53 protein-coding genes (1 of these 53 cut by a window edge) are annotated in these 54900 nt (G+C 72.8%); 33 read left to right on the top strand and 20 right to left on the bottom strand.

Going from position 1 to position 54900, the window contains the following annotated elements; translation table 11 throughout:
* A protein-coding gene (locus LHA35_RS09530) for a shikimate dehydrogenase (protein WP_456316078.1) crosses the window boundary here: on the bottom strand, positions 1-181 show its 5' end (the start). 734 nt of this gene lie to the left of the window's left edge; the window shows 181 of its 915 coding nt (coding positions 1-181); the start codon lies at positions 179-181; the stop codon falls past the left edge of the window.
* A 628-nt stretch (positions 182-809) separates the two neighbouring features.
* Between LHA35_RS09530 and LHA35_RS09525 the strand changes: the two genes are divergently transcribed.
* Positions 810-1790 (top strand): Bug family tripartite tricarboxylate transporter substrate binding protein, encoded by a 981-nt coding sequence (locus tag LHA35_RS09525; protein WP_226607510.1) that lies wholly within the window; start codon positions 810-812, stop codon positions 1788-1790.
* A gap of 285 nt (positions 1791-2075) precedes the next feature.
* Here the strand turns inward: LHA35_RS09525 and LHA35_RS09520 are convergent, their stop codons facing one another.
* Positions 2076-3305 carry an MFS transporter gene (locus LHA35_RS09520; protein WP_226607507.1) on the bottom strand — a complete coding sequence of 410 codons (1230 nt, stop codon included), beginning with the start codon at positions 3303-3305 and terminating at the stop codon, positions 2076-2078.
* A 151-nt stretch (positions 3306-3456) separates the two neighbouring features.
* On the opposite strand from LHA35_RS09520, the gene LHA35_RS09515 reads away from it, so the two are divergent.
* Both LHA35_RS09515 and LHA35_RS09510 read left to right on the top strand, forming a co-directional pair.
* Entirely contained in the window at positions 3457-4257 is an 801-nt protein-coding gene (locus LHA35_RS09515) for a helix-turn-helix domain-containing protein (RefSeq protein WP_226607504.1), read from the top strand.
* A 95-nt stretch (positions 4258-4352) separates the two neighbouring features.
* Positions 4353-4571, top strand: a complete 219-nt coding sequence (locus LHA35_RS09510; RefSeq protein ID WP_226607500.1) for a hypothetical protein — start codon at positions 4353-4355, stop codon at positions 4569-4571.
* A 15-nt stretch (positions 4572-4586) separates the two neighbouring features.
* Here the strand turns inward: LHA35_RS09510 and LHA35_RS09505 are convergent, their stop codons facing one another.
* From LHA35_RS09505 to lpdA, 5 genes are all read right to left on the bottom strand, one after another.
* Complete coding sequence (locus tag LHA35_RS09505; RefSeq protein ID WP_264185445.1) at positions 4587-5777, bottom strand: MFS transporter; 1191 nt, start codon at positions 5775-5777, stop codon at positions 4587-4589.
* A gap of 97 nt (positions 5778-5874) precedes the next feature.
* The gene (locus LHA35_RS09500; RefSeq protein ID WP_226607497.1) at positions 5875-6519 is read right to left on the bottom strand and encodes a DUF4142 domain-containing protein; all 645 of its coding nucleotides are present in this window, start codon (positions 6517-6519) and stop codon (positions 5875-5877) included.
* Positions 6520-6748: 229 nt separating this feature from the next.
* Entirely contained in the window at positions 6749-7021 is a 273-nt protein-coding gene (locus LHA35_RS09495) for a hypothetical protein (RefSeq protein WP_226607495.1), read from the bottom strand.
* Complete coding sequence (locus tag LHA35_RS09490) at positions 7021-8067, bottom strand: DNA adenine methylase (RefSeq protein WP_226607494.1); 1047 nt, start codon at positions 8065-8067, stop codon at positions 7021-7023. Before LHA35_RS09490 ends, LHA35_RS09495 begins: the two co-directional genes overlap by 1 nt.
* Before the next feature lie 139 nt (positions 8068-8206).
* A complete protein-coding gene (lpdA, locus tag LHA35_RS09485) occupies positions 8207-9598 on the bottom strand; it encodes a dihydrolipoyl dehydrogenase (protein ID WP_226607492.1) in 1392 nt (463 codons plus the stop codon).
* Positions 9599-10037: 439 nt separating this feature from the next.
* Here lpdA and LHA35_RS09480 point away from each other — a divergent pair, with 439 nt between their 5' ends.
* Both LHA35_RS09480 and LHA35_RS09475 read left to right on the top strand, forming a co-directional pair.
* Positions 10038-11012, top strand: a complete 975-nt coding sequence (locus tag LHA35_RS09480) for a tripartite tricarboxylate transporter substrate binding protein (RefSeq protein WP_226607490.1) — start codon at positions 10038-10040, stop codon at positions 11010-11012.
* Between the two features lie 29 nt (positions 11013-11041).
* Complete coding sequence (locus LHA35_RS09475; RefSeq protein WP_226607488.1) at positions 11042-12022, top strand: tripartite tricarboxylate transporter substrate binding protein; 981 nt, start codon at positions 11042-11044, stop codon at positions 12020-12022.
* 285 nt (positions 12023-12307) lie between these two features.
* Here the strand turns inward: LHA35_RS09475 and LHA35_RS09470 are convergent, their stop codons facing one another.
* The 5 genes from LHA35_RS09470 to modB all read right to left on the bottom strand — a co-directional run bounded on the left by LHA35_RS09470 (position 12308) and on the right by modB (position 17269).
* A complete protein-coding gene (locus tag LHA35_RS09470) occupies positions 12308-13435 on the bottom strand; it encodes an NAD(P)/FAD-dependent oxidoreductase (RefSeq protein WP_226607485.1) in 1128 nt (375 codons plus the stop codon).
* Positions 13432-14118 carry a methyltransferase domain-containing protein gene (locus tag LHA35_RS09465; protein ID WP_226607484.1) on the bottom strand — a complete coding sequence of 229 codons (687 nt, stop codon included), beginning with the start codon at positions 14116-14118 and terminating at the stop codon, positions 13432-13434. The genes LHA35_RS09470 and LHA35_RS09465 overlap by 4 nt, the downstream gene beginning before the upstream one ends.
* A 1-nt stretch (position 14119) precedes the next feature.
* Positions 14120-15178, bottom strand: a complete 1059-nt coding sequence (locus LHA35_RS09460; protein ID WP_226607480.1) for a type III polyketide synthase — start codon at positions 15176-15178, stop codon at positions 14120-14122.
* Between the two features lie 226 nt (positions 15179-15404).
* Positions 15405-16571: a molybdenum ABC transporter ATP-binding protein gene (modC, locus tag LHA35_RS09455; protein WP_226607478.1), complete on the bottom strand. Its 1167-nt coding sequence runs from the start codon at positions 16569-16571 to the stop codon at positions 15405-15407.
* Positions 16571-17269 carry a molybdate ABC transporter permease subunit gene (gene modB / locus LHA35_RS09450; protein WP_226607476.1) on the bottom strand — a complete coding sequence of 233 codons (699 nt, stop codon included), beginning with the start codon at positions 17267-17269 and terminating at the stop codon, positions 16571-16573. Before modB ends, modC begins: the two co-directional genes overlap by 1 nt.
* 336 nt (positions 17270-17605) lie before the next feature.
* Between modB and LHA35_RS09445 the strand changes: the two genes are divergently transcribed.
* From LHA35_RS09445 to LHA35_RS09435, 3 genes are all read left to right on the top strand, one after another.
* Positions 17606-18754 carry a molybdopterin-binding protein gene (locus LHA35_RS09445; protein WP_226607473.1) on the top strand — a complete coding sequence of 383 codons (1149 nt, stop codon included), beginning with the start codon at positions 17606-17608 and terminating at the stop codon, positions 18752-18754.
* Between the two features lie 5 nt (positions 18755-18759).
* On the top strand, positions 18760-20724 hold the full coding sequence (locus LHA35_RS09440; protein WP_226607471.1) for a molybdopterin biosynthesis protein: 1965 nt from the start codon (positions 18760-18762) through the stop codon (positions 20722-20724).
* 537 nt (positions 20725-21261) lie between these two features.
* Positions 21262-23466 carry an amylo-alpha-1,6-glucosidase gene (locus LHA35_RS09435; protein WP_226607468.1) on the top strand — a complete coding sequence of 735 codons (2205 nt, stop codon included), beginning with the start codon at positions 21262-21264 and terminating at the stop codon, positions 23464-23466.
* A 184-nt stretch (positions 23467-23650) separates the two neighbouring features.
* Here the strand turns inward: LHA35_RS09435 and LHA35_RS09430 are convergent, their stop codons facing one another.
* The 3 genes from LHA35_RS09430 to LHA35_RS09420 all read right to left on the bottom strand — a co-directional run bounded on the left by LHA35_RS09430 (position 23651) and on the right by LHA35_RS09420 (position 28457).
* Positions 23651-24712 (bottom strand): glycosyltransferase family 4 protein, encoded by a 1062-nt coding sequence (locus LHA35_RS09430; protein WP_226607464.1) that lies wholly within the window; start codon positions 24710-24712, stop codon positions 23651-23653.
* A 271-nt stretch (positions 24713-24983) separates the two neighbouring features.
* A complete protein-coding gene (locus tag LHA35_RS09425) occupies positions 24984-26912 on the bottom strand; it encodes a family 16 glycosylhydrolase (RefSeq protein ID WP_226607462.1) in 1929 nt (642 codons plus the stop codon).
* 570 nt (positions 26913-27482) lie between these two features.
* Positions 27483-28457: a Bug family tripartite tricarboxylate transporter substrate binding protein gene (locus tag LHA35_RS09420; RefSeq protein WP_226607460.1), complete on the bottom strand. Its 975-nt coding sequence runs from the start codon at positions 28455-28457 to the stop codon at positions 27483-27485.
* A gap of 596 nt (positions 28458-29053) precedes the next feature.
* On the opposite strand from LHA35_RS09420, the gene LHA35_RS09415 reads away from it, so the two are divergent.
* From LHA35_RS09415 to LHA35_RS09390, 6 genes are all read left to right on the top strand, one after another.
* A complete protein-coding gene (locus LHA35_RS09415; protein WP_226607458.1) occupies positions 29054-29569 on the top strand; it encodes a prolyl-tRNA synthetase associated domain-containing protein in 516 nt (171 codons plus the stop codon).
* Between the two features lie 188 nt (positions 29570-29757).
* Entirely contained in the window at positions 29758-30708 is a 951-nt protein-coding gene (locus LHA35_RS09410) for a thioredoxin family protein (protein WP_226607456.1), read from the top strand.
* Positions 30709-30720: 12 nt separating this feature from the next.
* On the top strand, positions 30721-31398 hold the full coding sequence (locus tag LHA35_RS09405) for an LON peptidase substrate-binding domain-containing protein (RefSeq protein ID WP_226607454.1): 678 nt from the start codon (positions 30721-30723) through the stop codon (positions 31396-31398).
* Between the two features lie 119 nt (positions 31399-31517).
* Positions 31518-31742, top strand: a complete 225-nt coding sequence (locus LHA35_RS09400) for a Trm112 family protein (RefSeq protein WP_226607452.1) — start codon at positions 31518-31520, stop codon at positions 31740-31742.
* 187 nt (positions 31743-31929) lie between these two features.
* The gene (locus LHA35_RS09395; protein WP_226607448.1) at positions 31930-32298 is read left to right on the top strand and encodes a gamma-butyrobetaine hydroxylase-like domain-containing protein; all 369 of its coding nucleotides are present in this window, start codon (positions 31930-31932) and stop codon (positions 32296-32298) included.
* Positions 32299-32309: 11 nt separating this feature from the next.
* Positions 32310-32780: a DUF2214 domain-containing protein gene (locus tag LHA35_RS09390; protein ID WP_226607446.1), complete on the top strand. Its 471-nt coding sequence runs from the start codon at positions 32310-32312 to the stop codon at positions 32778-32780.
* A 208-nt stretch (positions 32781-32988) separates the two neighbouring features.
* Here LHA35_RS09390 and LHA35_RS09385 read toward each other — a convergent pair whose 3' ends face one another.
* The 3 genes from LHA35_RS09385 to LHA35_RS09375 all read right to left on the bottom strand — a co-directional run bounded on the left by LHA35_RS09385 (position 32989) and on the right by LHA35_RS09375 (position 35343).
* On the bottom strand, positions 32989-33381 hold the full coding sequence (locus LHA35_RS09385) for a PRC-barrel domain-containing protein (protein WP_226607444.1): 393 nt from the start codon (positions 33379-33381) through the stop codon (positions 32989-32991).
* Between the two features lie 94 nt (positions 33382-33475).
* Positions 33476-33826: a DUF6152 family protein gene (locus LHA35_RS09380; protein ID WP_226607441.1), complete on the bottom strand. Its 351-nt coding sequence runs from the start codon at positions 33824-33826 to the stop codon at positions 33476-33478.
* Between the two features lie 245 nt (positions 33827-34071).
* Positions 34072-35343: an FAD-dependent monooxygenase gene (locus LHA35_RS09375; RefSeq protein WP_226607439.1), complete on the bottom strand. Its 1272-nt coding sequence runs from the start codon at positions 35341-35343 to the stop codon at positions 34072-34074.
* Positions 35344-35654: 311 nt separating this feature from the next.
* On the opposite strand from LHA35_RS09375, the gene LHA35_RS09370 reads away from it, so the two are divergent.
* From LHA35_RS09370 to LHA35_RS09350, 5 genes are all read left to right on the top strand, one after another.
* Positions 35655-35993 carry a P-II family nitrogen regulator gene (locus LHA35_RS09370; protein WP_226607614.1) on the top strand — a complete coding sequence of 113 codons (339 nt, stop codon included), beginning with the start codon at positions 35655-35657 and terminating at the stop codon, positions 35991-35993.
* Between the two features lie 40 nt (positions 35994-36033).
* Positions 36034-37368, top strand: a complete 1335-nt coding sequence (locus LHA35_RS09365) for an ammonium transporter (protein WP_274707769.1) — start codon at positions 36034-36036, stop codon at positions 37366-37368.
* A gap of 110 nt (positions 37369-37478) precedes the next feature.
* On the top strand, positions 37479-38288 hold the full coding sequence (locus LHA35_RS09360) for a TorF family putative porin (RefSeq protein WP_226607437.1): 810 nt from the start codon (positions 37479-37481) through the stop codon (positions 38286-38288).
* A gap of 230 nt (positions 38289-38518) precedes the next feature.
* Positions 38519-40996 carry an FtsK/SpoIIIE family DNA translocase gene (locus LHA35_RS09355; RefSeq protein ID WP_226607435.1) on the top strand — a complete coding sequence of 826 codons (2478 nt, stop codon included), beginning with the start codon at positions 38519-38521 and terminating at the stop codon, positions 40994-40996.
* Positions 40993-41394 (top strand): hypothetical protein, encoded by a 402-nt coding sequence (locus LHA35_RS09350; protein WP_226607433.1) that lies wholly within the window; start codon positions 40993-40995, stop codon positions 41392-41394. The genes LHA35_RS09355 and LHA35_RS09350 overlap by 4 nt, the downstream gene beginning before the upstream one ends.
* 76 nt (positions 41395-41470) lie before the next feature.
* On the opposite strand, the gene LHA35_RS09345 is transcribed toward LHA35_RS09350, so the two are convergent.
* On the bottom strand, positions 41471-42661 hold the full coding sequence (locus LHA35_RS09345; RefSeq protein ID WP_226607431.1) for a hypothetical protein: 1191 nt from the start codon (positions 42659-42661) through the stop codon (positions 41471-41473).
* Positions 42662-42831: 170 nt separating this feature from the next.
* Here LHA35_RS09345 and LHA35_RS09340 point away from each other — a divergent pair, with 170 nt between their 5' ends.
* The 6 genes from LHA35_RS09340 (at position 42832) to LHA35_RS09315 (ending at position 47724) form a co-directional block, all read left to right on the top strand.
* Complete coding sequence (locus tag LHA35_RS09340; RefSeq protein ID WP_226607429.1) at positions 42832-43458, top strand: LolA family protein; 627 nt, start codon at positions 42832-42834, stop codon at positions 43456-43458.
* Between the two features lie 196 nt (positions 43459-43654).
* Positions 43655-44428, top strand: coding sequence for a gamma-glutamyl-gamma-aminobutyrate hydrolase family protein (locus LHA35_RS09335; RefSeq protein ID WP_226607609.1), 774 nt, complete (start codon positions 43655-43657; stop codon positions 44426-44428).
* Between the two features lie 401 nt (positions 44429-44829).
* Positions 44830-45516: a fumarylacetoacetate hydrolase family protein gene (locus tag LHA35_RS09330; RefSeq protein WP_226607426.1), complete on the top strand. Its 687-nt coding sequence runs from the start codon at positions 44830-44832 to the stop codon at positions 45514-45516.
* A 175-nt stretch (positions 45517-45691) separates the two neighbouring features.
* Positions 45692-46501, top strand: a complete 810-nt coding sequence (locus LHA35_RS09325; protein ID WP_226607423.1) for an exodeoxyribonuclease III — start codon at positions 45692-45694, stop codon at positions 46499-46501.
* A 96-nt stretch (positions 46502-46597) separates the two neighbouring features.
* Positions 46598-47275: a tRNA (adenosine(37)-N6)-threonylcarbamoyltransferase complex dimerization subunit type 1 TsaB gene (tsaB, locus tag LHA35_RS09320; RefSeq protein WP_226607418.1), complete on the top strand. Its 678-nt coding sequence runs from the start codon at positions 46598-46600 to the stop codon at positions 47273-47275.
* Entirely contained in the window at positions 47272-47724 is a 453-nt protein-coding gene (locus LHA35_RS09315) for a GNAT family N-acetyltransferase (RefSeq protein ID WP_226607416.1), read from the top strand. Before tsaB ends, LHA35_RS09315 begins: the two co-directional genes overlap by 4 nt.
* Before the next feature lie 433 nt (positions 47725-48157).
* On the opposite strand, the gene LHA35_RS09310 is transcribed toward LHA35_RS09315, so the two are convergent.
* Positions 48158-48412, bottom strand: a complete 255-nt coding sequence (locus tag LHA35_RS09310; protein WP_226607606.1) for a sulfurtransferase TusA family protein — start codon at positions 48410-48412, stop codon at positions 48158-48160.
* Positions 48413-48503: 91 nt separating this feature from the next.
* On the opposite strand from LHA35_RS09310, the gene LHA35_RS09305 reads away from it, so the two are divergent.
* The 8 genes from LHA35_RS09305 (at position 48504) to LHA35_RS09275 (ending at position 54034) form a co-directional block, all read left to right on the top strand.
* A complete protein-coding gene (locus LHA35_RS09305; RefSeq protein WP_226607414.1) occupies positions 48504-48977 on the top strand; it encodes a MucR family transcriptional regulator in 474 nt (157 codons plus the stop codon).
* A gap of 181 nt (positions 48978-49158) precedes the next feature.
* On the top strand, positions 49159-49662 hold the full coding sequence (locus tag LHA35_RS09300; RefSeq protein ID WP_226607412.1) for a Fur family transcriptional regulator: 504 nt from the start codon (positions 49159-49161) through the stop codon (positions 49660-49662).
* A complete protein-coding gene (locus LHA35_RS09295) occupies positions 49659-50492 on the top strand; it encodes a GNAT family N-acetyltransferase (protein WP_226607410.1) in 834 nt (277 codons plus the stop codon). Before LHA35_RS09300 ends, LHA35_RS09295 begins: the two co-directional genes overlap by 4 nt.
* Before the next feature lie 41 nt (positions 50493-50533).
* Positions 50534-51025, top strand: coding sequence for a hypothetical protein (locus LHA35_RS09290; RefSeq protein ID WP_226607408.1), 492 nt, complete (start codon positions 50534-50536; stop codon positions 51023-51025).
* 10 nt (positions 51026-51035) lie between these two features.
* A complete protein-coding gene (locus LHA35_RS28615; protein ID WP_264185444.1) occupies positions 51036-51329 on the top strand; it encodes a nitrile hydratase subunit beta in 294 nt (97 codons plus the stop codon).
* Positions 51326-51691, top strand: a complete 366-nt coding sequence (locus LHA35_RS28610) for a nitrile hydratase subunit beta (protein ID WP_264185443.1) — start codon at positions 51326-51328, stop codon at positions 51689-51691. The genes LHA35_RS28615 and LHA35_RS28610 overlap by 4 nt, the downstream gene beginning before the upstream one ends.
* Positions 51692-51749: 58 nt before the next feature.
* Positions 51750-52352: a nitrile hydratase subunit alpha gene (locus LHA35_RS09280; RefSeq protein WP_226607405.1), complete on the top strand. Its 603-nt coding sequence runs from the start codon at positions 51750-51752 to the stop codon at positions 52350-52352.
* 299 nt (positions 52353-52651) lie between these two features.
* Positions 52652-54034: an MFS transporter gene (locus LHA35_RS09275; protein ID WP_226607403.1), complete on the top strand. Its 1383-nt coding sequence runs from the start codon at positions 52652-52654 to the stop codon at positions 54032-54034.
* The last annotated feature ends 866 nt before the right edge of the window (positions 54035-54900 follow it).

Raw genomic sequence — 54900 nt, 5'->3', positions numbered from 1 at the left:
CCGCCTGGGCGAATCGCTCCGGCCGCACCGGCAGGGGGATATAGGCGCCGTCCACGCCATGCCGGCGCAGCCACAGCCCGTGCAGGCGGGGGGAGCGGGAATGGCTGGCGGGCCAGCCGAGGATGCCGGCGATGCGGGCATGGCCGGAGAGCAGGGTCCCATCGGGCGCGGGCGGGGTCATGGGCCATGCAAACCGCCCCCGGGCGCCGGGGTCAATGGCCGGTGAGCGATCGGGGCTGGCATGGGGCGCGGAGGACCCATGGCGGCGCCGATCCCGGCGCAGGGCGCGCAGGTGGCAGGGCCAAGGCACGGCTCTGCGGCTCGGACAAACGGCCCGGGGCCGCATGGCGGCGCGGTCGGCGTGATAGCGCCCCAGCCCCGCAGGGGACCGGGACCATGCCCGCCACGCCCCCGGCCGGAGCCCTCAAACCTGCCCGGGAATGCCGGGCGGGACCGGATCGGGGCGGCCTGTGGCAGGCCTCGCAGCCGCCTCATGCAGGACTCGCAGGGGCCTCGTGCGACACGGCACCGTGGCGGGTACCAAGGTCCGGGCCGTCCGGCGCCGCCGCTGACCGATCGGGGACCGGCTGCGGAGCCTGCGGGGGGCGGAGCGCCCTCCACACAAAGGAATCCGGGGTGATGGCGATCTGCTGTTCACCGCCCGCAAGGATATTCGATGGTACCGCCCGGGGGATGATCCGTGCCGGCGTATGGCCTCCCTGCCCGATCCCGGTATGGTTCGACCAAACCTATGGCCTGCGCCGCCCCTCCGGGGGCGCCGCGCAGTCGAAACCAGGGAGACGTCCTCGATGCCAACCCGCCGCCAGGCCCTCGGCCTTGCCCTTGCCGCCGGCCTCGCGCCCTCGGTCGTCCGTGCGCAGGCCACCCAGACCTGGCGGCCCGATCGGCCCATCCGGTTGATCGTCCCCTTCGCCCCCGGCGGCTCGAACGACATCGTCGGGCGGATCGTCGCGGAAGCGGCCGGCCAGGTGCTCGGCCAGCCGATCGTCGTCGAGAACCGCGCCGGCGCCGGCAGCGTGATCGGCGCCGAGCATGTCGCGCGCGCGGCGCCGGATGGCACCACGGTGCTGATCAACAGCTCCCATTCGACGGTGCCGGCGATCGTCGCGCGCGTGCCCTACCGCACCGTCGAGGACTTCGTCGGCGTGGCGGTGGCCGGCTTCTCGCCGCATGTGCTCGTCGCCAGTGCGCGGCTGCCGGCGCAGACGGCGCAGGAGCTGGTGGCGCTGCTGAAGGCCAATCCGGGCCGCTACAACCTGGCCACGGCCGGCATCGGCAGCGGCGTGCATGTGGCCGCGGAGCTGTTCCGCTCCACCACGCGGGTGGAGATCGAGCCGGTGCATTACCGTGGTGGCGGCCCGAGCGTCGCCGCGCTGGTCGCGGGCGAGGCGCAGGTCGGCACGCCGACCATGGCCTCCTCCATCGGGCAGGTTCGCGGCGGGGGACTGCGGGCGCTGGCGGTGCTCGCGGAGCAGCGCAGCCCGGCGCTGCCGGATGTGCCAAGCGCGCCCGAGGCCGGCCTGCCCGCGCTGATCCATGAGGAGTTCTTCCCCATCCTCGCCCCCGCGGGCACGCCGGCGCCCGTGCTGGCCGCGCTGGGCGCCGCCTTCCGGGAAGCGATCGGGCAGAGTGCCCCGAAGCTCGTCGAGATGGCCGGGGTGTCGCCGCGAGCGGGCTTCGAGACCCCCGAACAGGTGATGGCCCTGGTGCGGGAGGGTGTCGATCGCTACACGGCGATCCTGCGTGCGGCGGGCGTGCAGCCGGAATAGCGGCCCCCGCGCCGCGTTGCGCCGCCGAGCCGGTGAGTTGCGGGGTCTACAGCGAATTGGCGTTCAGAATTGAACGCCAATCCGCTGCAGGCCATTGTCCGTAGAGCAGATTCACGCTGCGGGGCGTTCACGCCCCTCCGCGATCTGCTCTAGCCCTTGGAACGGGCGCCTTCTTCGGCCGCCATGCCACCAACCTCGTGCCCCTGGAGCAAAGGACGGCCGAGTGGACCCACTCAGGCGGCGTAATTGGATCGCCCAGACGGGTCCGCGCCGCAGCCGGCGGTGCTACTCCGCCGGCGCCGCCGCCACCTGCCGCGCCCAGAGCTCGGGCCTCAGCTCCTCCGGCCGGTTGGGGAAGAACAGCGCGCAGGCGAAGGTGACGGCGGCGAAGCCGGCCAGCACCAGCATGGGCGCGGCGAGGCTGCCCGTCGCCTCGTGCAGGAAGCCGACCAGCGGGGAGGCGATGGCGGCGCCGAGGAAGCCGATGGTGAAGCGCACCGAGTAGAGCTTGGTCCGCAGCGCCGGCGCCACGTAGCGCGCGGTCATCGTCTCGTTCACCGTCACCTGGCCGAAGACCGAGGCGGCGATCAGCGCGGCGAGCGGCAGCACCACCCAGCCTTCGGCCACCGAGAGCAGCAGCATGCAGGGCGCCAGCACCAGGGCGAGGGGCAGGAAGATGCTCTTCAGCGTGTGCCGGTCGATCAGGTGCCCCACCGTGAACTGGGTCAGCCCGCCGCAGAGCGTGGCGAGGAAGGCGAGCAGGCCGACGACCGGCAGCAGGTCCGGGGAGGAGGCGAGCCTTTCCTCCATCAGCTTCGGCAGCAGCAGGGTGAAGGCGTTGAAGACCAGTCCGGAGACGGCAGCGATGGTCAGCAGCACGGCGACGGCGCGGCGGACGATGGCCCGCGGGATGACCGGGAAGGGCTTCTGCGGCCCGGCGGCCTTCGCCGTGTCGAAGGCGGGCTCCCGCAGGTAGAGCAGGCCGAGCCCGATCGAGATCGCGCCCGGCACCAGGAAGGCGAAGTGCCAGCCCAGCCGCGCCGCCAGCAGCGCGGTGACGACCGGCGCGAGGGCGACGCCGAGATTGCCGAAGACGCCGTTGATGCCGACCGCGCGGCCGACGCGCTGGCCCGCCGCCTCCACCAGCATCGCCGTCCCGATCGGGTGGTAGATGGCCGAGAAGGCGCCGAGCAGGGCGAGGGCGAGGCCGAGCAGCAGCGGCGTGGTGGCGAACCCGGCCAGCACCATGGCGCCGCCGCCGCCGAGGAAGAAGGCGGCCATCAGCCCCTTCCGCCCGAAGCGCTCCGCCAGCCAGCCCATCGGCAGGGCACCCAGGCCATAGAGCACGAACATGCCGGTGCCGAGTGCGAGGATCGGCCCGAATTCGCGCCCGAAGGCCTCCGGCGCCTGCTGGACCATGCCGAGCACGGCGGTGGCCAGGATCAGCAGCCCGTAATGGGTCAGGGTATGGGCGGCGTTGATGAAGACGATCTGCCGGGTCGCTGGGTCCTGCATCCTGGCCTGTTCCTGGCTTTCCCTGGTCGTTCGGGGAATTCGTCCCCCGCGCCGCCCCGGCGGAGACCGGGCCGGCGGGCGGGCAGCCGGCCTGTTCCCAGGCCAAGCCTGGTCAGGCTAGCCTGGCCGGCAAACGACGTCCGGACAAGCCATGTCGCCATCCGGCCATTTCCCGCCCGCGCCCACCCGCCCCTTGCCGCAGGATGCGGTGGACCGGCCGCTGGCCGGCTTCACCCGCGACTATGCGGATGGCGAGGCCGTGCCGCGCCATGCCCATGCCCGGGCGCAACTTCTCTATGCCACGCGCGGGATCATGCGGATCGAGACGGACGCCGCGGCCTATGTGGTGCCGCCCGGCCGGGCGCTCTGGGTGCCGGCCGCGGTCCCGCATGTGACGGCGATGCAGGGGGCGGTCGCCATGCGCGCGCTCTTCCTGCGTGCCGATGCAGCGCGGGCCGGGCCGGGCGGCGTCACCGTCCTCCCGGTCTCGCCGCTGTTGCGGGAGCTGATCCTCGCCGCCTGTTCGGAGCCGCTGGAATGGGACGAGGCCGGGCGCGGCGGGCACCTGGCGGCGCTGATCCTGGATGAGATCGCCCGGGCGCCTGCCCTGCCGCTCGGCGTGCCGGCGCTGCGCGACCCGCGGCTCCGGCGGCTGGCCGCCGCGCTGCGGGCGGATCCGGCGCGGGATGCCGATATGGAGTCCCTGGCGGCGGAATGCGGCGCGAGCGCCCGGACCCTGACGCGGCTGTTCCGGCGCGAGACGGGGATGAGCTTCGGCCGCTGGCGGCAGATGCTGCGGCTGTCCGAGGCCGCGGCGCTGCTGGCGCAGGGCGTGCCGCCGGCCCGGGCGGCGGCGGCCGTCGGCTATGCCAGCGCCCCGGCCTTCGGCGCCGCCTTCCGCGCCGCCTTCGGCATCACGCCCGGCGCCGGGCAGGACTCGCAGCCCCGCTGACGCCGGGGCTTGCATCACGGGGATGTGTGGTATACGATTTGTATCAGGATGTTGCGCCGGAACGGCTTTCACGCCGGACGGGAGGGACGGGAATCATGCGATCGCAGGCCGTTCAGCACTGGGTCCTGGGCTTCGTCCTGCTCTCGACAATTCTCTGGCTCGACCTGCTGCCCGCCGAGTTCTTGCGGCGTGCCGCCCTGTTCACCCTGGCCTGGGCCGGTGCCTCCATCCTGCTGGTCGGCAGCGCCGGGGCGTGGGTGGCGCTGGCGCGGCAGCGCCGGGGCATCGACCGCGCCGGTGCCAGGGGGCGCTGATTCAGGGGGGCGCTGTCAGGGCGCGCGCCGCAGCGGCAGCAGGCAGGCCAGCGCCAGCAGGGCCAGCAGGCCCGCCAGGCCGAGCACCGCGATCGCCGGCAGCCCGGCCACCAGCGGCGCCGTCACCGTCGGCGCCGCCGCCTGGGCCAGCAGGATCGGCAGGGCGAGCCTGCCCATCAGCACGGGATAGCCGCGCGGCCCGAACAGCGCGAGCGGCAGGGCGCCGCGGCTGATGGTGAGGATCCCGTTGCTCGCGCCGTAGAGGATGACGAAGGGCACGGCCGCCACCGGCCCGGCCAGCACCAGCAGCAGCGCGCCGGCCGGCAGCAGCGCCCCGCCCAGCCGCGCCGCGGTCAGCGGATGCGCCGCCCGCCCGAGCGTGAATTCCAGCAGCCGCCCGCCGACCTGGGAGGGCCCCAGCAGCGAGGCCGCCGCGACCGCGGCCGCGACCGAGAGCCCGAGCCCACCCAGCACCGCGATCAGATGCACCGCGAGCGTGCCGCTGATGACGGCGCGCAGGGTGAAGAAGACGGCGACCAGCAGGAAGCTGCGCCGCACCCAGGCGCCGGGCAGGGGCGGATCGGCCGCCGCCGTGGCGCCGCCCGGCCCGGCCTCCGCCGCCGCCGCCGCCCGCGGCAGCAGCAGGTAGAGCGGCAGGACGACCAGCAGCAGCAGCGCCGCATAGGCGAGGCAGGTGCCGCGCCAGCCGAGCAGCGGCACCAGCGCCGCGCTCATCGGCCAGCCGACCGTGCTGGCGAAGCCCGCGACCAGCGTGACCAGGGTGATCGGCCGCCGCGCGGCGCGGCCATAGAGCATGCCGAGCGTGGCGAAGGCCGCCTCGTACAGCCCCATCGCCATGCCGAGGCCGAGCACCATCCAGCCCAGCGCCCAGCCCCAGAGGCCGGGCAGCAGGCCGAGCATCGCAAGCCCGGCGGCGAGAACCAGCGCGGAGAGCACCAGCACCGGCCGGCCGCCCCGCTGCTCGATCGCCCGCCCGACCCTCGGGGCGGCCAGGCCGGCGATCAGCAGCGCGACCGAGAAGGCGCCATAGACCAGCGCCGGATCGGCGCCGAGATCGGCGAGGACGACCGGCGCCACCACGGCCGGGAGGTAGTAGCTGACCGCCCAGGCCAGCGTCTGCGCCACGCCGAGGATGAGGGCGTTGCGACGGGCATCGGGCGGGACCGATCCCGCGGGCTGGCTCATGCGATGGGATGGCGGCGCGACATGCAACGAGTCTCGCCCGGGCCTGCGCCGCCGCCAAGCGGAGGACCGGCGGGGTCATCCGCCGGGCCGGGTCATGTCAGCCTTGCGTGGATTGCTGCAGTTCCTGCGCCAGGCGCAGATGCTCCTGCAGCGCCGGCAAGGTGCGCTCCGCCCATTGCTTCAGCCGGTCATTGTCGCCCGACCGGCTGTAGTTGCGGAACATGTCCACCGCCTGCTGGTGGGCCATGACCTGCTGGCGGATATAGAGCCGGTCGAATTCGGCGCCGTCGGTCCGCTGCAATTGCTGCAGCAGCGCCGCGTGCTGCTGGTCCAGCCCCTGGTGCTGCGATCCGCCCTGGGCATTCCGCCCCGGCGGCCGCGACGCCTCCGCCCCGGCGCCCGGGATCTGCTGCATCAACTGCTGCATCTCCTGCGTCGTCCGCTCATGGTCGCGGACCATCTGCCGGGCGAATTCCTTGACCTTCGCGTTCTGCGACTTCTCCTCGGCGAGGCGGCTGCTGGCGATCTCGAACCGGTCGCTCATCGCGGCGAGGCGGAGGAATTCCTGGGTCGTCACCACCTCGGCCCGGGCGGTGGTGGAGGCAGGAGCGGGCGTGGTCGTCTGGGCCGGGCCGCCGGCCTGGCCCTGGGCGGCCTGGGCGCGCTCCTGCTGAGTCTGGGCCAGGGCCGGGCTGGCCGCCAGCACGGCGGCACCGGCGAGAAGGGTCAACCTGCGATGCATGGAGCCTCTCCTGTCGCGGCCACCGGGGAGAGGTGGCCGGCGTGGAGAAGCAACGGTGAGCATGGCGGGGGGTTCGCGGCCATGGTCCCCGCGGCCGGGCCGGCCGCGCACCGCCTGCCGGGCCGCCGGGGCGGATCGCCGCGGCGCGGAACCGCCCGGAGGCGAGCATCGGCGGTTCTGAACGATGGCCCGGATCATCCTCGGGCCGGCCGTGCGGTCCGAGGATGGCCTAGGGCAGCAGCCGGCGCAGCCTCTCCCCCTGCTGCCGGCACCAGCCGATCATCCGGGCCTCCAGCGCCTCCACCCCCTCCACCTGGCGGGGCCAGCGGGCATGCAGCTTGGTCATGCCCTGCCGCGCCCAGTCATACTGGTCGCGCAGGACGAAGAGGCCGAGCGCCATGAAGAGGATGCCCTGCAGGATCGGCAGCACCGTGCCCAGCACGCCGAGCCCGATTAGCCCGAAGCCGGCGACCTTGCGGGCGAGGGAGGGGCGCCCCGGCATCAGGCGGCCCGCGGGGAGGGCAGCGTGATCCGCTGCTCCGTGGCGATGAAGAGGTATTCGAGGTTGGTCAACCGGCCGACCTGGCCGACCTTGATCCCCTGCGGATTGTGGATGCCGATCTTGGCGCCGACATAGCGGCCGTAGGGGATCTCCAGCACCTGCACATGGCCGCGCGCGCCCAGCATCCGCTCCAGTTCCGCCCGGTCCAGATAGCCTTCGTCATTGAAGGAGACGAGGACGGCCCGGCAGCGCAGGGCGCCGAGAGTCCGCTCCAGCGCCGGCCCGATCCGGCGCCGGCTGTTGAAGTCCGATAGACGGCTCTGGCAATCCACGCGCTTGCGCGCCACCCCGTAGACCTCCGGCTGATCCCAGCGCACCAGCGTCTCCCAGACATGGTAGTTCCGCAGGTAGGAGTGCTGGTTGTAGGGCGGGTCGAGATAGGCCAGGTCGCATTCGACCGGCGCGGCGACCGCCTCCGCCTCTCCGCAGAGGGCGGCGCAGGGGCCGGCCTCCGGGCGCGGCAGCAGGGCCGGCAGGCGGAGCGCGAGGGGCTGCAGGGCCCGCCGCGCCCAGTGCTTCATATAGGCCATCTGCAGCCCGGCGGTGGAATCGACCCGGTCCGCCGCCTCCAGTAGGGCGGTCAGCAGGATGGCCTCCAGCTCCGGCTCGGCGCCCAGCGCGGCGATCGCCTCCCGGATCGCCTCCACCTTCGCGCCGTTGTCGGGGTGGAGGTAGCGCGCCTGCTCGCAATAGGTGGCGGTGAACCAGCCGGCGCGGGGCGGCAGGCGCTGCAGGTCCTCGAGGATGCGCCGCGCCGTCTCGCCCCAGCGCTCCGCATCCGCCTGGACGTAGCAGGTGGCGAGGGTATGGGCGAAGGCGTTGTGGTCGTTGGAGATGACGCGATGGCCGGCGCGCTTCAGCGCATGGCCGACCCGCGCCGTGCCGGAGAAGAGGTCGAGCACCGTGGCGCCCGCGGGGACCGTGGCACCGACGGCCGAGAGGATATGGGTGAGGAGGGCGCGCTTGCTGCCGATGTACTTGATCATCGGTTCAGCGGGCCTTGCCCTCTCCCCCGCAAGGCGGGGGAGGGCTGGGACGGGGGCGCCGCGCGCATGGGATGGCCGGGCCCCCATCGCAGCGCGCGACGATGGGGGCCGGAGTGGCGGCTCTGCGCGCGGCGGCGCACTAGATGTGCAGCGCCCGCCCGTCCACGGCCAGCGCGGCCTCCTTCACCACCTCGTTCAGGGTCGGGTGGGCGTGGCAGGTGCGCGCCACATCCTCGGCCGAGGCGCCGAATTCGATGGCCAGCGAGATCTCGGCGATGAGGGTGCCGACATCCGGGCCGAGCATATGCGCGCCCAGCACGCGGTCGGTCTTGGCATCCGCCAGGATCTTCACGAAGCCGTCCAGATCGCCCATGGCGCGCGCCCGGCCATTCGCCGTGAAGGGGAATTTGCCGGCCTTGTAGGCGATGCCCGCGGCCTTCAGCTCCTCCTCCGTCGCGCCGACCGAGGCGACCTCCGGCCAAGTGTAGATCACGCCGGGGATGGCGGCGTAGTTCACATGGCCCTTCTGCCCGGCCAGGATTTCCGCCAGCGCCACGCCCTCGTCCTCGGCCTTGTGGGCCAGCATCGCGCCCGCGATGACGTCGCCGATGGCGTAAATGCCCGGGACGTTGGTGGCGAAATGCGCGTCGGTCTTCACCCGGCCGCGCTCGTCCAGCGCGACGCCGACCTCCTCGAGGCCGAGGCCCTCGGTATGCGGGCGGCGGCCGATGGCCAGCAGCACCACATCGGCCTTGATCTCCTCGACCGCGCCGCCGGCCGCGGGCTCGACCATCAGGGTCACGCCGCCCGCATCCTTCGTCGCGCCGGTGACCTTGGACTTCAACCTGAACTTCAGCCCCTGCTTCGTCAGGGTCCGCTCGAGCTGCTTCGCCACCTCGTTGTCCATGCCGGGGACCAGGCGGTCGAGGAACTCGACCACCGTCACCTCGGCCCCGAGGCGGCGCCAGACGGAGCCGAGCTCGAGCCCGATCACGCCGCCGCCGATGACCACCAGGTGGCCCGGCACCTTCTCCAGCTCCAGCGCGCCGGTGGAGGTGACGATCTGCTTCTCATCGACCTCGACATTGCGCAGCGGGGTGCTCTCGCTGCCCGTGGCGATGACGATGTTCTTCGCCTCATAGGTCTCCCCCGCGACCTCGACCTTGCCCGGAGAGACGATGCGGCCGGCGCCCTTCAGCCAGGTGACCTTGTTCTTGCGGAAGAGGAACTCGACGCCCTTGACATTGGCCGAGACCACCTCGCCCTTGCGGGCCTGCATCTTCGCAAGGTCGAGCTTCACGCCCTCCAGCACCACGCCGTGCTCGGCCAGCTTGTGCTTCGCCTCCTCGAAATGCTCGCTGCTCTGCAGCAGGGCCTTGGAGGGGATGCAGCCGACATTGAGGCAGGTGCCGCCGAGGGTCGCGCGCTTCTCGACGCAGGCGACCTTCATGCCGAGCTGGGCGGCGCGGATGGCGCAGACATAGCCGCCGGGGCCGGCGCCGATGACGATGACGTCGAAGCTCTCAGGCATGGGGCCTAGGGTATCCCTGGAAAAGCGGCCGGAAAGTGCCGCCAACGGGCCGGCGAGGCAACCCCGCCGAGGGCCGGGGAGGCAGCCATGCGGCCGGCGCGGGCAGGAAGCCGGCAGCCCCGCGCCGCCGCCGGGCCCGCCCCAGGGCCGCAGGCGGCCAGGATCGGTTCGCGGCCGGGCCAGGATGGGGCGTCATGTCACCGGGGGCGGGAGGCTGACAAAAGGCGGATTCCCCCATGGCCGACCGGCCGAGGCCCGAGGCGCCGGCGGAACGCGCCGCCTTCGTCCCCTTGCCCTGCGCACCGGGATGCGGCCGCCGCCGAAGGTCCGGGGGTGGCGACGCGACGGCGGCCGAGGGCCCGTGATGCGTTGAAGCGGCGGGCTCTTTTCCTCCGCCGCGGAGATTGCCAGATTGGTGGCAACCACTGGGAGGATAACCATGCCGTCCGCCGGACCCGGCCGCCGCACCCTGCTCGCCCTCGCGGGGGCGGGGCTCGCCACCCCTGCCCTGGCCCAGGGCAAATTCCCCGATCGCCCGATCCGCCTGATCGTCCCCTGGCCGCCCGGCGGCTCGGCCGATGCGCAGCTCCGCTCCATGGCGGAGATCGCCGGCCGGTCGCTCGGCCAGAACGTCGTGGTGGAGAACCGGTCCGGCGCCTCCGGCACCATGGGGGCCATGCATCTCGCCACCCAGGCGCGGCCGGATGGCTACACCATCAGCCAGATGCACCTGTCCATCATCCGCCGGCCCTTCATCGTGCGGACCCCGCCCTGGGACCCGGTGAACGACTTCACCCACATCATCGGCCTCTGCGGCTGGATGTTCGGCATCGCCGTCAAGGCGGACGGGCCGATCAAGAGCTGGGCGGACTACCTGGCCTATGCGCGGGCCAATCCGGGGCGGCTGACCTATGCCACCTCCGGCATCGCCACGACCAACCATCTGGCGATGGAGGAGATCGCGGCGCGGGAGAAGATCGACATCGTCCACGTCCCCTACCGCGCCTCGAACGAATCCGCGGTCGCCGTGGCTTCGGGCGAGGTGATGAGCGTCGCCGACAGCTCCGCCTGGGCGCCGCTGGTGGAGGGCGGGCAGCTCCGCCTGATCTGCGTCTGGACGCCCGAGCGCTCCAAGCGCTTCCCGGATGCGCCGACGCTGAAGGAGCTGGGCTACGACATGGTCGTCACCTCGCCCTACGGCCTCTCGGGCCCGAAGGGGATGGATCCGGGCGTGGTGCGGGTGCTGCACGACGCGCTGAAGGCGGCGCTGTTCGACCCCGCCAATGAGCGGGTGCGCGAGCAGTTCGACATGCCGCTGGAATACTACGACACCGCGGCCTATCGCGACTTCGTCGCCCGCCGGGCGCAGTATGAGAAGGCCATGGCCGAGCGGCTGAACCTGCGGATCGACTGAGACCAAGAGTACCGGGAGAGAGACTGGACATGACCTGCTTCACGCGCCGCGGCGCGCTCGGCCTCGCGGCCGGCGCCGCGGCGGCCGGCCTGGCCGCACCCGCCCTGGCCCAGGGCCGCTTCCCCAACCGGCCCATCCGCTTCCTGATCCCCTGGCCGCCCGGCGGCTCGCTCGATGCGCTGCACCGGCAGATGTTCGAGGTCATGAACAAGGATCTCGGCCAGCCCGTGGTGGTCGAGAACCGCCCCGGCGCGCGCGGCACCCAGGCGGCGATCTTCCTGATCAATCAGGCGCAGCCGGACGGCTACACGCTGGCTCATCATCACCTCTCGATCCTGCGCCACCCCTTCCTGACGAAGCTGAAGACCTGGGACCCGATCGCCGACTTCACCTACATCATGCAGGTGAGCGGCTTCACCTTCGGCACCGCGGTGCGCGCCGACAGCCCCTACAGGACTTTCAAGGACCTGATCGAGGCGGCGCGGAAGAACCCCGGGCGCCTGACCTATTCGACCAGCGGCATCGCCACCACCAACCACATCGCCATGGAGGACATCCTGGCGCGGGAGAAGGTGGAGATGACCCACATCCCCTATCGCGGCGCGCAGGAGGGCGTGACGGCGCTGCTCGGCAAGCAGATCGACGTGGTGGCGGATGCGCAGGCCTGGCGGCCGAATGTCGAGAGCGGGGACCTGCGGCTGCTCTCCATCTGGACCCGCGAGCGGGTGCCGAGCTTCCCGGACGCGCCGACGCTGCGGGAACTGGGCTACGACATGGTCGTCACCTCGCCCTATGGCATCACCGGGCCGAAGGGGATGGACCCGGAGATCGTCGAGTTCCTGCACCAGGCCTTCCGCAAGGCGTACCATGACGAGGCGAGCCAGGCGATCATCCGGCGCTGGGACATGCCGCAGGAATACCTGCCGCCGGCGGAGTACCTGGCCTTCGCGAAGCAGCGCGTGGAATACGAGAAGCAGATGGTGACGAAGCTCGGCCTCAGCATCGACTGAGCCGGCTGGAGCAGATCGCGGAGGGGCGTGAACGGCCGGGAGCGTGAATCTGCTCGAAAGACAGAAAGCGACAGCGGAGGGACGTTCAGACATGAACGCAATCCGCTGTAGGGGGCGTTGCGGCGGAAGGCGCAGACGCCAACCGGCATCACGCGCAGGCCGGCGCAGTGCGCCGAAGGCGTGGCGGCAGCGCGCCGGTCAGCAGGATCCTGCCGGCCCGCAGTCCTGCGGGCCGGCCTGCGGAACCGGAGGCCGCGCCCGGCCGGTCATGCGCATGGGGCAGGCTCACGCCGGTCCGTCATCCATGCTCCACACGGCGCTCCAGGCCGATGGCGGGGCGGAGCCGATCCGCGTCCGCCGCGCCATGAGCCGCGCCGCCGCGCCGAGGCCGGCGCCCCGCACGAAGAGCGCCGGCGCCTGCCGCAGCAGCCGGGCGCCTAGCCCGGCCCAGCGCATCGGCCCGGCGCTGCGGCGGCGCCAGGCGGCATGGAAGGCCTCCGCCTCCTCCCCCGCCAGGATCGCCGCCGCGGCAGTCAGGCCGGAATGCAGCGCGAGGGCGATCCCCTCCCCGGTGAAGCTCGGGATTACCGCCGCCTGGTCGCCGGCACGGTACAGCCCGGCCGGGCCTCCGGCAGGCTGGCGGAAGCCGTAGGGCACGGCCGCCACCGCGAGCGGCCGGTCCCAGACGGGCCGCGCCCCCTCCAGCAGCCGCGCGCCGAGCGCCGATCCCGCCGCGACGCGCGCGAGGAAGGCCACCGGGTCGCGCGCCGCCTCGCCCGGCGCGCCATGCCAGACGGCGCAGAGATTGGCCCCGCCGCCCGGCAGGGGCTGCAACCCGGCATAGCCGCCGGCGAAGGGCAGCAGCGTCACCGCATCCCCCGGCGCGATGCCCGCGAGATGCAGCTTGATCCCGAGCGCACCGGCCGGTGCGCCCGCACGCGGATGGCCGCGCAGCGCCTGCTTGCCGGTGGCGAGCACCACCTGCCGTGCCGTGACCGCGCCCTCGGCCAGGCGCAGCTGCCAGCCGCCCGGTCCGGGCACCGCCCCCCGCACCGCGGCGCCGGCCCGAAGCTCGGTGCCCGCCGCCACCGCCGCCTCCCGCAGCGCGCCGTCCAGCACCCGGCGGGGCAGGCCCCAGGCCGGGAAGGGCAGGGCGAAGGCCGCGTCCCGCCCGCGCCAGCCGACCCGCGCGCGGCGCAGCGGCACGCCGCCCAGCGTCGCGGGATCGAGCCCGAGGGCGGCCAGCGCCGCCGCCGCATCGGCGCCGAGGAATTCGCCGCAGACGCTCTCCCGCGGCTCCGCCTGCCGCTCCAGCAGCAGCACGCGCCGCCCGGCGCGGGCGAGCGCGATCGCCGCCGCGCAGCCGGCCGGGCCGGCGCCGATCACGGCGATGCCTCCATCCCCCGGCGTCATGCGCGGATGCGGCCGACCGTCCAGCGGAAGGGGAAGCGCCAGCGGATCTCGGCCTCGACGCCCGCCTCGGCCAGCAGCCTCTCCCAGTCCGCGCGCACGAAGCTGCGGGCGACGGAGATGGTGCTGTCATGGATCACCATCGGGTGGTAGCGCGCGGCCCGCGTCGCCACCCAGGCGAAGCCCCAGGCGATCCAGTGGCGGTGGATGTCGGAGATCAGCCAGCCGATCCGCGCGCGGTCCTCCATCCAGCGCAGGAAGCGCACCAGCTCCGGGTCGGGCAGGTGGTGGGCGAATTGCGCGCAGAGCACCACGTCGAAGCGCTGCGCGGGGTCGAGGTCGAAGAGGTCGGCGGTGATGAACGCGCCCGGCGTGCCGGCGGCCGCGGCATAGGGCGCCGCCCAGGGGCTGCGGTCGAGGCCGGTGAGCTGCACCGCGACGCCGCGCCGCGCCGCCCATCCCGCGATCGCCCGCAACATGTCGCCGCCGCCCGCGCCGACATCGAGGACCGAGAGGCCGGTCGCGCCGCTCCGCCTCCGCAGCGCCTCCAGCCACGCCAGGGTCGGCCGCAGCGCGAAGGTCAGGCGGTTGACCCGCGCGAGGTCGCGCAGCGCGCCGGCGAAATCCGGCCCGGTCGCGGCCGCGTCGTCCATCCACTCGGCCTCGGTGCTGCGCTGCCGCAGCACGTCATGCCACCCGGAAGCGCATGGTCTCGGCCGAGAGGCCGGGCCCGAAGGCGAGGGCGCAGCCGCGCTGGCCGGGCCGCGCCGCCGCTAGCATCCGCTCCAGCACGAACATCACGGTGGCCGAGGACATGTTGCCGTGGTCCCTGAGCACGGCGCGGCTGACATCCAGCGCTTCCTCCGGCAGGCCGAGCCCGTGCATCACCGCATCCAGCACGCTGCGCCCGCCCGGATGCACCGCCCAGAGGTCGATCTCGGCCGCGGGCGCGCCGGCCAGGATCGCCCCCGCCTGTCCCGGCAGGGCGCGGGCGAGCGTCAGCGGCACGAAGCCCGAGAGCGTCATGTCGAAGCCGTCATCGCCGATGCGCCAGGTGATCTGGTCGGCCGCCTCCGGCACCAGGGCGGCGTGGAAACCCTCCAGCGCCAGCCCCCGCGGCTCAGCCGTCACCAGCGCGGCGCTGCAGCCATCGGCGAACAGCAGGAAGCAGAGCAGCTGCTCGATCCCGGTCGAGGGCTGCAGGTGCAGGCTGCACAGCTCGAGGTTCAGCACCAGCACGCGGGCGCGGTGGTCGCTGCGCACCACATGATGCGCGAGCTTGAGGGCGTTGATCGCGGCCTGGCAGCCCATGAAGCCGACCACGCTCCGCTCCACCGCGCCGGGCAGGCCGAAGCGCCGGATCATCCAGTGGTCGAGGCCGGGGGCGGCGAAGCCGGTGCAGGTGGCGAGGATGAGGTGGGTGATGCCCGGCCCCTCCCGCTCCAGCCCGAGCGCAAGGCCGGCCGCCTCGGCCAGCGCCGGCGCCTCCGCCTCGTAGCGGGCCATGCGCGCCCCGGTGCCGGGGAAGCGGTCCAGGCGGTAGAAGCCGTCCACCGTGCCGGTCGCATCCGCCTCCGGCTCCAGCACCGAGAAGCGATGGTCGATCTGCGACCGCTCGGCGAGGCGCGCGAAGGCGCTGCGGGTGCGGGGATCGGTGATCTGCCGGCCGGCGAAGAGCCGGAAGGCGTCATGCACCTCATGCCGCGGCAGGGCGGTGGCGATGCGGTTGATATGGGCCTGGGTCACCCCTGGCAGATGGGGGGGCGGGCGGTGCCGTCACCCTGCGGGGCGGCGGCGACCGGATCACGCGGGCGCGGGGTGGACCGGCGGGCGGGAGGCACCGGCGGCGGCGCGGGAGGTCCGCGGCGGAAGCAGAGCGCGGACGGGCGCGAACGACCGGGGGCGGGACTCTGCACCGCCATCAACGACCTGCGGCGGGCCGGCCTTCGGTTCCGAACGCCATCCGCTGCGGTCACGCCCCGGCGCCGCCCCGCGGGGGCGTGGCCTCCCCCCGGCCCTCGGGGGCCGCCAGGGCATGGTCGAAGGTCACCGCCTTGATCACCGCCCAGAGCGGCATGCCGGGCCGCAGCCCGAGCCGCCCCGCGCTGTCGCGGGTGACGCGGGAGAGCAGCAGGCTCGGCCCCAGGGCGAGGCGCAGGAAGACCTCCTGCGGATGCGGCGCCGGCTCGATCCCGGCCAGCACCGCCGGCAGCACGTTCTGGGTGGAGAGGCCCCGCGGCGCTTCGGTCGCCACCGCCACATCCCGCGCGCGCAGCCGGACCCGCGCCGGCGTGCCGGGCGGTTCCTCCCGCAACGGGACCAGCAGCACGCCGCCGGCGAAGCCCACCCGCGTCAGCCCGCGCTCGGCGTCATGCGCCTCGATCCGGCAGGGTAGCAGCGCCCCGGCATCGCGCCGCGCCGCCAGCGGCAGGTCGGTGCGGGTGGAGAGCGCCTCGGCCGGTCCTTCCGCCAGCACCCGCCCGTGGTCCAGCAGCACCAGGTGGTCCGCCAGCGCATCCATCTCCTCGATCGCATGGGTGACGTAGAGGATCGGCACCTGCGCCGCCGTGCGCAGCCGGGCGAGGAAGGGCAGCACCTCCGCCCGCCGCGCATGGTCGAGCGCGGCCAGGGGCTCGTCCATCAGCAGCAGGCGCGGGCGGGAGAGCAAGGCGCGGCCGAGCGCGACCCGCTGGCGCTCCCCGCCCGAGAGGGTGCCGGGCCGGCGCGCCAGCAGGGGACCGATGCCGAGCAGCGCGACCACCTCCCCGAAGCCCGGCCCGCCGGCGCCGGCCGGGGCGCGGCGCAGCCCGTATCGCAGGTTGGTCTCGACGCTGAGATGCGGGAAGAGGCGGGCATCCTGGAACACCACGCCGCAGCGCCGCCGCTCCGGCGGCAGGGCGATGCCGCGCGCGGTGTCCAGCAGCGCCGTCCCGTCCAGCGCCACGCGGCCCTCCGCCGGCCGCAGCAGCCCGGCGACCGCGGCCAGGATGGTGCTCTTGCCGCAGCCGGAGGGGCCGAACAGGGCGGTGACGCCGCGCGCCGGGCCGGTGAAGCCGGCCTCCAGCGCGAAGCCGTCCTGCCGGGGGGCGCGCCAGGACCCGGCCCCGCCGAAGCGGTGGCGCAGCGCGACCTCCAGCATCAGGCGCGGCCGAGCAGGCGATGCATCCGCCGCGCGATCAGCTCCGCCAGTAGCAACCCGGCGATGGCGAGGGCGAAGGAGATGAGGGCGAGCCGGGCCGCCATCGCCTCCCCGCCCGGGGTCTGGGCCGCGCTGTAGATGGCCAGCGGCAGGGTCTGGGTCTCGCCCGGGATGTTGGAGGCGAAGGTGATGACCGCGCCGAACTCGCCGAGGCCGGCGGCGAAGGCAGTGACGGCGCCGGCCAGGATGCCCGGCGACATCAGCGGCAGGGTGACGGTGACGAAGCGGTCCACCGGCCCGGCGCCGAGGGTGCGCGCCGCCGCCTCCAGCCCCGGATCCACATGCTCGATGCCGAGCCGCACGGCGCGGACGATGAGGGGGAAGGACATCACGGCGGTGGCCAGCGCCGCGCCTTCGGTGGTGAAGACCAGGCGCAGGCCGAACCAGTCATGGAGCGGCCCGCCGATCGGCCCCTGCACGCCGAAGAGCATCAGCAGCGCCCAGCCGACCACGACCGGCGGCACCACCAGCGGCAGGTGCACCAGCGCGTCCAGCAGCATGCGCCCGGGAAAGCGCCCGCGTGCCAGCAGCCAGGCGACCAGCACGGCGGGCACCAGCGAGACGGCGACGGAGCGGAGGGAGACGGCCAGGCTGAGCTGCACCGCCTGCCATTCCTCCGGACCCAGCCAGACAGTCATCGCGCCCCGCTCTCCCGCCCCCGTGCCTTTATATCGGGGCACCGATGGCGGACAACCGGCGCACGTTCCCCCGGCACCGTGGCGGCGCCGGGTGTCGCGCTGCCACCAGCCCGGGTGGCGGGCGGATGGGAACGGGCCGGGCGGGCGTGCCGCACCGGCGAGCGCCAGGCGCGGCGATCGGCGCCGGCAGCGCGAGCCTGTCCGGGCCGGCCTGCCCGCCGGATGCCGGCATGAAAGCCTGTCGCGCGCGGCGCGGCTATGGCCGGCCGGCTGCCGCGCCCCTAACTGGAGGCGGCACCGGACCGGAGACGCCATGACCTGCCTTACCTGCGCGCCATGGATGGGCGCGGCGCCGTGACGGGCGCGCCCCTGCGCCTGACCGCGCCGGATCGGGCGCTGGCCGCGCTGCTCGCCCTGCTGCCGGGCCCGGTCGCGCCCGGCCTGGTGCCGGTGGCGGAAGCCCTGGGCCGGGTGCTGGCCAGGCCGCTGGCCGCGCCGGGGCCGGTGCCGGCGGTGCCGGTCGCGCGGCGTGACGGCTGGGCGGTGGCGGCGGCCGATACGCTCGGCGCCGGCCCCTATGCGCCGGCGCCGCTGCCGGTGGCGCCGGCGCGACTGGGCGCCGGGGATCCGCTGCCCCCGGGCAGCGATGCCGTGCTGCCCCCCTTCGGCCTCGTCCTGGACGGCCCCTTCGCCCAGCTGCTGGAACCGGTCGCGCCGGGCGAAGGCGTGCGGCTGCCGGGCGAGGAGATCGCCGCCGGCACGCTGTTGCGCGCGGCCGGGGAACGGCTCTCGCCGCGGGACCTGCCGGCGCTGGCGGCCTGCGGCATCGATGCGGTCGAATCGCGGGTGCCGCGCCTGGCCTGGATTGCCGTGGGGGACGAGATCGCGGCGGAGCCGGCGCGCGACACGCTCTGGGCGCTGTTTGCGACACTGGTCGCGGCCGAGGGGGGCGTGCCCTGCCGGCTGCCGCCGGTGCCGGACGAGCCCGGCGCCATCGCCGGGGCCCTGCGCGCCGCCGCCGGCCATGACCTGGTCCTGCTGGCCGGCGGCAGCGGGGAAGGCCCCGGTGATCGCAGCGCGGCGGGGCTGGCGGCCGCCGGGCGCCTCGTCCTGCACGGGCTGGGCGCCCGGCCCGGCATGAGCACGGGCTTCGGCCTCGTGGGGGAGATGCCCGTCCTGCTGCTGCCCGGCCGCGCCGAGGATGCGCTGGCCGCCTGGGTGCTGCTGGCCCGTCCCGCGCTGCGGCACCTGGCCGGCGCCGCGGCGCCCGCGCCCCGGCGCGCCCGGCTGGCGCGCAAGCTCGCCTCCGCCGTCGGCCTGCTGGAGATCGTGCCCGTCCGGCTTGCCGCGCCGGGCCTGGCGGAGCCGCTCGCCATCGGGGCCCTGCCGCTCGGGGCGCTCTCCGCCGCCGATGCCCTGCTGCTCGTCCCGCCGGGCGTGGAGGGCTATGAGGCGGGCAACGAGGTCGAACTCCACCCGCTATGACCGGCATGCCCGACGCCCCCGCGCTCCTCGATTGCATCCGCCGCGCCGCGCGGCAGGAGCAGTTTCTCAACATCCTCCCGGCCGGGGAGGCCGCGGCGCGCTTCCGCGCCGCGCTGGACCTGCGGCCGCTGCCGGCCGAGACCGTGCCGCTTGCCGCCGCGCCTGGCCGGGTGGTGGCGGAGGGCGTGGCGGCGAGGGCGGATGCGCCGCCCTTCGACCGGTCCTCGGTGGATGGCTTCGCGCTGCGCGCCGCCGACACCGCCGGCGCGAGCGAGGCGGCGCCGCGCCGCTTCCGGCTGAATGCCGAGCTGCTGGCCTGCGGCACCGCGCCCGCGATCGAGGTCGCCCCCGGCACCGCGACCGCCATCGCCACGGGCGGCGTCATCCCCCGCGGCGCGGATGCGGTGGTGATGATCGAGCACACCGCGCTGGAGGAAGGGCCGGAGGGGCCGGAGATGCTGCTCTCCCGCCCCGCCGCGCCCGGCCAGTTCATCGCCCATGCCGGCAGCGACATCGCGCGCGGCGAGACGCTGCTGCGCGCCGGCACCCTCGTCTCCAGCCGCGAGATCGGCATGCTGGCCGCGGCGGGGCTGGCGGAGGTGCCGGTGGTGCGCCGCCCGCGCGTCGCGGTGCTCTCCACCGGCGACGAGCTGGTGCCGCCCGGCGCGCCGCTGCCGCCGGGCGGGATCTACGACAGCAACGCCGCCATCCTCTGCGCCGCCATCGCCGAGCATGGCGGCGAGCCGGTGCCGATGGGCATCTTCCGCGACGAGGAGGCGGCGCTGGAGGCGGCGGTGCGGGAGGCGCTGGGCCGGGCCGACCTGGTGGTGATGTCGGGCGGCACCAGCAAGGGTGCGGGTGACGTCTCGCACCGCATCCTCTCGCGCCTGGGCGCACCGGGGATCCTGGTGCATGGCGTGGCGCTGAAGCCGGGCAAGCCACTCTGCCTCGCCGTCATCGGCCGGACGCCCGTGGTGGTGCTGCCGGGCTTCCCGACCAGCGCGGTCTTCACCTTCGAGGAATTCGTCGTGCCCGTGATCCGGGCGCTGGCCGGCCTGCCGCCGCGCGAGGAGACGGATGTCGCGGCCCGCCTCGCGGTGCGGATGCCGAGCGAGCCGGGGCGGACGGAATATGTCATGGTCTCCCTCTCGGAAGCGGAGGACGGCCTGCGCGCCTTCCCGCTCGGCAAGGGCTCGGGCAGCGTCACCGCCTTCTCCCAGGCGGATGGCTTCTTCGCCATCCCAGCGCTGGACCAGGGGGCGGAGGCCGGCGCACCGGTCAGCGTCCGGCTGATCGGCGCGGCGCGGCCGCCGGACCTTGCCATCATCGGCAGCCACTGCCTCGGCCTGGATGCGGTGCTGGAGGCGCTGGCGGCCCAGGGCATCCGGGGGCGGAGCCTCGCCGTCGGCAGCCTGGGCGGCCTGGCCGCGGCGAAGCGGGGCGAGTGCGACCTGGCCGGCGCGCATCTGCTGGACCCGAAGACCGGAAGCTACAACACGCCCTTCCTCAGCCCCGGCCTGCGCTTGGTGCCGGGCTGGCGCCGGATGCAGGGCGTGGTGTTCCGCCGCGGCGATCCGCGCTTCGAGGGGGCGGAGGGGGCCGGGGCGGTGCGCCGCGCCGCCGCCGACCCGGCCTGCCTGCTGGTCAACCGCAATGCCGGCAGCGGCACGCGCATCCTGCTGGATGGGCTGCTGGGCGGGGCACGGCCGGCGGGCTACGCCAACCAGCCGAAATCGCACAACGCCGTCGCCGCGGCGGTGGCGCAGGGCCGCGCCGATTGGGGCGTTGCCATTGCAACCGTGGCGGAGGCCTATGGCCTCGGCTTCCTGCCGCTGGCCGAGGAGCACTACGATTTCTTCCTGCCGGAGACGCGGGCGGGGCGGCCGGCGGTGCAGGCCTTCCTCGCCGCGCTGCGCGCGCCGGAGGTGCAGGCGAGGCTGGTCGCGCTGGGCTTCACGCCGGCCGGGTGATGCCGGCAGCGGATGCAGCGGATCGCCGACGGGCACGACGCCCGGGAGCGGGAAACCACCCTAGTCCCCGATCCTGGGCGCCGATCGGCGCGGACCATTGGGTCTGGAGCGGTGTCTCGCGCCCGGGCGTTCAGGCCCCGTCGCGATCCGCCCAGGCCCGGTCTGCCCCGGCATTCGGGCAGGGGATCGGCATGCCCCTTTCGCGCGTGCCTGCCTTGCCGATGGAGTGCGGGAGGCGCGACGGCATCCGGGCAGGGCCGCCGCCGTGCGACCGGGCAGGACCCGCATGCCGATACGGCGGATGCCGAGGCCCCGTCCGTGCCGGGCCATCACTCACGGAAGTGGGTCACGCCTCCGGTTGCTTCCACTCTGCGGCAATCCGCTCTGGCGCCGCCTCCGGTTGTCACCGGGGCCCTTTCGCCCAGGCCGCTTCAGGTCACGCATGCGTCATCCTGGCAAGCGGCAGCTTGCCCCGCGGCGTCTTCGCGTTTCCTGACCTGCACGCCGCGCCGCGGTACCCGGGCCGAGGAGACCAGCATGTCCGCACCCCAGCCGAATTTCGCACCGCCGGACGGGGAGGGCGTGGATCCGCACTCCATCACCGCCAGCATCTCCCTGCAGGAGATGCGGCCGCGCGTGCTGAAGGGCGATGACACCTTCGCGGTGCTGAACCGCAACGGCGATGCCCTGCCCATGCCGGGCGGGCCGGAGGGGCTCTATCACCGCGACACGCGCCACCTCTCGCGGCTGGAACTCACGCTGGCCGGCATGCGGCCGCTGCTGCTCAGTTCCGCCGTCTCGGAGGACGGCGCGGTGCTGACCTGCGACCTGACCAACCCGGATCTGCCCGCCACGCCGGAGCGCGGCCCGCTCGAGCGGGACAGGGTGCATCTCCGCCGCTCGAAATTCCTCCGCAACGGCATCTGCTTCGAGCGGATCACGGTGCGCAGCCATGCGGAGGAGGCGCTGCGGCTCGACCTCGCGCTGCATGTCGCCTCCGATTTCGCCGATCTCTTCGAGGTGCGCGGCGAGCGGCGGGCGCGCCGCGGCACGCTGCACCCGCCGCTGGCGGGCCAGGACAGCATCACCCTCGCCTATACCGGCCTGGACGGCCTGCGGCGGGAGACGCGGCTGCGCTTCGATCCCGCCCCCGCCCGCATCAGTGCGGACCGCGCGGTCTTCGAACTGGTGCTGGAACCCGGCGAGCGGCGGACCCTGCTGGTGGAGGCGCGCTGCGATCCCAACCATGGCGGGCGCATGCCGGCGCGCGCCGCCTTCCTGCGCGGCCTTTGGGAGGACAGCCGCGCCCGCCGCGCGGTGCAGGCGCGCGTGGCCAATGTCGCCACCAACGAGACCGGCTTCAACGAGATGATCGGGCGCTCCTGCGCCGACCTCACCATGCTCAGCACTCAGACGCCGGAGGGGCCCTTCCCCTATGCCGGGGTGCCCTGGTTCAGCACCGCCTTCGGCCGTGATTCCCTGATCACCGCCTGGCTGACGCTCTGGCTCGATCCCGCCCTCACCCTCGGCGTGCTGCGCCACCTCGCCGCCATGCAGGCGCGTGATTTCGATCCGGCGGCGGATGCCGAGCCGGGCAAGATCCTGCACGAGACGCGCAACGGCGAGATGGCGATCCTCGGCGAGGTGCCCTTCCGCCGCTACTACGGCAGCATCGATTCCACGCCGCTCTTCGTTGCCCTCGCGGGCGCCTGGCTGGAGCGGACGGGGGATGCGGAGGCGCTCCGCCCGCTCTGGCCGAATATCGAGGCGGCGCTCGGCTGGATCGAGCGGCATGGCGACCGCGACGGCGATGGCTTCGTCGAATATGGCCGCATGACCGAGGCGGGCCTCGCCAACCAGGGCTGGAAGGACAGCTGGGATTCCGTCTCCCACGCCGATGGCCGGCTGGCCAAGGGCCCGATCGCGCTCTGCGAGGTGCAGGCCTATGCCTATGCCGCCTGGCAGGCCGGCGCCCGCATCGCCCGCGCGCTCGGCCGGCCGGAGCAGGAGGCGGCGGCGATGGAGACGAAGGCGGAGGCGCTGCGCGCCCGCTTCGAGGACGCCTTCTGGTGCGAGGAACTCGGCACCTATGCCCTTGCCCTCGATGGCGCCAAGCAGCCCTGCCGGGTGCGTGCCTCCAATGCCGGGCATGTGCTGCTCGGCGGCCTCGCCACGCCGGAGCGCGCCGCTTCCGTCGCCCGGCAATTGCTGGACGGCAGCTTCCATTCCGGTTGGGGCATCCGGACCCTGGCGACGACCGAGGCCCGCTACAACCCGATGTCCTACCACAACGGCTCTGTCTGGCCGCACGACACGGCGCTGATCGGCCTCGGCCTCGCGCGCTATGGCCACCGCGCCGCGGCGGCGCGGCTGCTGGAGGGGCTGGCGGCGGCCGCGGCCAGGCTCGACCTGCGGCGGCTGCCGGAACTGTTCTGCGGCTTCCCGCGCCGCGGCGGCCAGGGGCCCACGGCCTATCCGGTGGCCTGCGCGCCGCAGGCCTGGGCGGCGGCGGCGCCGATCGGCCTGCTCGGCGCCTGTCTCGGCCTTTCCTTCGATCCGGCGGCGCAGCTGGTGCGGCTGGAGCGGCCGGTGCTGCCGGCGGGGCTGGATTGCGTGCTGCTGCGCGGCCTGTCGCTCGGCGGCGCGCGCATCGACATCGACCTGCGGCGCGCGCCGGGGGATTCGGTGGCGATGAGCGTGCCCGGGCGGCACGGCGAGATCGGCGCGGTGCTGGTGGCCTGAGGGCAGGCCGCCGCAGGGCGGAAACGCCCCGGGGCGCGGCACGGCCCGGCAAGCGGCGGCCGGGCCGTTCCATGCTGCGCGGCCGGCGCGAAGGCGGCATGGCCGGGAAAGGGCGCCGCCCTTCCCGGGTCCGAGCCCACCCGGCCTGGGCCTGGACCGGGCCGGTTGCGGCCGGGCGCGCGCCCTACTCCGCGGCGATCGCCTGCATGCGGGGATGCGCCGCGCGGACCAGCCGCTCATAGAGCGCGACATGATCCTCCGCCATGCGCCGCGCCGTGAAACGCGCCTCGAAGCGGCGGCGCACCACCTCCCGCGACAGCAGCGGCAGCCGGTCCACCGCGGCGACGGCCGCCTCCATCCCATCCACGATGAAGCCGGTCACGCCGTCCTCCATCACCTCCGACACCGAGCCATGGTTGAAGGCGATGACGGGCACGCCGCAGGCCATGGCCTCGATCATCACCAGCCCGAAGGGCTCCGGCCAGTCGATCGGGAAGAGCAGGGCATGCGCGCCCGACAGGAACTCCGCCTTCTGGTGGTCGGCGATCTCGCCGATATACTCGACATGCGGCAGCTTCAGCAGCGGCTCGATCCGCTGCTCGAAGTAGTCCCGGTCGGCCCGGTCCACCTTGGCCGCGATCTTCAGCTTCATGCCGGCGCGGCCGGCGATCTCGATGGCGCGGTCCACCCGCTTCTCCGGCGAGATGCGGCCGAGGAAGGCAAGGTAGCCGGGCTTCGCGCCCGCCACCGGGCGGAACAGGTTCTCCGGCAGGCCGTGATGGATGGTCCGCGCCCAGTTTGCCCAGGCCATCGGCCGGCGCTGGCTGTCCGAAATGGAGATCAGCGGCACCTGCGAGTGGAGTTCGTAATGGTCCCAGATCTCGGGCAGGTCCAGCCGGCCGTGCAGCGTCGTCACATGCGGCGTGGGCTGCCGGGTGAACAGCGAGAACGGCATGTAGTCGAGGTGGAAATGCAGGATGTCGAATTCATGCGCGCGCCGCAGCACCCGTTCCAGCATCAGGAAAACCGGTGCGTTGCCGTCGCCGATGCTCTTGTCCAGGCGCAGCGCCTGCCGGCACATCGGCGCCAGCGTCGCGGCGGTGATGGAATCGCCGCTGGCGAACAGCGTGACGTCATGGCCGAGCGCGACCAGCTCCTCCGTCAGGTAGGAAACAACGCGTTCCGTTCCACCATAGAGTTTGGGCGGCACGGCCTCAGCCAAGGGCGCGATCTGCGCGATCTTCATCGCTAATTCTCTCCTGTCCCGTGAATTTCGCCGCGTGAGCCGGACATGCTCCGGCGTCTTTTCCCGCACAGTTCAAGGCCAGGAATCCGACGAGAACATGGCGCCGCAGTGGTGATACGGCGGGAGGTATTGGTTGCTCACGGGCATGTTGGGACAACGGCAGCCGCAGCGGCGACGGTGCCATCCGGCCCGCAGGCGGGATGGCCGCGCGTGCCGGCGGCACGACCATGACAGCGCGCGTGATCCCGCCGCCGGAGCGTCGCGCCGGACCTCAATTCGCGAAGACGTAGTCCAGGGTGGAGAGCGGCGCCGTCGTGTTGACCACCACCACGGTGATCACGGGCGAGACATAGGCCCCGTCCACCACCTTGTAGTACTGGTAGGTCGGGTTGCTGGCCGAGGTGCCGGCATAGTCCAGCCGTGCGGCGGCCGAGAAGCCTTCGAAGCGCAGCAGGTCGTGCTCGCCGCCATCGGACAGATCGGCCCGGAAGTCGAGGATCATCGCGCTCTTGCCGATCTGGCCGGCGGTGAAGACGAAGGTGTCGTTCCCGGCATTGCCGTTCACGCGGGACAGGCCCGGGCCGAAGTAGAAGATGTCGTCGCCCTGGCCCAGGCTGCCATTGACCTGCGCCGATCCGCCGATGACCACGTCACCCAGCATGGTGCCGGTGAAGGTATGGACCAGGCTGGTGGCGAAGGCCGTGCTGTCCATGCGCAGCGCGATCATCGACTTGCTGAAATTGTAGGTGGCGCCGGTGCCATCCGCCTTCAGGGTATAGGTGCCGCCGAAGCCGGCGACGTCATCCGGGCCGAGGACCCAGGAGCCGAGCGTGGCCCCGCTGCCGGTCTGCCAGACCCGGACATAGTCGATCAGCATCCGGCCGGTCGGCATGCCGGGATCGTACTGGCCCGGCCAGCTTCCGGCATCGCCCACCGCGAGGTTCAGCAGCATGTACATCGGCTGCCGCATGTCGGAGGGCGTCGTCGCCTCGGAGATCAGGGTGCCGTCGAAGTACCAGCGGATCTTGTCGGCCTGCCAGTCCAGCCCGTAGGTGTGGAAGCCGGCCGAGACATCGGTGAAGACCGCGGTGCCGAGCGTCGATTTCGGGACGACCGTGCTGTGGAGCGAGGTATGGATCGTGCCCGTGTCATGGCCCAGCACCTCGAAGATGTCGATCTCGGGCGGCCAGGCGCCGGTCGTGGGCAGCAGCCAGAAGGCGGGCCAGAAGCCCTGGCCGGCCGGCAGCTGGGCCCGCACCTCGAAATAGCCGTATTGCTGGCCGAAGGACTTCGCGGTGGTGATGGCGCCCGAGTTGTAGGGCAGGTTCAGCGGGTTGCTGCCCGGCGCGGCGGTGATGGTCAGGATGCCGTCCTGCAGGCTGAAGGGGTTCACCCCGACCGAGGAGTCGGAATAGTACTGCGCCTCCTTGTTGCTGCTGAGCGTCCGCAGCTGGTCGTTGATCTTGTAGGTGGTCTTCCAGACGGTGCCGGACCCGGTGGCGGAGGCGCTGAAGCCGTCGAATTCCTCGTTGAAGGTCAGCCGCATCCCGGGCATGGAAGGATCGATTGGCAGCATGACATCGCCGGCCGTCAGGGCCGAGGCGGCGAGGTTGCGCAGCACCAGAACCTCGCCGTCACCGAGATTGACGATGGTGTCGCTGCCCGCCTGGGTCATGGCCGCCTGGAACGCGGCGAAGCTGTGGATGCCATAGGCCTCCAGCCGAAGCCGGTCGGTGTCGGGCGTGAAATCGGTGATGACATCGCTGCCTTCGCCCTTGCGGATGACGAAGAGGTCGGCCCCGGCGCCGCCCGTCAGCACATCGTTGCCGAAGCCGCCGCTCAGCGTCTGCGCGCCGCTGCCGCCGATGATGATGTTGTCGAGCTCGTTCCCGCGGGCGGCCGCGTTGTTCGACCGGACCTCCATGTTCTCCAGATGCGCGAACCAGACCGGGCGCAGGCTGTAGCTGACCAGCGTGTCGATCCCGCCGCCAGCCTCCTCGATGATCAGGCTGGAATTGGTCCAGAGCGTGTAGGTATCGTCCCCGGCGCCGCCGATCAGCGTGGAATTCGCGCCCGAGGCGGAGAGCGAATCCGGCCCCGCCGTGCCCAGGAGGAGGGCATTCGCGGTCGTGGACGAGAACCAGCGGGTGGGGCTGGCCGAGAAGGCCAGCGGCACCGAGAGCGCATTCATCACGGTCATGATTGCTCCGCAGTCCGGCTTCGTTCTGGTAAACGGCCTCTGCGGAAGAGGGCCGCCCTGGGCGCAACCCGATGTTGTGCCTGACACAACCATCGCGTTGCGTGGGTCGCGAACTCAACAACCTTCACGCGATTTTTGGCGCTACTTTTCCACCTTGATGCCATTGTGAAGAAAGAAAGGGAGAGCGCCGGATGGCTGCGACGGCATGTCGCGAGCCGAAGCCGGTCCACATCCTGCACGGCGTCACGCGCCGCGACCCCTGCAGGGCCGGCATGGCCTGCCTGGGCAGGCCGCCTCGCGCATCGTCGCTCCCCGCATGGGCAGAATGATGTGCGGTTCCAAGCCAGGCTCCGCCGGGGGCCGGGTCGGCACGGGCCCGGCGCTTTCCCGCCACGGCGGATTGCGTCCGGGGCCGAACGCAGATCCGCTGCCGGTTATTCCTTGTCGGGCCGGGTTCCGCTTCCGCGTGAGGGGGCCCCGTTCATGCCCATCCGCGATCCGCTCCAGGTCGGGCAAAGGCGCCCGGGGATGGGCCGCCCGCCCTGACCTGATCCCAGGTCGCGCGGCTGCTCAGTCCGGCTTGATGCCGGCCGCGCGGATGATCGGCTCCCACTTTGCCGTCTCGGCCTGCAGCCACTGCCCCGCGCTTTCCGGCGTGCTGTCGGCGCGCACCTGCAGGGCCAGCTCCTCCAGCCGCTTCTGCACATCGGGCTTGGCGAGCACGCCGTTGATGGCGGCGTTGATCGCGCGGATGATCGGCTCCGGCGTGCCGCGCGGCACCATCACCATGTGCCAGGTATAGGCCTCGTAGCCCGGCAGCCCGGCCTCGGCGAAGGTCGGCACCTCCGGCAGTTGCGGGATCCGCTGCTGCGAGCTGACGGCGAGACCCTTCACATCGCCGCGCTGGACATAGGGCAGGGTGTTGTTCGCCACGTCCAGCATCATCGCGGTGGTGCCGTTCAGCAGGTCCGGCATGGCGGCGGCGGAGCCGCGATAAGGCACGTGCGTGACCTTCAGGCCGCCGGCCTCCCGCAGGAACAGCTCGGCCGCGAGATGCAGGGCGGAGCCGTTGCCGGCGCTGCCGTAGTCGTACTTGCCCGGATTGGCGCGGTAGAGCGCGATCAGCTCCTGCAGGTTCTTCACCGGCAGGTCCTTGTTGGCCATCAGCACCATGGGAATCACACCAACCAGCGCGACCGGCTCCAGATCGGCCAGCGGGTCGAAGGGCAGCCGGGCGAAGAGGGCGCGCAGCGCGGAATGCGCGACGGTGGTGTAGAGGACGGTGTGGCCGTCCTTGGCGGCCTTCGCCACCAGATCGGTGCCGACCACCACGCCGGCGCCGGTGCGGTTGTCCACCACCGGCCGCTGCGGCAGCACCTTCCCCAGCTCCTCCGCCAGCAGCCGCGCGGGGATGTCGGTGGGGCCGCCGGCGGCGAAAGGCACGACGATGCGGAACGGCTGGGTCGGCCAGGCCGCATTCCCCTGGGCGAAGGCGGGCGAGGCGAGGCTGGCGGCGGCAAGGCCGAGAAGGGCGCGGCGGCGCATGGCTCTGGTCTCCGGCGGAACTTGGTTCTGGCGCCGGGTTGCGGCCCGGCGCGCGGGGCTGGGGCTGTAGGCCCGCTTCCTTCCGGCGTCGAGGCACGGCGCGGGCGGCTGCCGGCCGCCAGCTCCGCGCCGGCCGCATGACCCCGGGCGGCGGCGGGCGGGCCGAGGGCATGACGCCGTGTCACGGCAATGGTTCCTGGGCGCCGCGATGGCCCGTGGTGTCGCCACGCCTGCGATGCATGGCAACAAGGCCGCCGGCTCCGCCTCCGCCCTCTCCGCGCCGGCATCTCCGCATGGGGGCGATGCGCGATCGCGTGCGGCGGGCCATCCGGCCTGCCCTCCTCCTATCCTGTTCCGCATGAATGCCAGCGCATTTGCGCGGCCTCAGGTGCCGCCTCCGACGGCTTGGCTGCGCGGCATGGGCCGCGGGACGTCTTCGCGGCCTCAGCCGCCGATTGCGGCTGCGGGTCAGGACCTATGCCGGGCAACATGATCCAGGCCAGCCGACCGCCCGGCCGCTTCATCCTTGCCCGGGACGGCTTGCGCGCGCGGCGGCCAGGGGCAAGACAGCCACCCCCGCCAACGGAATGCCCCGCATGCCCGAATCCCCGGAAGGCCTCCTCGCCCGGCTCGAGGCGCTTGGCCTCGAGACGCGCACCACCACCCATCCGCCGGTCTTCACCGTGGCGGAGAGCCGCGCGCTGCGCGGCAGCCTCCCCGGCGGGCACAGCAAGAACCTGTTCCTGCGGCCGGCGAAGCGCGGGCCGGGGCCGCATCTGCTGGCGGTGCTGGAGGAGGACCGGCAGGTCTCGGTCAATGCCCTCGCCCGCGCCGCCGGGGCCGGCCGGGTGGAGATGGCGCCGGCCGAGGACCTGCGCGCGCTGCTGGGGGTGGAGCCGGGCTCGGTCACGCCCTTCGGCATGGTCAACGCGCCGCCCGGTTCGGTGCGCATCGTGCTGGATGCCGGGCTGCTGCGGGACCACGGCTGGGTCCATTTCCACCCGCTGGTCAACAGCATGACCACGGCCATCCGGCCGGCCGGGCTGCTGCGTTTCCTGGAGAGCCTGGGCCATGCGCCGGAACTGCTGGAGGTCCCGCCGCCGGCCGGCTGACCGCGCGCCGCCCATGCCGCGGCGGCCGCACCGGGCCCCCGGGCGTTTCCGGCCCGCGGGCTCTGGCCTAGTCTCTGCCCGATCCGGCCAGGCGGTGCGGGCCGTGCCCGGCCGCCGGATGGCCGATGCCCCATTGTCCCCGCGCGATGTGGGGGCATGTAAGACCCAAGACCCGAGGAACTGCCGCCATGGACGTCATCTTCGACCCGAACCGCCAGGGGCCTGGCCCCGCCGCCGCGGCCGGCGGCCCCGATCCGATCAAGGACGGCGACCAGAAGACCTTCATGCAGGATGTGGTGAACGCCTCGCGCGAGGTGCCCGTCCTGGTCGATTTCTGGGCCACCTGGTGCGGTCCCTGCAAGACGCTGACGCCCACGCTGGAGAAGGTGGTGCGCGCCGCCGGCGGCCGGGTGCGCCTGGTCAAGATCGACATCGACAAGAACCGCGGCCTGGTGCAGCAGCTCACCCAGATGGGCCTGCCGCTGCAGAGCGTGCCGACGGTCGTCGCCTTCTGGCAGGGCCAGATCCTCGACCTTTTCCAGGGCGCCCTGCCCGAGGGCGAGGTGAAGAAATTCATCGAGGGCCTGCTGAAGGCGGCTGGCGGCCAGATGCCGACCGCCGACCTGCTGGCCGAGGCCAAGCAGGCGCTCGAGGAAGGCGACCACCAGGACGCGCTGCAGCTCTTCGGCGCCCTCGCCCAGCAGGAGCCGGAGAACCCGGAGGCCTTCGCCGGCGTCGCCCGCTGCCTCATGGCGCTGGGCCAGGAGGACCAGGCGCTGCAGGTGCTCTCCGCCGTGCCGGCGAAGCTCAAGGACCATGCCGAGATCGCCTCGGTCCGCTCCGCGCTGGAACTGGCGGCCGAGGGCCGCAAGGCCCGCGCCAAGCTGGCGGAGTTCGAGCAGCGCCTGGCCGCCGACCCGGATGACCATCAGGCGCGGATCGACCTGGCGGTCGCGCTGAACGCCGCCGGCGACCGGGAGGCGGCGGTGGATGCGCTGCTGGAGGCGATCCGTCGCGACCGCGCCTGGAACGACGAGGCGGCGCGCAAGCAGCTGCTGAAATTCTTCGAGGCCTGGGGCTTCGAGGACGCGGCGGCGAAGGCGGGGCGGCGCAAGCTGTCCTCGCTGCTGTTCCGGTAGGTCCCCGGCACGGTGGCCGCCTTCCACCCCACCCTGGATCAGCTGCCGCCGGAGATCGCGGTCTTCCCGCTCTCCGGCGCCCTGCTCCTCCCCGGCGGCCGCCTGCCGCTGAACATCTTCGAGCCGCGCTACCTCGCGATGACGCTCGACAGCCTGGGCGCCGGGCGGATGTTCGGCATGATCCAGCCCGAGCCGGGGGCGCCGCGCGGCGAGACCGGCCCGGGGCTCTACCGCATCGGCTGCCTCGGCCGCCTCTCCTCCTTCGCCGAGACGGAGGATGGGCGGCTGCTGATCACGCTCACCGGCGTGATCCGGTTCCGGGTGGCGGAGGAACTCCCGATGCGCCGCGGCTATCGGCGCGTGCGGGCCGATTATGCCGGCTTCGAGGCGGATCTCGATCCCTCCGGGACGCCGGCCGGGATCGACAGGCCGGCGCTGCTCGGCGCGCTCAGGCCCTTCTTCAAGGCGCGTGGGATCGAGGCGAATTGGGAGGCGATCGAGCAGACCTCCGACCAGCTGCTGGTCCTGACGCTGGCCATGGTCTGCCCCTTCGAGGTGCGGGAGAAGCAGGCGCTGCTGGAGGCGGCGACGCCCGAGGCGCGGGCGGCCATGCTGGTGGCGCTGCTGCAGATGGGCGCGCATCCCGAGCCGGGCGCGGGCGACCTGCCGCCCGACCGCCGGCCGAGCTAGGGCGGATCGCGGAAGGGATCCGGCGGGGCGGGCCTGCGGCGCCGGCCGTCGCGCCTGCTGTCGTCCCGAACCCGGCGAAGGCCTGTGCCCGCGCGGCAGACAGGCTACACTGGCGCATCATGAGCGACACCCAAGCCACTCCCCCGTCCGGCCCGGGGCCTGCCCCCGGCGGCGAGGTCGATCCCGCCCTCCTGGAAATCCTGGTCTGCCCGGTCACCAAGGGCCCGCTGCGCTACGACCGGGCGCGCGGCGAGCTGATCAGCGACTCCGCGCGGCTGGCCTATCCGATCCGGGACGGCATCCCGATCATGCTGCCGGACGAGGCGCGGCCGCTCGACGGCTGATACGTGCCGCGGAAAGTTCTGACTTTCCGCGGCACGTATCGCGCGCAGGGTTGGTGTGGCGGCTGCGCGCGAAACAAGAGAGTCATACCGGCCGCACGACCGCCGACCATGGGCCAAGCATTCGTGCGGCCGGTATGAGGCCGGCCCCCGACCCCGCCGCGCCGCCAGCACCGGGACGCCAGCGACCATGCCCACACCCACCGAAATCCGGCTGAAGCGCGCCGAGCGCGTGCTGGAGGTTGCCTTCGACGACGGCAGCCGCTTCGCCCTGCCGGCCGAATACCTGCGGGTCGAGAGTCCCTCGGCTGAGGTGCAGGGGCATGGGCCGGGCCAGAAGGTGATCCTCGCCGGGCGGCGGGAGGTCGGCATCCTGCGCGCCGAGCCGGTCGGGCACTACGCCATCCGCATCGTCTTCGACGACCTGCATGACAGCGGGATCTATTCCTGGACCTATCTGCATGCGCTGGGCCGGGAGCAGGCGGAGCGATGGGCGGAGTATGAGCGCGCGCTCGCGGCGAAGGGGCTGAGCCGGGACCCGCCGAAGCGGAAGGGCTGAGGCGCCGCGCCGTGCTGGAGGCGGCGCTCGGCGCGCTGGAGGCGCTTGGCCTCGCCTCCCGCCTGGCGCGCTCGGCGCCGCTCTATGCCGCGGCCTCGGCCGCGCATGTGCTCGGCCTTGCCCTGCTGCTCGGCCCCATCCTGTTGGTGGATCTGCACCTCATCGGCGCGCTGCGCCGGCTGGACGCGGCGGGGCTGCGCTTCCTGCGGCGGGCGGCGGCCTTTGGGCTCGCCCTGGCCATGGCGACGGGACTGCTGCTCTTCGCCGTGCGGCCCTTCGAGTATGTCGAGAATCCGGCGATGCGGCTGAAGCTGCTGGTGGTGGCGCTGGCCAGCCTGCATGCGCTGGTCTTCGAATGGCGCTGGCGGCGGAACCCGGCGGCGCTGCGGCCGGGCCGCGGGGCGACGCGCCTGGCGGGCCTCGCCTCCCTGCTGCTCTGGCTCGGTGCGCTCGCCCTCGGCCGCTGGATTGCCTTTGTGTGACCGGGCGGATCGCGGCGGGGCGCGATACCTGGCGCATGGCGTCCCGACCTGCGGCCCGCGGCCGATGCCGCGAAGCCGAGACCCGGAGGGCCGCTGCGCGACCCGCCCTGCCGCGGATTGCGTTCAAGGTTGAACGGCAATCCGTGTTGTCTTCCGTATTTCGGGCAGGGTCACGCGCCCGGTCCTTCGCCACCTCCGGCGATCTGACCTAATCGTTCCACTGCGGCAGCGCCTCGACCTGTGCCCTGGTCAGGCTGGTGACGAAGCGCTGGCCATCGAGCCGCAGCTGGTCGAGCGTGAGGATGACCTCCCGCGCGCCGATCCCGAGGAAGCCGCCGGCCTCGACCGTGACCGCAACCGGCTGCCCGGCGGCGTTCATCAGCACCTCGTCGATCTCGCCGATCTTCTCTCCCCCGCCGGCATGGACATCCATGTCGTCGATCTGGTCGACGGTGAGGTTGAAGGGCTGCACGACAAGCTTCTCGTCCTTGACCTCCCGGTAGTCCGGGGCGGCGCCGGGGGCAGCGGCCTGCTGCGCGGCCGCGATGCCCGCCATGCTGAGCGCGGCGGCGGCGCCGAGAAGGAATTGCCGGAGCATCATGCCTTGTTCCTTTCACCTCCTGAGACAGGGGGGATGAACATCCGGCGTCCCGCTGGCGTTCCCGAGGGCCGCGCCGCCGCGGGCGGCATGGTGCTCAGCGCAACTCGATCCGGCGGCCCTCCACCTCGATCCACTCGGCGCGGAAGAGCCGCGGGTTGCCGGTGCTCTCATAGGCATGCACGCGTACGACCCTGCCGGGCGCGATGTCCTCCGGCGCGAGGCCGCGCGCCTGCAGCCGGGAGGTGGGGGCGAGCTCGATGGTCAGCTCCACCCCGTCCCGTGCCAGCAGCAGCAGGCCATGCGGGTTGGCATAGGTGGAACGGATCACCGGCGCGGTCAGGTCCAGCACCTTCTCCCGGTCGAAGGAACTCCAGCCGTGATGGGCGAGGGCGGCGGGGGCGATGGCCAGGAACAAGATGCCGGCAAGGGCGAAGCGGCGGGTCATGGCGCGATCCTCCGATAGGGCTGGCGGGCAGATGGGAACCCAGCGCCGGTTTGCGGAGGGCGCCGGGACCAGGATGCGCGCCGGGCGCGGAGCCGGCCCCGCCGAACCCCGCGTGAGCGGATGCGGCGGCCCCGGGTTTCCGGAACCGCGGCCGATCCGCCCTGCGCCATGGCGGAGCGGGCGGGGCCCCGCTTCCGGGCCCTCATGCCCTTTCGCGTGCCGCTCCCGCCCGGCCGCCCTTGGCCTCAGCCGGCCCGCTGCAGCCTCTGCCCCGCCAGCAGTCCCGTCATCCCGGGCCCGAGGCCCATGGCCTGCCGGGCGAAGGCCCGCTTCAGCGGCGGGATGCGATCCACCGCCGCGATGCCGAGCCGCCGCGCCCAGCGCACCGGCGCGATGTCGTTGCCGAAGAGCCGCTCCAGCGCATGCATGCCGGAGAGCATCAGCAGCGTGTCCGGCCGCCGCCGCGCCTGGTAGCGCGCCAGCACCGGGGCGGCGCCCGGATCCTCCCCGGCATTCCAGGCGGCGACCACCTCCTCGGCCAGCGCCGCCACGTCGCGGAAGCCGAGATTGAGGCCCTGGCCCGCGATCGGATGGACGCCATGCGCCGCATCGCCGATGAGGGCGAGGCGGGTATCCGTCCAGCGCTCCACATGCAGGGCCGAGAGCGGATAGGACCAGCGCCGCCCGATCGGCCGGATCTTTCCGAGGTGGTCGCCCAGCCGCCGCGCCAGTTCGTGGCCGAAGGCCGCGTCGTCCAGCACCAGCATGCGTTTCGCGATCGCCGTCCGGTCCGCCCAGACGAAGGCCGAGGCATGCGGGAAGGCGGCGGTACCGAAGCCGCCCGGCCCGGAGAGCGGCAACTGGGCGAAGGGGCCGTTCGGCAAGAACTGCTCAAGCGCGATGTTGCGGTGCGGCTTCTCATGCGCGAAGGCGCCGACCATGCCGATCTGGCGGTAGTCCAGCACGGCGGTGCGGATGCCGGCCTGCCGGCGCAGCGGGCTGTTGCGCCCCTCGGCCGCCACCACCAGCCGTGCCGTCAGCACCTCTCCGGTCGAGAGGCGCACGGTCGCCCCTTCCGGCCGGCGCTCCACCGTGGCGGTGGCCGGGGCGAAGACGCGGAGGTTGGGCGTGACCGGCAGGCGGGCATTCAGCGCGACCCGCAGGCTGCGCGCCTCCACCATATAGCCGAAGGGCTCGTCCGAGACCTCCGCCGCATGGAATTGCAGGGAGAGGGGGGAGGCGGGCTCGCCCGGCCGGCCATCCGCGACGCGGATGGCCTCCATCGGGCAGGGCGGCTCCGGCAGCCTCTCCCACACCCCGGCCGCGTCGAGCAGCCGCTTGGAGGTGAGGGCGATGGCATAGGCCCGCCCGTCGAAATCCTGCAGCTCCATCGGCGGCAGGGGCGCGGCGTCCACCACGGCGGTCGGCAGGCCGGCGGCGGCGAGGGTGGCGGCCAGGGTCGCGCCCACCGGGCCGGCGCCCAGGATGCAGACCGCGACCTCGGATGCATGGGTCATGTCGGGTTCCTCACATCCCGCTTGGGGGCGGTCAAGCCGGGCGGTCGCGGCCTCCTGCTCGGCGTCTGCCTGGAAAATGGGCAAATGATGGCCGAAACGGCAGTCATATCCGGTTCCGCAATGAAGCGTCTTGCTCCCGGCATCCCCGGCCGGGGCATCGCCCCGCACCGGCAGCGAGCGGGCCATGGCGGCGATTCACCTCTGCTGCACGCCCGGTCAGGCGGGTCACCCGCCCCGTCGCCCCGCCGGGGCGGAGGGTGGCACGGGAATTGGAAGGTCCGATGCCGGATGTGCAGGAGGACTGCGGGCAGATGAAGCTGGTCATGGCATTCATCAAGCCCTTCAAGCTGGACGAGGTGCGCGATGCGCTCACCCCGCTCGGCGTGCAGGGGCTGACGGTGACCGAGGTGAAGGGCTTCGGTCGCCAGAAGGGGCAGACGGAGATCTACCGGGGCGCCGAGTACCAGGTGAGCTTCCTGCCGAAGATCAAGATCGAGGTCGTCGTGCCGGACGAACTGGTCGATGCGGTGCTCGAGGCGATGGCCAGGTCCGCCCGCACCGACAAGATCGGCGACGGCAAGATCTTCGTGCTGGACGTGGAGCGGGCGCTCCGCATCCGCACCGGCGAGACCGATGTGGCCGCGCTTTGACATGGCCGCGGACAGTTCCGGAAGGACAGGGGACAGCAAGATGAGGAAGCCCGCACGCGTGCTGGCCGTGGCGGCCGTGGCGCTGCTCGCCGCACTGCCCGCCATGGCGCAGGATGACGGCCCGAAGATCGATACCGGCGACACCGCCTGGATGCTCACCTCCACCGCCCTGGTGCTGATGATGACCATCCCGGGCCTCGCGCTCTTCTATGCCGGGATGGTCCGCAAGAAGAACGTGCTCTCCACCATGATGCAGAGCTTCACCATCACCGCGCTGGTGACGGTGTGCTGGATGCTGGTCGGCTACAGCCTCGCCTTCGGCGAGGGCAATGCCTGGATCGGCGACCTGTCGAAGCTGTTCATGAGCAACCTGGCGGAGAGCTGGGACAAGCCCTTCACCCTGGGCAGCGGCGATGCGGCGGTGGCGATGACCATCCCCGAGACCGTCTTCGCCATGTTCCAGATGACCTTCGCGATCATCACCCCGGCCCTCATCACCGGCGCCTTCGCCGACCGGATGAAGTTCAGCGCGCTGGTGGTGTTCAACATCCTCTGGACCATCCTGATCTACGCCCCCGTGGCGCATTGGGTCTGGCATCCGAATGGCTGGATCTTCGCCCTCGGCGCGCTCGACTTCGCGGGCGGCACGGTGGTGCACATCAATGCCGGCGTCGCCGGCCTGGTCGCCGCCATCGTCCTCGGCAAGCGCGTGGGCTACGGCAACGACAACATGTCGCCCTACAACCTGGCGCTGGCGGTGATCGGCGCGGCCCTGCTCTGGGTCGGCTGGTTCGGCTTCAACGCGGGCTCCGCGGTCGGCGCCGGCGCGCGCGCGGGCATGGCCATGCTGGTCACGCAGGTGGCGGCCGGCGGCGCGACCCTCGCCTGGCTGTTCGCGGAGTGGGCGACGAAAGGCAAGCCAAGCGTCCTCGGCGCCATCTCCGGCGCGGTGGCCGGCCTCGTCGCCATCACCCCGGCCGCCGGCTTCGTCCTGCCGGTGCCGGCGCTGATCATCGGCCTGGTCGCGGGCCTCGCCGGCTTCTGGGGCGCCACCGCGCTCAAGCATCTCTGCGGCTATGACGACAGCCTGGATGCCTTCGGCGTGCACGGCGTCTGCGGCATCGTCGGCTCCCTGCTGGTCGGCGTCTTCGCCTATGGCCCGCTCTCGGCCAGCGCGGGCACGCCCGAGGGCTATGGCGGCAGCTTCGACCAGTTCATGCTGCAGGTCTATGCGACCGCCGCGGTCTTCGCCTTCACCGCGATCGGTACCTTCATCCTCCTCAAGATCACCGATGTGATCGTCGGCCTGCGCGTGGCCGAGGACGAGGAGCGCGAGGGGCTCGACGTCACCCAGCATGGCGAGCGCCTGGCCTGAGCCAGGGGAGGGAGGGGCCGAGGCCCCTCCCTTTTTTTGGCCGGACCGAAGGTTGCCTCACAAGAACGTACAAGCGGCGGTTACAGATCTCGCAAGGGAACCACTCAGAGATGCCACATTCGTCCGGGCTGCTGGCGCGGCCCGCTGCCCTCCTCCGCGGCGCTCTCCTGGCAGCCGCCGCCTTCGTCCTGCCGGCCCTGCCGGCCGCGGCGCAGCAGCAGATCGAGTCGCTCGGCCTGACCGTCACCACCACGCCCGCGATCGCCAGCGACTACCTCTTCCGCGGCATCAGCCAGACCCGCAACAACTGGGCCTTCCAGGGCACGCTCGACGTCCAGCATGACAGCGGCGTCTATGTCGGCGCCTTCCTGACCAATGCGAAATTCCTGGCCAGCCCCTGGAACGACACCCGGCAGGAGTTGGACCTGCTGGCCGGCTACCGCTTCGAACTGGGCGGCATCAGCTTCGATCTGGGCTATATCGCCTATCTGTATCCGGGGCAGGACAAGGCGCCGGGCGGCCAGTTGAACGAGTATCATGAGTTCGCCATCAAGGCGACCTACACCATCGATCCGGTGAAGCTGCTGGCGGCCTACAACTACTCGCCGAATTTCTTCGGCCGCTCGGGCGATGGACATTATGTCGAGGGTGGCGTGGACGTCACCCTGCCGCTGGAACTGACCGCCTCCGGCCGCCTCGGCTACCAGTGGATCGAGAGGAACCCGGCCTTCGGCACGCCGGACTATCTTTGGTACTCGATCGGCCTGTCGCGCGAGATCATCGCCGGCATCACCGGCACGGTCGCCTGGTACGGCACCAATATCGACAAGAAGGACTGCGCCCCGGTGGCAGAGCGCGCCGAGGGCGGCCAGCGCATCTGCGAGGGCCGGGTGCTGTTCACCCTGAGCAAGATCTTCTGATCACCCGGATCAGGGGAGAGAGGGGGGGGCGCCGGCCACCGGGCCGGCGCCCTTTTTCAGGCGCCCCGCCAGCCTGCCGGCGGGGCGATGCGGCCCCGCCCGCCGGCCGGGGCGGCCGGCAGCCGACACAGGGGGGCATTCGATACGCTCCCGCGTCACAGGACTTCTTTCTTCGCCAGGGCGTTGCAGGTTATTCTTGCGGCTGAATTCCAGCCGGATCCCCGCCGCGCATGCCCGCGACCCGTGCCTCCGTCACCAGCGCCCCGCTCGCCGGGGTCCGCCGCTTCGCCTCGCCCGCCGTCAAGGCGGCCATTCGCCGCCGCCTGTTCGAGATGCTCGGCCTGCTCTGCGGGCTCTCCGGACTCGCCCTCCTCGTGGCGCTGGCCAGCTACGACCCGGCCGACCCCTCCCTCTCCACCGCCACCACCCGGGCGCCGGCCAATCTGGTCGGGCCGGCCGGCGCCATGGTGGCGGATGTGATGCTGCAGGGCTTCGGCTGGGCCGGCGCGCTGCCGGGCCTCGCCCTGCTCGCCTGGGCCTGGCGGCTGGCGACGCATCGCGGCCTCAGCCTGTTTCCCGCCCGGCTGGCGGCGCTGCTCGCCGCCCTGCCGATGGGCGGGGCCGCGCTGACGCTGGTGCCGCTGCCGGCCGGGCTGCCGGCCTCGGCCGGCGCGGGCGGCGCCATCGGCGCCGTCACCGCCCATGCGCTGCATGACACGGCCGGCGCCCTGCTCGGGCCCTTCGGGGATCTGGTCTCCGGCATCGTGCTCGCCGGCGTCGCCGTGCTGCTGACGATCGCGGCGCTCGGCCTCTCGCCGGCCGAATGGCTGCGACTCGGCCGGGCCGCCCGGGCCTCGGCCGGGGGTGTCGCGCGGGCCGGCGGCGCCGGGGCGCGCGGCGCGGCCGGGCTGCTCGGCCGCGCCGCCAGGCCGCTGCGCAGCCTGTTCCGCTTCCGCCGCCGGGTTTCCGCCGAGCCGGGGGCCGATCTGGCCGCCGTGCTGCGCGCGGCCGATGCCGCCGCCGAGGAGCGCCGCCGCCCGCGCACCGAGCCGCAGCTGGAGGCATCCTCCGCCGAGGCGCCGGACGAGCGCCCGGCCCCGAAGCCGGCCCGCATCGCGCCGCCGAGCCCCCCGGCGAAGCCCGCGAAGGCGGCGCGGCAGGAGGTGCTGCCGCTGCCCGGCGAGGATCCCTGGCGGCTGCCGCCGCTCGACCTGCTGCAGGAGCCGCCGGCGAAGCGCGTGGGACGGCCGAGCGAGGAGGCGCTGCAGGCCAATGCCCGCCTGCTGGAGCAGGTGCTGGAGGATTACGGCGTGCGCGGCCGCATCGCCGCCATCAACCCCGGCCCGGTGGTCACGCTCTATGAGCTCGAGCCCGCGCCCGGCACCAAGTCGGCCCGCGTCATCGGCCTCGCCGACGACATCGCGCGGAACATGCACGTCACCGCGGTGCGCATCGCCACCGTCCCCGGCCGCAACGTCATCGGCATCGAGCTGCCGAACGCCAAGCGGGAGACGGTCTATTTCTCCGAGATGATGTCCTCGGAGGACTGGGTGCGGCATCCCGGCCGGCTGCCGCTGGCGCTGGGCAAGGATATCGGTGGCAATGCGGTCATCGCCGACCTCGCCCGCATGCCGCACCTGCTGATCGCGGGCACCACCGGCTCGGGCAAGTCGGTCGCCATCAACACCATGATCCTCAGCCTTCTCTGGCGCTTCAGCCCGGAGGAGTGCCGCTTCATCATGATCGACCCGAAGATGCTGGAGCTCTCGGTCTATGACCGCATCCCGCATCTGCTGGCCCCGGTGGTGACCGAGCCGCCCAAGGCGATCGGCGCGCTGAAATGGACGGTGCGGGAGATGGAGCGGCGCTACCGCGCCATGTCCCAGCTCGGCGTCCGCAATATCGGTGGCTACAACGAGAAGGTGCAGGAAAGCCGCCGGCGCGGCGAGGTGCTGACCCGCAAGGTGCAGACCGGCTTCGACCCGGAAACCGGCAAGCCGGTCTTCGAGGAGCAGCCGCTCGCCCTCGCCCCGCTGCCGATGATCGTCGTCGTCATCGACGAGATGGCGGACCTGATGATCGTGGCGGGCAAGGAGATCGAGGCCGCGGTGCAGCGGCTCGCGCAGATGGCGCGCGCCGCCGGCATCCATGTGATCATGGCGACGCAGCGGCCCTCGGTGGACGTCATCACCGGCACCATCAAGGCCAATTTCCCGACCCGCATCTCCTTCCAGGTCACCTCCAAGATCGACAGCCGGACGATCCTGGGCGAGATGGGCGCCGAGCAACTGCTGGGCCAGGGCGACATGCTGCACATGGCCGGCGGCGGCCGCGTGGCGCGCGTCCATGGTCCCTTCGTCTCGGATTCCGAGGTGGAGCGGGTGGTGGAGTTCCTGCGCGAGCAGGGCGAGCCCGCCTATATCGAGGAGGTCACCGAGACCGAGGACGAGGAGGGCGGCGGCGAGGGCCTGTCCATGTCCGGCATCGCCGGGGCCTCCGATTCGGAGAAGTCGCTCTTCGACCAGGCGGTTGATCTCGTCAGCCGGGAGGGCAAGGCCTCCACCAGCTTCATCCAGCGCCACCTCAATATCGGCTACAACCGCGCCGCCAAGCTGATCGAGCAGATGGAGAAGGAAGGCGTGGTCGGCCCGGCCAACCATGTCGGCAAGCGCGAGGTGCTGGCGCGGCGGTCCTCGGAGGAGGATTGAACCGGGCGGCCCCGGGCAGGGCGCGGCGCGGTGGCCAGGGGCGCGGCCCCTGCGCCGCCCTGCTGCTCGGCCTCGCCACCCTGCCCGCCGCGGCGCAGGACCGCCCGGCCCTGATCCCCCTGCGCGATGTCGGCGTGACCTATCGCGTCACCGCCGGCCAGGCGGCGGGGCAGGAGCTGCGCATGGCCTGGCTGTCGGCCGAGCGGAAGCTGCGCGTGGACATGCCGGGCGGCGCCGGCTGGTCGGTGGTGGATCAGCGCAGCCAGCGCGTGCTGATGGTGCTGGACCAGCCGCGGCTGGTGCTGGAACTGCCGGCGCAGGGCGGGAGACCATCGCCGGCCAGCCCTGCACGCTCTGGCGTTATGAGGACGGGCCGAACCGGGGCGAGGCCTGCCTGACCACGGATGGCGTCATGCTGCGCAGCCGCGGCGGCCAGGAGGAGCGCGCCAATGCGGTGGAGGCGATCGCGGTCGCCTATGGCCCGCAGGACCCGGCGCGGTTCCAGCCGCCCGCCGGATACCGCAGCCTGCAGGCGCCCACCGGAGCGCCGCCCCCCGTGGCGAGGCCGCCCGCGCGCTGAACCGGCGCCCCGGCCGGGGCCGACAGCGGCGGGGCGGGCAGGGGTTGGGCGGTGCGGGGCCGGGTCCCGCCGAGCCGGGCGGCGGCCAGCAGCAGCCGGGCCGTGAGCATCTCCCGCGGCAGCGCCGCGGGTGGCAGCAGCGGCAGGGCGAGCGCCGGGCTGAGCGCCCCGACGGCCTCCCAGGCGGCGCCGAAGCGGGGGGCCGCCAGCGCCGTGCCGAGCGCGCCCGCCGGCACGCCGAGCCGCGCGGCCCAGCGGCGGAAGGCGGGCGTCTCGGCCGCGAGCGAGCCGATGCCATCGGCCCAGAACTGTCGCAGCGCGCGCCGCGCCAGCAGGCGCCGCCGGACGGCAAGGGCCGCCGGGACCGGCCCTGCGGGCCGCTCGGCCTCCACGCGCAGGCCGGGCAGGTGGCGGATGCGGGCATCCTGCCGGCGCAGCGCCGCCAGCAGGCCGGGCAGGCCGCCCGCCGGGCCGGCCGGCAGCCCGCCGAGCCTGGCCAGCAGCCCGGTGCGGATGGCGAAGCTCGCCGCGTCCTCCTGGCCATGGGCCGGGGCCGGCTCCTCCGGGTCCAGCCGCGCCGCCAGCGTCGCCAGCAGCCCGGCATAGCGCGCCGCGGCATCCGGCCCGCGCCCGGGCGCCACCACCTCGCCCAGCGCAAGGTCGGCCCCGCCGGCCAGCGCCGCGAAGCCATGCGCGACCCATTGCGCCTCGGGCACCGCCTCGGCCGTGGTCGCCAGCACCGGCCCGTCGCCGCCGAGCCAGTCGCCGGCGGCCGCCATGGCCGCCCGCAGCGCCCAATGCCCATCCGGCGCCGGCGGCAGCATGCGGACGGGGAAGGGCAGGGCCGGCTGCAGGCCCTGCAGGGCCTGGCGCAGCGGCCCGGCCGCACCGGTCGGCGCGACCACCACGCCGAAGGCGTCGGGCGCCAACCACAGCCCCTCGCGGCTGCGCTGCAGCGCCAGGGCGCAAAGGCAGCGGACCAGCTTCGCCGGTTCCGTATCGGCCAGGATGGCGACCACCGCCCGTGGGCGGACCTGGGTGGTGGCGGAGGCGATGGTCAGCGGCAGGGAGCGTGACATCGGCATGGCCCGGCGGGATAGGGCCGCAACGCGCGACCAAGCCATCCGTCTCACATTGCGGTTGTGGTGAAGGGTCACGCCACCGTGCCAGCGGTTCACGATTGGATAAGGTTTGTTGCAGGCGGGCGGTGCGGCGGGGCTTTCCCCGGCCGCGCCCCTGGGCCAGATGTGGTGGGATGCTCCGCCGTCCCTTGCTCGCGCTTCCCGCCCTGCTGCTCGCCGGCCCGGCCGCCGCCCAGCAGCGCCCGCTCTCGGACCGCGACCGCGCCGATGTCGCGCGTGCCGAGGCCTGGCTGAACCGGCTGACCAGCCTGAAGGCACGCTTCCTGCAGATCGCGCAGAACGGCGCCTCGGCCGAGGGCACCGGCTGGATCGTCCGGCCCGGCCGCATGCGCTTCGAATACGATCCGCCAGAGCCGCTGCTGCTGGTCGCCAGCCACGGCCAGTTCTTCTATTTCGACCGCCAGCTCAAGCAGGCGACGACCCTGCCGCTCGGCGCGACCCCGCTGGGGATGCTGCTGCGGGACAATCTCAGGCTCTCGGGCGATGTCACGGTCAGCCGGGTGGAGCGGGGCGGCGGGCTGCTGCGCATCACGCTGCACCGCACCGGCCAGCCGGCGGAGGGATGGCTGACCCTGGTCTTCAGCGAGGACCCGATCGAGCTGAAGCAATGGGCGGTGGTGGATGCGCAGGGGCAGGAGACGCGGGTCAGCCTGTTCCAGACCGAGTTCGGCGGGCGCTACCCGTCCATCCTGTTCGACTTCAACGACCCGCGCTTCCGCGAGGCGTTGGGGATTCAATAGGGCCGCCCCGCGGGCGGGGCAGCGCAGCCATGCGGCCACGCCCCCCTGCGAGGCCGGCGCCGCTGCCCCATTTGCGGCAGGCAAGGCGCGCGTCGGGCCGGATCAAGGAACCGGTCAGGGAATGGCGCGAAAACTGCATCAACTTCCGCGCCGCCACCTTGATCATGCCGCATTCGCGGATGAAGCTGGAACCGTGATGAAACCGCTCATCGGTATCTCCTGCTGCGTGAAGGCCTTCGGCATCTTCAACACGCCGAACCACGCCGCTTCCGACAGCTATGTCCGCGTGGTGCTCGGCCCGGTCGGCGGCATCCCGGTGCTGCTTCCGGCGGCCGGGGAGGCGCTGGCGCCGCAGATCCTGCCGCGGCTGGACGGGCTGATCCTGACCGGCAGCCGGTCCAATGTCTGCCCGGACCACTACCAGGGCCCGCCGCATGCCGAGGGCACGCCGGAGGACCATGACCGCGACGCCACCACCCTGCCGCTGATCCGCGCCGCCATCGCCGCCGGCCTGCCGCTGCTGGCGATCTGCCGCGGCTTCCAGGAGCTGAACGTCGCGCTCGGCGGCAGCCTCGACCAGCGGATCCAGGACCTGCCGGGGCGGCTCGACCACTCGACGCCTTCCGACCAGAAGCTGCCTGGCTTGCGGACCGGCAAGGCGCATGGCGTGCGGCTGCAGCCGGGCAGCCTGGTGGCGGCGCTGGCCGGCGCCACGGAGGTGCCGGTGAACTCCCTGCACAACCAGGGCATCGCCCGCCTGGCGCCGCGCCTGGTGGCGGAGGGATGGGCGCCGGACGGCACGATCGAGGCGGTGCGCGTGAAGGACGCGCCCGGCTTTGCCTATGGCGTGCAGTGGCACCCGGAATATGATTGGGAGCGGGATGCGGTCAGCCGCGCGCTGTTCGAGCGCTTCGGCGAGGCCTGCGCCGGCTGGGCGGCGCGGCGGCAGCTCCAGCAGGCGGCCGAATAGGCTTCGGCGTGCCAGCCACCGCCGCGGTTGCGGTTGCGCCGGGTCACACCTGCGCGACCCTGGCGGGATACCGCAGAGTCGCATGGCTGCCGCGCGCAAAGGCTTTTGCTTCCCAGGCTGTACCTGGCTAATATCCACAAGCCGGCCCGTCTATAATGGGCCGGTGGCGTAGGCCGGTTTCCCCTGCCGGCTCGCCCGACCTTTCCGATCGGAAAAAAACAACAACGGCGCCCGGACACCCCCCTGTCCGGGCGCTTTTTTTGTGCTTCGCGCCATTTCTCCGCAACTTAGCTGGTATACTTGAGGTGTAACATAAGGTGATTCCCGCGCCGCGGCAGCCTTCCGGGGGGGCTGGGCCGCTGCTATGGCTTCCATGCCACGTCCAAGGAGTTCCTCTCGGCATGTCCGACTACGTCATCGCCCCGCCGGTGATCGCCGCCGTGCCCGTCAAGGGCAGCAGCCAGATGTTCCCGGTCCGCCGCATCTTCTGCGTGGGCCGCAACTATGCCGAGCACGCGATCGAGATGGGCAGCGACCCGACCCGCGAACCGCCCTTCTACTTCGCCAAGCCCGCCGATGCGCTGGTGGTCAATGATGCCGACATGCCCTACCCGCCGATGACCAGGCAGCTCCACCACGAGATGGAGTTGGTGGTCGCGATCGGCTCGGCCGGCGCCAACATCCCGGTGGAACAGGCGATGGCGCATGTCTGGGGCTATTGCGCCGGCCTCGACATGACCCGCCGCGACCTGCAGAACGAGGCGAAGAAGACCGGCCGCCCCTGGGACATGGGTAAGGGCTTCGACCACTCCGCCCCGATGGGCGCGCTGGTGCCGGCCCGGGGCGTCGATGTCTCGAAGGGCCGGATCGAGCTGAAGGTCAACGGCAAGGTCGTGCAGTCCTCCGACCTCTCGAAGCTCATCTGGTCGGTGCCGGAGGTGATCTCGAACCTCTCCCACCTGGTGCGCCTCGCGCCCGGCGACCTGATCATGACCGGCACGCCGGAAGGCGTCGCGGCGGTGCAGAAGGGCGACCTGCTGGAGGGCTTCGTCGAGGGCGTGGGCGAGGTGCGGACGCGGATCGTCTGATTCCGTCCCGCATGAATGCTGACGCATTCATGCGGTCTCAGGCGCCGGTGGCGGCTGCAAGCCAGCACTTACGCCGGGCCGGCATGCCATCTCGGCCCCCCGGCTGCGCGCCCGGGGGGGCCGAGGCCAGGCCCGCCGCCTTGCCCAACGTGGCGCGAGACGCTAGCGCGAGCGGATGCCCACCCTCCGCATCGCCACCTGGAACATCAACTCCGTCCGCCTTCGCCGCCCGCTGCTGGCGGAACTGGTGAAGGCGCTGGAGCCCGACGTCCTGTGTCTCCAGGAGACGAAGTGCCCGGACGAGCTCTTCCCGCTCGATGACCTCCGCGCCTTCGGCTTCCCGCACATCGCCCATAAGGGGATGAAGGGCTACAACGGCGTCGCCGTGCTCTCCCGCCTCCCCTTCGCGGTGCGGGAGGAGGAGCCGGACTGGTGCGGCAAGGGCGATTGCCGGCATCTGGGCGTGGAACTGGACGCACCCGGCGGCCCGGTCGAGTTGCATGATTTCTACGTTCCCGCCGGCGGCGACACGCCGGACCGGGAGGCCAACCCGAAATTCGCCCACAAGCTGGATTTCGTGGCGGAGGCCACGGCCTGGTCCAGGGCGCGCGGCGCGAAGCCGCGCAGCGTGCTGGTCGGCGACCTCAACATCGCCCCGCTGGAGCAAGACGTCTGGAGCCACCGGCAGATGCTCGGCGTCGTCTCCCACACCCCGGTCGAGGTGGAGGCGCTGACCGGCTGGCAGCAGGCCGGGGACTGGCACGATGCCCTGCGGCATTTCGTGCCGGCCGAGCAGAAGCTCTACACATGGTGGTCCTACCGGGCGCGGGACTGGGAGGCCTCGGACCGCGGCCGAAGGCTGGACCATGTCTGGGTCAGCCCGGACCTCGCCGGCGCGCTCACCCGCCATGCCGTGCTGAAGCCGGCCCGCGGCTGGCCGCAGGCGAGCGACCATGTGCCGGTCATGGTCGAACTCGCGTTGTAGGCGTTCTGGGTCGCACAATGTCTACCATGGCTTCACGCGACCGTGATTGCTAGGATGGAGCACCCGGCGACAGGCCCGGGACAGGACGCCCGACCGGTGTGGATTCTCGCCCTCGACGCCTCGCTTGCCCGCTGCTCCGCCGCCCTGCTGGCGGATGGCGTGTTGCGCGCCCATCGCCACCTGGAGGGAGGGCGGGGGCATGCCGCGACCCTGCCGCCCATGGCGCAGGAGGTGCTGCGGGAGGCGGACGTGCGGCCCGGCGACCTCGATGCGGTCGCCGCCGTGGTGGGTCCCGGCGGCTTCACCGGCATCCGCGCGGCGCTGGCGCTGGCGCAGGGCCTCGCCCTCGGCGCCGGCCTGCCGGTGCTGGGCGTCACGACGGGGGAGGCGCTGGTCGCCGCCCTGCCGGCCAGCCAGGCCGCCGGCCGTGCCATCTGGTCCGCGGTGGACAACCGGCGCGGGCGGGTGGTGCTGGAGCGATTCGCCCCCGGCGCTGCGGCGCCCGAGGGACCGCCCGAGGTGTTCGAACTCGCGGCCCTGCCGCTGCCGGCCGGCCCGCTCACGCTGGTCGGTGATGCCGCGCCGGCGGCGGCCGAGGCCCTGGCCGCGCGCGGGGTGGATGCGCTGGCGGGCGACAGCCGCCTGCCGGCGGCGGATGCGGCGGCGCGCGTCGCGGCGCTGCGTCTCGCCGGCCGCATCCCGCCGCTCGCGGCCCGGCCGCTCTATGTCGAGCCGCCGGCGGTGCGGCCGCCGGCCAACGCCGCACCGGCGTGACCCTGCGGGCCGCGACGCCGGCCGAGGCGCCGGCGCTCGCCGGGCTGCATGTGGCGGCCTTTCCGCCGGCCGAGGCCTGGGGGCCGGACGCCATCGCCCTGATGCTGGAGATGCCGGGCGCCTACGGGCTGTGGCGGCCCGGTGCCGGCTTCGTGCTGGCGCGGGCGGCGGGCGGGGAGGCGGAGATCCTGACGCTGGCTGTGGCGCCGGCGGCCCGCCGGCAGGGGATCGGCGCCGCGCTGATGGCAGGCGCCCTGGCCGGCGCCGCGGCGCGCGGCGCCGAGGCGATGTTCCTGGAGGTGGCGGCGGGGAACGCCGCGGCGCTCGCGCTCTATCGCGGCCTCGGCTTCGCGGAGGTGGGCCGGCGCCGCCGGTACTATGCCGATGGCGCGGATGCCCTGGTCCTGCGCCGCGATCTGCTGCCTGGTTCCGCCTGTCCCGGGGCCTGATACCAAGTCCCGTTGATCCCAACCTATCGGCAGCGGACGGCCGCCCCGACGCAGCCCACCCCGGCCCCGGCGGGGCCGCTTTACTGCATGGGTTCTGATCAGCGGGATTTGGTATGAGACTGGCGGTCGCTGAATCGTGCCCGATCAACGCCCGCCTCGGTCGCCGGGCGGTCTGCTCCGCGAACCTTGGCTGCGCCGGCTGTGCGGCGCAGCCAGGGCCCGGAGGGCCGCCGGCGTCTGAGGCAGGAAATGCGCCAGCATTCCATGGGCCCGGCAGGACCAGGCGCGGCGGCGCTACGCAACTTCCGCTTTGCCTGTCCGATACTGCGCTGCACACAACAGCGGATTGCGTTCAGAACGGACGCGAGCCTCTGGAAATCCTTGTTCGGGCAGTTCCAGGCATCCGGTCGCCCAGGGCCTCCCGCGATCTGCTTCAACCTTTGCGCAGCAGAAGCTCGGTGGTGCCGTCCGGCAGATCGCGCTGCGCAAGAACGTCATGGCCCTGTTCTGCCGCCGTGCGTGGGATGTTCCGCTTCGGCTCGTCCCCGCGCAGGCGGACCAGCAGAACCTCGCCTTTTTTCATGCGGTCAAGTGCGAGGCGGGTGCGCACGAAGGTCATCGGGCAAGTCTCTGCCGTGATGTCGAGGACGCGATCGCTATTCAGTTCTTGCTTGCAAACAGAGTTCAATGGATGATGCCCTGCGAATCGCCGAAACGCATTGCGAAACGGCCCTGCGCCGCAGTATAGCTCGCCGACCGTCAACGGGAAGACACGTCACATGGCTGAAGAAGCCCCCTCCGCAGACCTGCTGGGACTGACCGCCGAAATCGTCGCGGCCCATGTTTCCAACAATCCGGTGTCGCTTGCAGACCTCCCCAATCTGATCCAGGAGGTCTACCGTACCCTCTCCACTGTCGGACAGCCCGCTGCCAAGCCGCAGCCCGAGCGCCCGCAACCTGTGGTGCCGATCAAGAAGTCAATCACGCCCGAGTACCTGATCTGCCTGGAAGACGGGAAGAAGTTGAAGATGCTGAAGCGGCATCTGCAGACGTCTTACAACATGACCCCCGAGCAGTACCGGGAGCGCTGGGGCCTGCCGGCGGACTATCCGATGGTGGCGCCGAACTATGCCAAGCACCGCTCCTCCCTGGCGAAGAAGATCGGGCTCGGCACCAAGCCGCGCGGCCGGCCGGCCCGCGGGGCCCGGCGCGAAGCCGCGGCCGCCGCCGCGACCCAGACCAAGCTCGGCTGACCTCCTCCGCCGGCCGGCGGGGCAGGCGGCCTGGCCGCCTCGCCCCGTGATCTTTCCGTGATGGGATCCGCGGCTCCGCCATGGTGGCGGAGCCCGCGGGACGCTATGGTCCCGGCCCTGATTGAAACAGAGGGGCCGGACGACCCGGTCGCCGACCAGCAAGGGCCGTACCCGAGCCGCTATGGACACGCCCGCTTCCGCCGACCGCGAGGGCATCTCCCGCATCGAGAGGCTGTGCATCGATCGCGGCCTGAAGATGACCGGGCAGCGGCGCCTCATCGCCCGCGTCCTGTCCGACAGCGCCGACCACCCGGATGTCGAGGAACTGTATCGGCGTGCCCATGCGCGGGACAGCCACATCTCCATTGCCACCGTCTACCGCACCGTCCGCCTGCTGGAGGAGAAGGGCATCCTCGAGCGGCGCGACTTCGGCGGCGGCCGCGCCCGCTACGAACCGACCGAACATGGCCACCACCACCATCTCATCGATGTGGACACCGGCAAGGTGATCGAATTCGCCGACGAGCGGCATGAGGCCCTGGCGAAGGAGATTGCCGCCCGCCTCGGCTTCGAGCTGGTGGACCACCGGCTGGAACTCTTCGGCCGCCGCTTCCCGGAAGCGAAGCCGGCGGCCCCCGCGCCGCGCCGCGGTGGCCGCGCCCGCAACGGACGCGACCAGGCATGACCATCAGCAGCCCCGCCCTCCTGACCCGCGAGGCGGGCTTCGGCGAGATCCGCGCCGGCAATCTCGGCGTCCGCATTGCCGAGACCGCGGCCGAGATCGATGCCGCCCTCGCGCTGCGCTTCCGCATCTTCTACGGCGAGATGGGGGCCCACCCGGATGCCGAGACGCGGGCGAGCGGCCGTGACCGGGACGAGTTCGACGCGGTCGCCGACCATCTGCTGGTGGTGGACCACGACCTGGGCGAGGGGCCGGAGGCGGTGGTCGGCACCTACCGCCTGATCCGCCGGCCCGCCGCCGCCGCCATCGGCCGCTTCTACTCCGCCGCCGAGTACGACATCTCCCCGCTGCTGGCCTGGCCGGGAGAGATCCTGGAACTCGGCCGGTCCTGCGTGGATGCCAATCATCGCACGCGCGGGACGCTGCAGCTGCTCTGGCGCGGCATCGCGGCCTATGTCTTCCATCACCGCATCGACGTGATGTTCGGCTGCGCCAGCCTGCACGGCACCGACCTCGACGCGCTGGCGCCGATGCTGACCTATCTGCACGCGAACCATCTGGCGCCGGAGGCGATCCGCCCGCGCGCCCTGCCGGAGCGCCACGTGCCGATGGACCGGCTGGACCCGGCGGGCCTCGACATGCGGGCGGTGCTGAACGACCTGCCGCCGCTGGTGAAGGGCTATCTCCGGCTCGGCGGCTTCGTCGGGGACGGCGCGGTGCTGGACCACCAGTTCAACACCACCGATGTCTGCGTGGTGGTGAAGACCGCCCTGGTCACCGACAAGTACTTCAAGCACTACGAGCGCAAGCGCACGCCCCTCGGCCCGGAATAGGCGCCGGGGAACCCGGCGGCGCGCCGCTGCGTCCGGGCCGCATGCCCGGCACGCGCCGCCTCGCCTTCCTGGCCGTCCTGCTGACCGCGCTCGCCCTGGTGCCGGCGGGCGCCCATCTGCTGGCCCTGCCGAACAAGCTGGCCATGGGGCGCGACGCCTATCTCGCCGCCCAGGGCGCCTATGCCGGCTGGGCCCTGGCGGGCGTCTTCCCGGTCTCGGCCATCCTGGCCTGCCTCGCCCTCGCGCTCCGGCAGCAGCACCCGCCTGCCTCCCCCTGGCCGGCCCTGCTCGCGGCGCTGCTGCTGGCCGCCGGCCTCGGCGTCTTCTTCGCCTGGACCTTCCCGGCCAATCTGGCGACGGCGAACTGGACCACCCTGCCCGAGGAGTGGGAGGCGCTGCGGGCGCAGTGGGAATGGTCGCACGCCGCGAATGCCGTGCTGACCCTGGCGGCCTTCTGCGCCGTGCTGCGGGCCGCGCTGGCGCCGCTGCCCGACCTTCGCCCGGGCTGGACGCCGGGCGGCCGACCGCCTTAGCCTTGCGCCCATGAGCGACGCCGAGCACACCCCAGCCATCCATGACATGGGCGGCCTCAGCCGCTTCCGCTGTTCCCCCGTGGAGCGTGACGAGGCGCCGCCCGATGCCTTCGGCAAGCGGGTGGACGCGCTGCGGCAGATCCTCGCCCAGAAGAAGCTGATGACGGTGGACGAGCTGCGGCGGGGGATCGAATCCATCCCCGAGGATGAGTATTTCGCGCTGACCTATTACGAGCGCTGGCTGACCTCCATCTGCACGCTCATGCTGGAGAAGGGCGTGATCTCGGCGGAGGAGCTGCAATGAGCGCGCCCGTCGCCGGCGATTCCGGCCAGCCCGAGCCGCGCGCCGAGCCCGTCGCGGCCCGCTTTGCCGCGGGCGACCGCATCCGCGTGAAGGATGACTGGCCGGAGCGCCGCGGCCCCTGCCACATCCGCACGCCGCACTACCTGCGCGGGCGGGAGGGCACCGTGCAGGCCGTGCTCGGCGCCTTCCCGAACCCCGAGGACCTGGCCTTCGCCCGGCCGGCGCCGCTCCGCGTGCTATACCATGTCCTCTTCGACCAGCCGCCGATCTGGCATGAGGGCACCGAGGGCGACACCGTCCTGGTCGAGATCTTTGAGCACTGGCTCGAACCCGCGGCGACGCCCGCAAAGGAGGCTGCGTGATGCTCACCGATTCACGCTTCCACGCCCTTCGACGCTCCGGCAGCCGGGGGGCGGCAGCATGAGCGCCCCCGCCCGCCCCGAATCGATCGCCCGGCTGGAGAAGCTGGTCGCCGCGCTGAAGGCGAAGGGCATCGTCACCGAGCAGGAGATCGCGGACCGCCAGGCGAGCACCGACCGGGCCAGCCCCGAGATCGGCGCCCGCATGGTCGCCCGCGCCTGGCTGGACCCGGAATGGCGCGCCCTGCTGCTGCGCGACGGCGCCGCGGCCGCCGAGCAGATGGGCGTCTCCATGGCCGGCGCCCCGCCGCTCGGCGTGCTGGAGGACAAGCCCGGCCTGCATCACCTGGTCGTCTGCACCCTCTGTTCCTGCTACCCGCGCGCCGTGCTGGGCTACCCGCCGAGCTGGTACAAGAGCTTCGAGTACCGCTCCCGCGCCGTGCGCGAGCCGCGCGCGGTGCTGGCGGAATGGGGCACGGTGCTGCCGCCGGACACAAAGATCCGCGTGGTGGACAGCACCGCCGACTACCGCTGGATGGTGCTGCCGATGCGCCCGGCGGGGACCGAGGGCTGGTCGGAGGACCGGCTCGCCGCCCTCGTCACGCGCGACGCGCTGGTCGGGGTTGCGCTGCCGCAGGTCCCCCTCGCCGCCGCCGCCGAGTAGCCTGCCGCCGCCGGTTGCGGCGGACATACCGGCGCTGCGGAGCCTCGATGCCCGCAGCGCCCGCCATCCGAGGACCGGAGCGCCTGGCGCGGAGGTCCGAACGGGATGGCGAGCGTGAGACTGCGGGAGGACGGCATCCAGACCATCGGCGAGTTGCGCGCGCGGGGCGCCATCGCGGCCTTCGGGCGCGTCCGGCAGTCCTGCCTCCTGCCCGAGCCGTCCCGGGCACCGGTCGCCGGACCCGCGGGGCGCCGCCCGGGACCCGATAAGGGAGCCGCGCTCCGCGCCGCGCGGCGGCCTTGACCGACGCCCCGCCACGGGCCCTGGAGGCGCCGGAGCAGGACGGGCTGCCGATGCCGCGCCGCGTCCTCGCGGTCGTCGCGGTCTCCGCCTCCATCGCCATCACCGTGCTCGACAGCTCCATGATCAATGTGGCGCTGCCGGGCATCGCGCGCGATCTCGGCATCGCGCCGGCGACCGCGACCTGGCTGCTGATCGCCTATCAGCTCACGGTCGTGACCACGCTGCTGCCGCTCGCCTCCCTGGCCGAGGGCATCGGCTTCCGCCGCGTCTGGCTCGCGGGCTTCGCCGTCTTCGCCGCCGGCGCGCTCGGCGCCGCCCTCGCCCCCTCCTTCGAGGCGCTGCTCGCCTGGCGCATCCTGATGGGCCTCGGCGCCTCGGCGGTGATGAGCCTCACGGCCGGGCTGATCCGGCACATCTACCCCATGGGGATGCTCGGCCGCGCCATCGGCATCAATGCCATGGTGGTGGCGGTCTCCGGCGCTTCCGCGCCCTCGGTTGCCGCCGCCATCCTCTCGGTCGCGCCCTGGCAGGCGCTGTTCGCGGTGCATGTGCCGGTCAGCCTGATCGGCATCGCCATCGGCTATGCCGCCTTGCCCTCGCCGTCCCGCAGCGGCCGGCGCTTCGACTGGCCGAGCGCGCTGCTGAACATCGCGACCCTCGGCGCGGTCTTTCTCGGCCTCGACCTGGTGCTGGGGCAGCCGCCGGTCGGGCTGGCGCTGATCGTCGCCGGCGTCGCGGCCGGGGTGGTGCTGGTGCGCCGGCAGCTCCGCCAGCCGGCGCCGCTGCTGCCGGTGGATCTGCTGCGCATACGCCCCATCGCCTTCGCGGTCATGGCTTCGGTCTGCGCCTTCTCGGCCTGGTATGCCGCCTATGTCTCGCTGCCCTTCCTGCTGCAGGGGGCGGGGGCAAGCCAGGCGGCGACCGGGCTGATCATGACGCCCTGGCCGCTCGGCATGGCGCTGTCGGCGCCGCTCGCCGGGCGGCTGTCGGACCGGGTGCCGACGGCCTGGCTCTGCGCCCTGGGCATGGGGGCGATGGTGGTCGGGCTGAGCCTGGTGGCGGTGCTGCCGGTGGCGGGCCAGGGGGGAGTGAACGGGCTGCTGGTCGGGGCGATGTTGGCGCTCTGCGGCGCCGGCTTCGGCGCCTTCTCCACCCCCAACAACCGCACCATGATCGGCTCCGCCCCCAAGGCGCGGGCGGGCGGCGCGGGGGGCATGCAGGCGACGGCGCGGCTGCTGGGGACCACGCTCGGGACCACCGTGGTCGCGCTCTGCTTCCAGCTGGCCGGGCCGGCGGGGCCGCAGGTCGGGCTGTTGGCCGGCATCGGCTTCGCCCTGGCGGCCGGGGTGCTGAGTCTCTCCCGGCGGCGGATGGTATAGGGCCGCCCGGGCGTCCTGCGCTGGCGCCGCTTTTCCCTGATACGCGCAAGGCCTGGGGCCCACCGCCGCAAGCGGCGGCTGAGCGCCCGGACAGGCGCCGCGCCGAAAGGCGGAGCGGCCCAGGCCGCTGTGCTGCGGTGCCGGGCATCTGTCCATGCAGGCCGCCGGCCTAATGGCGGCACGGGGACCCGAACCCCGGGCCATGGGCAAAAAAAGGGGGCCGGTGGTTTCCCACCGGCCCCAAGTGGTGATGCTGTGCCCGACCCCAGGTCGCGGCACGGGATCACTGGGAGGAGACGTCCAAGGCATCGCCTGAACGCATACAATGTACTTCACTCACCTTTGAGTGAGAAGAGCTAATTCATGAAAAAGCGTTTAGCTGATGTGCTGGCGAAAGGGGCCGTGTGCGGCACCGACAGCGAGTCTGCGTTCAGAACAGAACGCTGATCCGCGGCAGGTCCTTGATGGCAGTCTGAATTCACGCGCCTGGCCGTCCATCCCCTCCATTCGCGATCTGCTCTGGAGCGACAGCCATCCGTGGCAGGAGCCGTGACGCCAGCGTCCGGATGCGTCACCGCATCCGGGCAGGGGCGGCGTGCTTACGGCGGGCCACAGGCCCGAACGCCAGCCGTGCTGCCGGGGGGTATGACCAGGGCCGTTGGCATGCAGCAAAAAAAGAAGGCCGGTGGTTTCCCACCGGCCCCGAGTGGTGATGCTGTGCCCGACCCCAGGTCGCGGCACGGAATCACTGGGAGGAGACGTCCAAGGCATCGCCTGAACGTGTACAGTATACGCATCTCACGTTGCCGTGAGTATGGATTTCATATTAACTGTACGTCATCTTTCCCGGCGGTCTCGCGCCCGAT

It is taken from the genome of Roseicella aerolata (genome assembly GCF_020523605.1).
GTDB lineage: Bacteria > Pseudomonadota > Alphaproteobacteria > Acetobacterales > Acetobacteraceae > Paracraurococcus > Paracraurococcus aerolatus.
This window is presented reverse-complemented; position numbering and strand designations above follow the sequence as displayed.

What these genes read in the sequence shown, in the direction of transcription:
- LHA35_RS09325 (WP_226607423.1), top strand. Translation starts at nt 45,692, where the DNA reads ATGCCCACCCTCCGCATCGCCACCTGGAACATCAACTCCGTCCGCCTT.
- LHA35_RS09300 (WP_226607412.1), top strand. Translation starts at nt 49,159, where the DNA reads ATGGACACGCCCGCTTCCGCCGACCGCGAGGGCATCTCCCGCATCGAG.
- LHA35_RS09525 (WP_226607510.1), top strand. Translation starts at nt 810, where the DNA reads ATGCCAACCCGCCGCCAGGCCCTCGGCCTTGCCCTTGCCGCCGGCCTC.
- LHA35_RS09385 (WP_226607444.1), bottom strand. Translation starts at nt 33,381, where the DNA reads ATGATGCTCCGGCAATTCCTTCTCGGCGCCGCCGCCGCGCTCAGCATG.
- LHA35_RS09420 (WP_226607460.1), bottom strand. Translation starts at nt 28,457, where the DNA reads ATGCGCCGCCGCGCCCTTCTCGGCCTTGCCGCCGCCAGCCTCGCCTCG.
- LHA35_RS09380 (WP_226607441.1), bottom strand. Translation starts at nt 33,826, where the DNA reads ATGACCCGCCGCTTCGCCCTTGCCGGCATCTTGTTCCTGGCCATCGCC.
- LHA35_RS09410 (WP_226607456.1), top strand. Translation starts at nt 29,758, where the DNA reads ATGGACGTCATCTTCGACCCGAACCGCCAGGGGCCTGGCCCCGCCGCC.
- LHA35_RS09365 (WP_274707769.1), top strand. Translation starts at nt 36,034, where the DNA reads ATGAGGAAGCCCGCACGCGTGCTGGCCGTGGCGGCCGTGGCGCTGCTC.
- LHA35_RS09480 (WP_226607490.1), top strand. Translation starts at nt 10,038, where the DNA reads ATGCCGTCCGCCGGACCCGGCCGCCGCACCCTGCTCGCCCTCGCGGGG.
- LHA35_RS09470 (WP_226607485.1), bottom strand. Translation starts at nt 13,435, where the DNA reads ATGACGCCGGGGGATGGAGGCATCGCCGTGATCGGCGCCGGCCCGGCC.
- LHA35_RS09395 (WP_226607448.1), top strand. Translation starts at nt 31,930, where the DNA reads ATGCCCACACCCACCGAAATCCGGCTGAAGCGCGCCGAGCGCGTGCTG.
- LHA35_RS09330 (WP_226607426.1), top strand. Translation starts at nt 44,830, where the DNA reads ATGTCCGACTACGTCATCGCCCCGCCGGTGATCGCCGCCGTGCCCGTC.
- LHA35_RS09440 (WP_226607471.1), top strand. Translation starts at nt 18,760, where the DNA reads ATGCCCGACGCCCCCGCGCTCCTCGATTGCATCCGCCGCGCCGCGCGG.
- LHA35_RS09335 (WP_226607609.1), top strand. Translation starts at nt 43,655, where the DNA reads ATGAAACCGCTCATCGGTATCTCCTGCTGCGTGAAGGCCTTCGGCATC.
- LHA35_RS09305 (WP_226607414.1), top strand. Translation starts at nt 48,504, where the DNA reads ATGGCTGAAGAAGCCCCCTCCGCAGACCTGCTGGGACTGACCGCCGAA.
- LHA35_RS09445 (WP_226607473.1), top strand. Translation starts at nt 17,606, where the DNA reads ATGGATGGGCGCGGCGCCGTGACGGGCGCGCCCCTGCGCCTGACCGCG.
- LHA35_RS09360 (WP_226607437.1), top strand. Translation starts at nt 37,479, where the DNA reads ATGCCACATTCGTCCGGGCTGCTGGCGCGGCCCGCTGCCCTCCTCCGC.
- LHA35_RS09340 (WP_226607429.1), top strand. Translation starts at nt 42,832, where the DNA reads ATGCTCCGCCGTCCCTTGCTCGCGCTTCCCGCCCTGCTGCTCGCCGGC.
- LHA35_RS09510 (WP_226607500.1), top strand. Translation starts at nt 4,353, where the DNA reads ATGCGATCGCAGGCCGTTCAGCACTGGGTCCTGGGCTTCGTCCTGCTC.
- LHA35_RS09515 (WP_226607504.1), top strand. Translation starts at nt 3,457, where the DNA reads ATGTCGCCATCCGGCCATTTCCCGCCCGCGCCCACCCGCCCCTTGCCG.
- LHA35_RS09475 (WP_226607488.1), top strand. Translation starts at nt 11,042, where the DNA reads ATGACCTGCTTCACGCGCCGCGGCGCGCTCGGCCTCGCGGCCGGCGCC.
- LHA35_RS09295 (WP_226607410.1), top strand. Translation starts at nt 49,659, where the DNA reads ATGACCATCAGCAGCCCCGCCCTCCTGACCCGCGAGGCGGGCTTCGGC.
- LHA35_RS09415 (WP_226607458.1), top strand. Translation starts at nt 29,054, where the DNA reads ATGCCCGAATCCCCGGAAGGCCTCCTCGCCCGGCTCGAGGCGCTTGGC.
- LHA35_RS09355 (WP_226607435.1), top strand. Translation starts at nt 38,519, where the DNA reads ATGCCCGCGACCCGTGCCTCCGTCACCAGCGCCCCGCTCGCCGGGGTC.
- LHA35_RS28610 (WP_264185443.1), top strand. Translation starts at nt 51,326, where the DNA reads ATGAGCGCGCCCGTCGCCGGCGATTCCGGCCAGCCCGAGCCGCGCGCC.
- LHA35_RS09290 (WP_226607408.1), top strand. Translation starts at nt 50,534, where the DNA reads ATGCCCGGCACGCGCCGCCTCGCCTTCCTGGCCGTCCTGCTGACCGCG.
- LHA35_RS09345 (WP_226607431.1), bottom strand. Translation starts at nt 42,661, where the DNA reads ATGCCGATGTCACGCTCCCTGCCGCTGACCATCGCCTCCGCCACCACC.
- LHA35_RS09370 (WP_226607614.1), top strand. Translation starts at nt 35,655, where the DNA reads ATGAAGCTGGTCATGGCATTCATCAAGCCCTTCAAGCTGGACGAGGTG.
- LHA35_RS09280 (WP_226607405.1), top strand. Translation starts at nt 51,750, where the DNA reads ATGAGCGCCCCCGCCCGCCCCGAATCGATCGCCCGGCTGGAGAAGCTG.
- LHA35_RS09500 (WP_226607497.1), bottom strand. Translation starts at nt 6,519, where the DNA reads ATGCATCGCAGGTTGACCCTTCTCGCCGGTGCCGCCGTGCTGGCGGCC.
- LHA35_RS09495 (WP_226607495.1), bottom strand. Translation starts at nt 7,021, where the DNA reads ATGCCGGGGCGCCCCTCCCTCGCCCGCAAGGTCGCCGGCTTCGGGCTA.
- modC (WP_226607478.1), bottom strand. Translation starts at nt 16,571, where the DNA reads ATGCTGGAGGTCGCGCTGCGCCACCGCTTCGGCGGGGCCGGGTCCTGG.
- LHA35_RS09505 (WP_264185445.1), bottom strand. Translation starts at nt 5,777, where the DNA reads ATGAGCCAGCCCGCGGGATCGGTCCCGCCCGATGCCCGTCGCAACGCC.
- LHA35_RS09400 (WP_226607452.1), top strand. Translation starts at nt 31,518, where the DNA reads ATGAGCGACACCCAAGCCACTCCCCCGTCCGGCCCGGGGCCTGCCCCC.
- LHA35_RS09490 (WP_226607494.1), bottom strand. Translation starts at nt 8,067, where the DNA reads ATGATCAAGTACATCGGCAGCAAGCGCGCCCTCCTCACCCATATCCTC.
- LHA35_RS09430 (WP_226607464.1), bottom strand. Translation starts at nt 24,712, where the DNA reads ATGAAGATCGCGCAGATCGCGCCCTTGGCTGAGGCCGTGCCGCCCAAA.
- LHA35_RS09520 (WP_226607507.1), bottom strand. Translation starts at nt 3,305, where the DNA reads ATGCAGGACCCAGCGACCCGGCAGATCGTCTTCATCAACGCCGCCCAT.
- LHA35_RS09375 (WP_226607439.1), bottom strand. Translation starts at nt 35,343, where the DNA reads ATGACCCATGCATCCGAGGTCGCGGTCTGCATCCTGGGCGCCGGCCCG.
- LHA35_RS09425 (WP_226607462.1), bottom strand. Translation starts at nt 26,912, where the DNA reads ATGACCGTGATGAATGCGCTCTCGGTGCCGCTGGCCTTCTCGGCCAGC.
- LHA35_RS28615 (WP_264185444.1), top strand. Translation starts at nt 51,036, where the DNA reads ATGAGCGACGCCGAGCACACCCCAGCCATCCATGACATGGGCGGCCTC.
- modB (WP_226607476.1), bottom strand. Translation starts at nt 17,269, where the DNA reads ATGACTGTCTGGCTGGGTCCGGAGGAATGGCAGGCGGTGCAGCTCAGC.
- LHA35_RS09435 (WP_226607468.1), top strand. Translation starts at nt 21,262, where the DNA reads ATGTCCGCACCCCAGCCGAATTTCGCACCGCCGGACGGGGAGGGCGTG.
- lpdA (WP_226607492.1), bottom strand. Translation starts at nt 9,598, where the DNA reads ATGCCTGAGAGCTTCGACGTCATCGTCATCGGCGCCGGCCCCGGCGGC.